This window comes from Escherichia sp. 94.0001 (assembly GCF_013369155.2).
Classification (GTDB): domain Bacteria; phylum Pseudomonadota; class Gammaproteobacteria; order Enterobacterales; family Enterobacteriaceae; genus Escherichia; species Escherichia coli_F.
Map to the genome: position 1 here is coordinate 1 of NZ_JABWMS020000007.1, position 57,671 is coordinate 57,671.

Annotated in this window: 50 protein-coding genes and 1 tRNA gene (1 of these 51 running past the window's edge); 27 read left to right on the top strand and 24 right to left on the bottom strand. The window is 50.8% G+C overall.

Annotated elements, in window-relative coordinates:
• On the bottom strand, positions 1–1,180 hold a 1,180-nt coding region (locus HEN33_RS05425; RefSeq protein WP_183083419.1), incomplete at its 3' end, for a tyrosine-type recombinase/integrase.
• Positions 1,181–1,366: 186 nt separating this feature from the next.
• Positions 1,367–1,451 (bottom strand) — tRNA-Leu (locus HEN33_RS05430).
• Between the two features lie 195 nt (positions 1,452–1,646).
• On the opposite strand from HEN33_RS05430, the gene ahr reads away from it, so the two are divergent.
• Entirely contained in the window at positions 1,647–2,666 is a 1,020-nt protein-coding gene (gene ahr / locus HEN33_RS05435) for an NADPH-dependent aldehyde reductase Ahr (protein ID WP_015364387.1), read from the top strand.
• Positions 2,667–2,669: 3 nt separating this feature from the next.
• On the opposite strand, the gene idnK is transcribed toward ahr, so the two are convergent.
• Positions 2,670–3,233 (bottom strand): gluconokinase, encoded by a 564-nt coding sequence (gene idnK / locus HEN33_RS05440; RefSeq protein WP_000896738.1) that lies wholly within the window; start codon positions 3,231–3,233, stop codon positions 2,670–2,672.
• Positions 3,234–3,449: 216 nt separating this feature from the next.
• On the opposite strand from idnK, the gene idnD reads away from it, so the two are divergent.
• The 5 genes from idnD to HEN33_RS05465 all read left to right on the top strand — a co-directional run bounded on the left by idnD (position 3,450) and on the right by HEN33_RS05465 (position 9,298).
• Positions 3,450–4,481 (top strand): L-idonate 5-dehydrogenase, encoded by a 1,032-nt coding sequence (gene idnD / locus HEN33_RS05445; RefSeq protein ID WP_176263303.1) that lies wholly within the window; start codon positions 3,450–3,452, stop codon positions 4,479–4,481.
• A gap of 23 nt (positions 4,482–4,504) precedes the next feature.
• The gene (idnO, locus tag HEN33_RS05450; RefSeq protein ID WP_000998700.1) at positions 4,505–5,269 is read left to right on the top strand and encodes a gluconate 5-dehydrogenase; all 765 of its coding nucleotides are present in this window, start codon (positions 4,505–4,507) and stop codon (positions 5,267–5,269) included.
• A 64-nt stretch (positions 5,270–5,333) separates the two neighbouring features.
• Positions 5,334–6,653, top strand: a complete 1,320-nt coding sequence (gene idnT / locus HEN33_RS05455) for a gnt-II system L-idonate transporter (RefSeq protein WP_001128336.1) — start codon at positions 5,334–5,336, stop codon at positions 6,651–6,653.
• Between the two features lie 66 nt (positions 6,654–6,719).
• Positions 6,720–7,718 carry a DNA-binding transcriptional regulator IdnR gene (gene idnR / locus HEN33_RS05460; protein ID WP_001422765.1) on the top strand — a complete coding sequence of 333 codons (999 nt, stop codon included), beginning with the start codon at positions 6,720–6,722 and terminating at the stop codon, positions 7,716–7,718.
• Positions 7,719–7,795: 77 nt separating this feature from the next.
• The gene (locus HEN33_RS05465; RefSeq protein WP_176263302.1) at positions 7,796–9,298 is read left to right on the top strand and encodes a helicase HerA-like C-terminal domain-containing protein; all 1,503 of its coding nucleotides are present in this window, start codon (positions 7,796–7,798) and stop codon (positions 9,296–9,298) included.
• 160 nt (positions 9,299–9,458) lie between these two features.
• Here HEN33_RS05465 and lptG read toward each other — a convergent pair whose 3' ends face one another.
• The 3 genes from lptG to ytgA form a co-directional block, all read right to left on the bottom strand.
• Complete coding sequence (lptG, locus tag HEN33_RS05470; RefSeq protein WP_001295681.1) at positions 9,459–10,541, bottom strand: LPS export ABC transporter permease LptG; 1,083 nt, start codon at positions 10,539–10,541, stop codon at positions 9,459–9,461.
• Entirely contained in the window at positions 10,541–11,641 is a 1,101-nt protein-coding gene (gene lptF / locus HEN33_RS05475; protein WP_000584114.1) for an LPS export ABC transporter permease LptF, read from the bottom strand. The genes lptG and lptF overlap by 1 nt, the downstream gene beginning before the upstream one ends.
• A gap of 62 nt (positions 11,642–11,703) precedes the next feature.
• The gene (gene ytgA / locus HEN33_RS26305) at positions 11,704–11,754 is read right to left on the bottom strand and encodes a protein YtgA (RefSeq protein WP_211180521.1); all 51 of its coding nucleotides are present in this window, start codon (positions 11,752–11,754) and stop codon (positions 11,704–11,706) included.
• Positions 11,755–11,907: 153 nt separating this feature from the next.
• Between ytgA and pepA the strand changes: the two genes are divergently transcribed.
• From pepA to valS, 3 genes are all read left to right on the top strand, one after another.
• On the top strand, positions 11,908–13,419 hold the full coding sequence (pepA, locus tag HEN33_RS05480) for a leucyl aminopeptidase (RefSeq protein WP_000397144.1): 1,512 nt from the start codon (positions 11,908–11,910) through the stop codon (positions 13,417–13,419).
• Positions 13,420–13,678: 259 nt separating this feature from the next.
• Positions 13,679–14,122, top strand: coding sequence for a DNA polymerase III subunit chi (gene holC, locus HEN33_RS05485; protein ID WP_000786399.1), 444 nt, complete (start codon positions 13,679–13,681; stop codon positions 14,120–14,122).
• Positions 14,122–16,977: a valine--tRNA ligase gene (gene valS / locus HEN33_RS05490; protein WP_046076409.1), complete on the top strand. Its 2,856-nt coding sequence runs from the start codon at positions 14,122–14,124 to the stop codon at positions 16,975–16,977. Before holC ends, valS begins: the two co-directional genes overlap by 1 nt.
• 49 nt (positions 16,978–17,026) lie before the next feature.
• Here the strand turns inward: valS and HEN33_RS05495 are convergent, their stop codons facing one another.
• The gene (locus HEN33_RS05495; protein ID WP_160530156.1) at positions 17,027–18,214 is read right to left on the bottom strand and encodes a YjgN family protein; all 1,188 of its coding nucleotides are present in this window, start codon (positions 18,212–18,214) and stop codon (positions 17,027–17,029) included.
• Positions 18,215–18,407: 193 nt separating this feature from the next.
• On the opposite strand from HEN33_RS05495, the gene HEN33_RS05500 reads away from it, so the two are divergent.
• Positions 18,408–18,911, top strand: coding sequence for a GNAT family N-acetyltransferase (locus HEN33_RS05500; RefSeq protein WP_088541504.1), 504 nt, complete (start codon positions 18,408–18,410; stop codon positions 18,909–18,911).
• Positions 18,912–19,055: 144 nt separating this feature from the next.
• Here HEN33_RS05500 and rraB read toward each other — a convergent pair whose 3' ends face one another.
• Complete coding sequence (gene rraB, locus HEN33_RS05505) at positions 19,056–19,472, bottom strand: ribonuclease E inhibitor RraB (RefSeq protein WP_000002953.1); 417 nt, start codon at positions 19,470–19,472, stop codon at positions 19,056–19,058.
• Positions 19,473–19,633: 161 nt separating this feature from the next.
• Between rraB and argF the strand changes: the two genes are divergently transcribed.
• Complete coding sequence (gene argF, locus HEN33_RS05510) at positions 19,634–20,638, top strand: ornithine carbamoyltransferase (RefSeq protein ID WP_000012907.1); 1,005 nt, start codon at positions 19,634–19,636, stop codon at positions 20,636–20,638.
• 57 nt (positions 20,639–20,695) lie between these two features.
• On the opposite strand, the gene HEN33_RS05515 is transcribed toward argF, so the two are convergent.
• The 3 genes from HEN33_RS05515 to HEN33_RS05525 form a co-directional block, all read right to left on the bottom strand.
• Positions 20,696–22,441: a hypothetical protein gene (locus HEN33_RS05515; RefSeq protein ID WP_183083420.1), complete on the bottom strand. Its 1,746-nt coding sequence runs from the start codon at positions 22,439–22,441 to the stop codon at positions 20,696–20,698.
• A gap of 122 nt (positions 22,442–22,563) precedes the next feature.
• Complete coding sequence (gene tabA, locus HEN33_RS05520; RefSeq protein ID WP_001315168.1) at positions 22,564–23,016, bottom strand: toxin-antitoxin biofilm protein TabA; 453 nt, start codon at positions 23,014–23,016, stop codon at positions 22,564–22,566.
• A gap of 144 nt (positions 23,017–23,160) precedes the next feature.
• Positions 23,161–23,754 carry a TetR/AcrR family transcriptional regulator gene (locus HEN33_RS05525; RefSeq protein WP_176262772.1) on the bottom strand — a complete coding sequence of 198 codons (594 nt, stop codon included), beginning with the start codon at positions 23,752–23,754 and terminating at the stop codon, positions 23,161–23,163.
• Positions 23,755–23,824: 70 nt separating this feature from the next.
• Between HEN33_RS05525 and bdcA the strand changes: the two genes are divergently transcribed.
• From bdcA to ridA, 6 genes are all read left to right on the top strand, one after another.
• Positions 23,825–24,538 (top strand): SDR family oxidoreductase, encoded by a 714-nt coding sequence (bdcA, locus tag HEN33_RS05530; protein WP_103253431.1) that lies wholly within the window; start codon positions 23,825–23,827, stop codon positions 24,536–24,538.
• A gap of 130 nt (positions 24,539–24,668) precedes the next feature.
• Positions 24,669–25,064: a RidA family protein gene (locus tag HEN33_RS05535; protein ID WP_032185780.1), complete on the top strand. Its 396-nt coding sequence runs from the start codon at positions 24,669–24,671 to the stop codon at positions 25,062–25,064.
• Positions 25,065–25,344: 280 nt separating this feature from the next.
• Complete coding sequence (gene pyrL / locus HEN33_RS05540) at positions 25,345–25,479, top strand: pyr operon leader peptide (protein WP_001296693.1); 135 nt, start codon at positions 25,345–25,347, stop codon at positions 25,477–25,479.
• Positions 25,480–25,482: 3 nt separating this feature from the next.
• Positions 25,483–26,418 (top strand): aspartate carbamoyltransferase, encoded by a 936-nt coding sequence (gene pyrB / locus HEN33_RS05545; RefSeq protein ID WP_000013046.1) that lies wholly within the window; start codon positions 25,483–25,485, stop codon positions 26,416–26,418.
• Between the two features lie 12 nt (positions 26,419–26,430).
• The gene (gene pyrI, locus HEN33_RS05550; RefSeq protein WP_000148577.1) at positions 26,431–26,892 is read left to right on the top strand and encodes an aspartate carbamoyltransferase regulatory subunit; all 462 of its coding nucleotides are present in this window, start codon (positions 26,431–26,433) and stop codon (positions 26,890–26,892) included.
• Positions 26,893–26,964: 72 nt separating this feature from the next.
• The gene (gene ridA, locus HEN33_RS05555) at positions 26,965–27,351 is read left to right on the top strand and encodes a 2-iminobutanoate/2-iminopropanoate deaminase (RefSeq protein ID WP_000047539.1); all 387 of its coding nucleotides are present in this window, start codon (positions 26,965–26,967) and stop codon (positions 27,349–27,351) included.
• Between the two features lie 204 nt (positions 27,352–27,555).
• Here ridA and mgtA read toward each other — a convergent pair whose 3' ends face one another.
• Together mgtA and mgtL are read right to left on the bottom strand one after the other, a co-directional pair.
• Complete coding sequence (gene mgtA, locus HEN33_RS05560) at positions 27,556–30,252, bottom strand: magnesium-translocating P-type ATPase (RefSeq protein ID WP_176262773.1); 2,697 nt, start codon at positions 30,250–30,252, stop codon at positions 27,556–27,558.
• A 140-nt stretch (positions 30,253–30,392) separates the two neighbouring features.
• Entirely contained in the window at positions 30,393–30,446 is a 54-nt protein-coding gene (gene mgtL / locus HEN33_RS05565) for a mgtA regulatory leader peptide MgtL (RefSeq protein WP_001387276.1), read from the bottom strand.
• A gap of 125 nt (positions 30,447–30,571) precedes the next feature.
• Here mgtL and treR point away from each other — a divergent pair, with 125 nt between their 5' ends.
• The 5 genes from treR to nrdG all read left to right on the top strand — a co-directional run bounded on the left by treR (position 30,572) and on the right by nrdG (position 37,952).
• Entirely contained in the window at positions 30,572–31,576 is a 1,005-nt protein-coding gene (treR, locus tag HEN33_RS05570; RefSeq protein WP_265327855.1) for a trehalose operon repressor TreR, read from the top strand.
• 118 nt (positions 31,577–31,694) lie between these two features.
• Entirely contained in the window at positions 31,695–33,116 is a 1,422-nt protein-coding gene (gene treB, locus HEN33_RS05575) for a PTS trehalose transporter subunit IIBC (RefSeq protein WP_072156972.1), read from the top strand.
• 49 nt (positions 33,117–33,165) lie between these two features.
• Positions 33,166–34,821: an alpha,alpha-phosphotrehalase gene (gene treC, locus HEN33_RS05580; RefSeq protein ID WP_176262774.1), complete on the top strand. Its 1,656-nt coding sequence runs from the start codon at positions 33,166–33,168 to the stop codon at positions 34,819–34,821.
• A gap of 393 nt (positions 34,822–35,214) precedes the next feature.
• Complete coding sequence (gene nrdD / locus HEN33_RS05585) at positions 35,215–37,353, top strand: anaerobic ribonucleoside-triphosphate reductase (protein WP_000187805.1); 2,139 nt, start codon at positions 35,215–35,217, stop codon at positions 37,351–37,353.
• 134 nt (positions 37,354–37,487) lie between these two features.
• On the top strand, positions 37,488–37,952 hold the full coding sequence (gene nrdG, locus HEN33_RS05590) for an anaerobic ribonucleoside-triphosphate reductase-activating protein (RefSeq protein ID WP_001106235.1): 465 nt from the start codon (positions 37,488–37,490) through the stop codon (positions 37,950–37,952).
• 44 nt (positions 37,953–37,996) lie between these two features.
• On the opposite strand, the gene cybC is transcribed toward nrdG, so the two are convergent.
• Positions 37,997–38,383: a cytochrome b562 gene (cybC, locus tag HEN33_RS05595; RefSeq protein WP_176262775.1), complete on the bottom strand. Its 387-nt coding sequence runs from the start codon at positions 38,381–38,383 to the stop codon at positions 37,997–37,999.
• 52 nt (positions 38,384–38,435) lie between these two features.
• Positions 38,436–39,788, bottom strand: a complete 1,353-nt coding sequence (gene pmbA / locus HEN33_RS05600) for a metalloprotease PmbA (protein WP_001162171.1) — start codon at positions 39,786–39,788, stop codon at positions 38,436–38,438.
• A gap of 93 nt (positions 39,789–39,881) precedes the next feature.
• Between pmbA and yjgA the strand changes: the two genes are divergently transcribed.
• Positions 39,882–40,433, top strand: coding sequence for a ribosome biogenesis factor YjgA (gene yjgA / locus HEN33_RS05605; RefSeq protein ID WP_000166277.1), 552 nt, complete (start codon positions 39,882–39,884; stop codon positions 40,431–40,433).
• A 150-nt stretch (positions 40,434–40,583) separates the two neighbouring features.
• Here the strand turns inward: yjgA and mpl are convergent, their stop codons facing one another.
• Positions 40,584–41,957, bottom strand: coding sequence for a UDP-N-acetylmuramate:L-alanyl-gamma-D-glutamyl-meso-diaminopimelate ligase (gene mpl, locus HEN33_RS05610; protein WP_001219783.1), 1,374 nt, complete (start codon positions 41,955–41,957; stop codon positions 40,584–40,586).
• A 175-nt stretch (positions 41,958–42,132) separates the two neighbouring features.
• Here mpl and fbp point away from each other — a divergent pair, with 175 nt between their 5' ends.
• The gene (gene fbp / locus HEN33_RS05615) at positions 42,133–43,131 is read left to right on the top strand and encodes a class 1 fructose-bisphosphatase (protein ID WP_000853753.1); all 999 of its coding nucleotides are present in this window, start codon (positions 42,133–42,135) and stop codon (positions 43,129–43,131) included.
• Positions 43,132–43,168: 37 nt separating this feature from the next.
• On the opposite strand, the gene HEN33_RS05620 is transcribed toward fbp, so the two are convergent.
• The 5 genes from HEN33_RS05620 to ytfQ all read right to left on the bottom strand — a co-directional run bounded on the left by HEN33_RS05620 (position 43,169) and on the right by ytfQ (position 48,330).
• Positions 43,169–43,684, bottom strand: a complete 516-nt coding sequence (locus HEN33_RS05620) for a DUF2569 domain-containing protein (protein WP_032185775.1) — start codon at positions 43,682–43,684, stop codon at positions 43,169–43,171.
• Between the two features lie 27 nt (positions 43,685–43,711).
• On the bottom strand, positions 43,712–44,716 hold the full coding sequence (yjfF, locus tag HEN33_RS05625) for a galactofuranose ABC transporter, permease protein YjfF (protein ID WP_032185774.1): 1,005 nt from the start codon (positions 44,714–44,716) through the stop codon (positions 43,712–43,714).
• Positions 44,703–45,725 carry a galactofuranose ABC transporter, ATP-binding protein YtfT gene (ytfT, locus tag HEN33_RS05630; protein WP_001586590.1) on the bottom strand — a complete coding sequence of 341 codons (1,023 nt, stop codon included), beginning with the start codon at positions 45,723–45,725 and terminating at the stop codon, positions 44,703–44,705. The genes yjfF and ytfT overlap by 14 nt, the downstream gene beginning before the upstream one ends.
• Before the next feature lie 13 nt (positions 45,726–45,738).
• On the bottom strand, positions 45,739–47,241 hold the full coding sequence (gene ytfR, locus HEN33_RS05635; RefSeq protein WP_039021187.1) for a galactofuranose ABC transporter, ATP-binding protein YtfR: 1,503 nt from the start codon (positions 47,239–47,241) through the stop codon (positions 45,739–45,741).
• A gap of 132 nt (positions 47,242–47,373) precedes the next feature.
• On the bottom strand, positions 47,374–48,330 hold the full coding sequence (gene ytfQ / locus HEN33_RS05640) for a galactofuranose ABC transporter substrate-binding protein YtfQ (protein ID WP_000265933.1): 957 nt from the start codon (positions 48,328–48,330) through the stop codon (positions 47,374–47,376).
• Between the two features lie 309 nt (positions 48,331–48,639).
• Between ytfQ and ppa the strand changes: the two genes are divergently transcribed.
• A complete protein-coding gene (gene ppa, locus HEN33_RS05645; RefSeq protein ID WP_000055072.1) occupies positions 48,640–49,170 on the top strand; it encodes an inorganic diphosphatase in 531 nt (176 codons plus the stop codon).
• A gap of 377 nt (positions 49,171–49,547) precedes the next feature.
• On the opposite strand, the gene HEN33_RS05650 is transcribed toward ppa, so the two are convergent.
• Genes HEN33_RS05650 through tamA form a run of 3 tightly spaced genes read right to left on the bottom strand, consistent with a single transcriptional unit; the run spans position 49,548 to position 55,401 of the window.
• The gene (locus tag HEN33_RS05650; RefSeq protein ID WP_001219160.1) at positions 49,548–49,889 is read right to left on the bottom strand and encodes a gamma-glutamylcyclotransferase family protein; all 342 of its coding nucleotides are present in this window, start codon (positions 49,887–49,889) and stop codon (positions 49,548–49,550) included.
• A gap of 2 nt (positions 49,890–49,891) precedes the next feature.
• Entirely contained in the window at positions 49,892–53,671 is a 3,780-nt protein-coding gene (gene tamB / locus HEN33_RS05655; RefSeq protein WP_176262776.1) for an autotransporter assembly complex protein TamB, read from the bottom strand.
• Entirely contained in the window at positions 53,668–55,401 is a 1,734-nt protein-coding gene (tamA, locus tag HEN33_RS05660; protein ID WP_001269295.1) for an autotransporter assembly complex protein TamA, read from the bottom strand. Before tamA ends, tamB begins: the two co-directional genes overlap by 4 nt.
• Before the next feature lie 205 nt (positions 55,402–55,606).
• On the opposite strand from tamA, the gene msrA reads away from it, so the two are divergent.
• Positions 55,607–56,245, top strand: coding sequence for a peptide-methionine (S)-S-oxide reductase MsrA (msrA, locus tag HEN33_RS05665; RefSeq protein ID WP_001355104.1), 639 nt, complete (start codon positions 55,607–55,609; stop codon positions 56,243–56,245).
• A gap of 322 nt (positions 56,246–56,567) precedes the next feature.
• Positions 56,568–57,671, top strand: the 5' portion of a protein-coding gene (locus HEN33_RS05670; protein WP_000934983.1) for a hemolysin family protein. 240 nt of this gene lie beyond the right edge of the window; 1,104 of the gene's 1,344 nt are visible here — the first part of the coding sequence; the start codon lies at positions 56,568–56,570; its stop codon lies off the right edge, out of view.

Here is a 57,671-nt window from a genome sequence, read left to right on the forward strand (position 1 = left end):
ACTGTAGCATCAGTCGACGTTCTTCCAGATGTTCTGCTTTATGGATATACGCAGCCCTCACTGAATTTCGCTCCATGTGACTCATCTGACGTTCAACAGCATCACGAGACCACAAACCTGATTCGATCAATGAACTACAGGCCATTGTTCGGAAACCATGACCACAGACCTCAACTTTTGTATCATACCCCATGACCCGTAACGCACTATTTACTGTATTCTCACTCATGGGCTTGTGCGAATCGTGATCACCAATAAATATCAAGTCATGAGCCCCACAAAACTGTTTTATCTGCTTTAAAATTGCAAGGGCTTGCCTTGAAAGAGGCACTAGATGCGTTGTACGCATTTTTGAGCCTCTATGGGAATGTTTCACTCCAGGAATAGGCTCCCGCTCCGGTGGGATAGTCCATATAGACGCTTCGAAATCGATCTCTGACCAACGAGCAAAACGCAGCTCACTGGACCGAATAAAGATCAGCAAAGTAAGTTCTGTCGCCCATCGGGTTAGCGGCCTACCAGTATAGCTATCTATTTTTGTAAGCAACTCAGGGATGCGCTTTAATTCAAGCGCGGGACGATGTTGTCGATTACAGGAAGCAACCGCCCCAGCCATCTCTTGTGCCGGGTTATAATCAATTAACCCACTTTGCACTGCATAGCGCATGATGGCTGTAGTACGCTGTTGAAGACGAGCAGCCACCTCAAGACGTCCAGACATCTCCACGGCTTTAATAGGTGCTAATAAATCTCGAGTTTTTAACTCAGCAATATTACGTTCACCAAGCGCTGCAAAAAGATTATCTTCCAGACTTTTTAGCACACGATGGGCATGATCTTCTGACCACTTTTTATTGGTGCCATACCACTCGATCGCGACTTCTTTAAAGGTCCGTGCTTTACTCTGTTCAACCTTATCATTTTTCTTTTTATCTCCCGGATCGACGCCATTCGCAAGCAGCTTACGCGCCTCGTCACGACGTACTCTAGCATCCGCTAGTGTGATTTCAGGATAAACCCCAAGTGCTAGCATCTTTTGCTTTCCCTCATAACGGTACTGCAAACGCCAGTACTTAGAACCATTTGGATGGACAAGCAGATGCATACCGCCACCATCAGTCAGCTTATATTGCTTATCCGCTGGCTTGGCTGTTCTGACTTTGAGATCTGTTAATGCCATGCGTATTCCCTCCCTGTTGGTACAAGCATTATCGAACCGGAAATACCATCATCTGTACCAACATGTGTTGGTAGATGTACGTTGATATCAGTTGACCTTGAGAGAGTTAATATAGCTGGAAAGGTAGATAAATACTGAATTTTAGGCATAAAAAAAGACCTCAGTTGAGGTCTATTTACATACTTTTGGTGCCGAAGGCCGGACTCGAACCGGCACGTATTTCTACGGTTGATTTTGAATCAACTGCGTCTACCGATTTCGCCACTTCGGCACTGAAGAGGTATGCGGAAAACGTTGTGGATTATACCTGTCGCACGCCACCATGCAAGCGCCAGCTTGCTCGCACCTCGCTAAGTGCTGAAATTTTCAGCATTGCATACAGCGATGTGTAACCTTTGTCACACTCCAGGCACCCCGCCCTACCATGCTCTACACTTCCCAGACAACACCAGAGAAGGACAAAAATATGTCGATGATAAAAAGCTATGCCGCAAAAGAGGCTGGCGGCAAACTGGAAGTTTATGAGTACGATCCCGGTGAACTGAAACCACAAGATGTCGAAGTGCAGGTGGATTACTGCGGGATCTGCCATTCCGATCTGTCGATGATCGACAACGAATGGGGATTTTCACAGTATCCGCTGGTTGCCGGGCATGAGGTGATTGGGCGCGTGGTGGCGCTCGGGAGCGCCGCGCAGGATAAAGGTTTGCAGGTCGGTCAGCGTGTCGGGATTGGCTGGACGGCGCGTAGCTGTGGTCACTGCGACGCCTGTATTAGCGGTAATCAGATCAACTGTGAGCAAGGTGCGGTGCCGACGATTATGAATCGTGGCGGCTTTGCTGAGAAGTTGCGTGCGGACTGGCAATGGGTGATTCCACTGCCAGAAAATATCGACATTGAATCTGCCGGGCCACTGTTGTGCGGCGGTATCACGGTCTTTAAACCACTGTTGATGCACCATATCACTGCCACCAGCCGCGTTGGGGTAATTGGTATTGGCGGGCTGGGGCATATCGCTATAAAACTTCTGCACGCAATGGGATGCGAGGTGACGGCCTTTAGTTCGAATCCGGCGAAAGAGCAGGAGGTGCTGGCGATGGGTGCCGATAAAGTGGTGAATAGCCGCGATCCGCAGGCACTGAAGGCTCTGGCGGGGCAGTTTGATCTCATTATCAACACCGTCAACGTCAGCCTCGACTGGCAGCCTTATTTTGAGGCGCTGACGTATGGCGGTAATTTCCATACAGTCGGCGCGGTCCTCACGCCGCTGTCTGTTCCGGCCTTTACGTTAATTGCGGGCGACCGCAGCGTCTCTGGTTCAGCAACCGGTACACCTCATGAGCTGCGTAAGCTGATGCGCTTTGCCGCCCGCAGCAAGGTTGCGCCGACTACCGAACTGTTCCCGATGTCGAAAATTAACGACGCCATTCAGCATGTACGCGATGGTAAAGCGCGCTACCGCGTGGTGTTGAAAGCAGATTTTTGAAAATCATTCGCAGCGCTGATCTGAGGCGCTGCCCTCTTTCGCACATATTCTGTTTTGTCTTATCGCCAGCACAGCCTGCCGACATTGTTCGGTGACATTGGCAATATCATGGTTGATATCAATGCGCACAATATCCTGTTCATCTGCTTGTGGTCGCTCCAGCGCCTCAAACTGACTTTTTAGTAACGCTACCGGCATAAAATGCCCAGCCCGACGCTGCATTCGCGCGAGAATAGTTTCATAATCGCCATCTAACCAGAGGAAATGAACATGGGGGCTACCCTTGCGTAAAATATCACGATACTGTTTTTTTAATGATGAACAGACAATAAATCCTGTTTCATTCTTTTTATAAAGACTGTATGAAGCATCATTTAAGCGTTCCAGCCAGGGAAGTCGATCTTCATCAGATAATGGAATGCCTTGCGACATTTTATCTATATTTTTGGCTGGATGAAGATCGTCACCATCAATAAATTTCGCAGACAATAACGCAGCAACCTTGCTACCAATTAATGTTTTACCACTCCCTGATACGCCCATCAAAATAAAGCTTTCACCCGCCATTTAAAATCTCCTGAATCATCTTACCTGCGGCGATACTACGCCTGGCGGCATAATAATTTCACGTTTTTTTATTTCTGTTGATAAGAATTACAAGGCACATCACGTTATGCGTAACATAGTAATGTAACAATTTTCTGACGTGATCTTCATCACAAATAATGACAATTAAAACCGCTTAAATGCTTCCGAGGTGTCTACCTGACCAGTGAGGAATTTATGCAAGTGAAAACACAGTCCTGCGTTGTTGCGGGCAAGAAAACTGTTGCCGTTACCGAGCAGACGATAGATTGGAATAATAATGGAACATTAGTACAAATAACCCGAGGTGGAATTTGCGGTTCCGATTTACATTATTATCAGGAAGGAAAAGTAGGTAATTTCATGATAAAGGCACCGATGGTGTTAGGTCATGAAGTTATCGGTAAAGTTATTCATAGCGACTCATCAGAATTACATGAAGGGCAAACGGTAGCCATTAATCCGTCTAAACCTTGCGGTCACTGCAAATACTGCATTGAACATAACGAGAATCAGTGTACAGAGATGCGTTTTTTTGGCAGTGCCATGTATTTCCCTCATGTTGATGGTGGCTTTACCCGTTATAAAATGGTCGAAACGTCGCAATGTGTCCCTTATCCGGCCAAAGCTGACGAAAAGGTTATGGCTTTTGCCGAACCTTTAGCCGTCGCGATTCATGCCGCACATCAGGCCGGCGAGTTACAGGGCAAGCGAGTATTTATTTCCGGTGTTGGGCCCATTGGCTGCCTGATTGTCAGTGCTGTGAAAACACTGGGGGCCTCGGAAATTGTCTGTGCCGATGTGAGTCCCCGTTCCCTTTTGCTGGCCAAAGAGATGGGGGCGGATGTGCTCGTAAACCCACAAAACGACGACATGGATCACTGGAAAGCGGAAAAAGGCTATTTCGATGTCAGCTTTGAAGTGTCCGGTCATCCTTCATCAGTGAATACCTGTCTGGAGGTCACTCGTGCACGCGGCGTAATGGTGCAGGTAGGTATGGGAGGCGCGATGGCAGAATTCCCAATGATGACGTTGATTGGTAAGGAGATTTCACTCAAAGGCTCTTTCCGTTTTACCAGCGAATTTAATACCGCAGTGTCATGGCTGGCGAATGGCGTTATCAATCCACTGCCTTTACTGAGTGCTGAATATCCCTTCACTGACCTGGAAGAGGCGCTACGTTTCGCCGATGATAAAACCCAGGCAGCAAAAGTCCAGCTTGTTTTCTAAGAGATAAATAAAGGAATAATACAATGAACGATCTATTTTCACTGGCAGGAAAAAATATCTTGATTACCGGTTCAGCACAGGGTATTGGCTTTTTACTGGCAACCGGCCTGGGTAAATATGGCGCACAAATAATTATTAATGATATTACTGCCGAACGCGCAGAACTTGCTGTAGAAAAACTCCGCCAGGAGGGTATTCGGGCCGTTGCCGCACCTTTTAATGTTACCCATAAACATGAAATTGATACCGCCGTTGAACATATCGAAAAGGACATCGGCCCCATTGATGTGCTGGTGAATAACGCCGGTATCCAGCGCCGTCATCCTTTTACTGAGTTCCCTGAACAAGAGTGGAATGATGTGATCGCAGTAAACCAGACCGCCGTGTTCCTGGTGTCGCAAGCGGTAACTCGTCACATGGTTGAACGCAAGGCGGGTAAAGTTATTAATATTTGCTCGATGCAAAGCGAACTGGGACGTGACACCATCACCCCTTATGCCGCATCGAAAGGAGCGGTAAAAATGCTCACCCGCGGCATGTGCGTCGAGCTGGCGCGCCACAATATTCAGGTCAACGGTATTGCGCCGGGCTATTTCAAAACAGAAATGACTAAAGCACTGGTTGAGGACGAAGCCTTCACCGCCTGGTTGTGCAAACGGACCCCCGCCGCACGCTGGGGCGATCCGCAGGAACTGATTGGTGCTGCGGTGTTCCTTTCTTCAAAAGCCTCTGATTTCGTAAACGGCCACCTGTTGTTTGTTGATGGCGGCATGTTGGTGGCTGTTTAACAGCCACTACCCTGCGTGCAGCGCGAAAGCGCTGCTTTTCTGGCACTAATAAGAGATAAAGACTATGCCATTAATCATTATTGCGGCAGGCGTCGCGCTGCTTCTTATCCTGATGATCGGCTTTAAAGTTAACGGCTTTATTGCCCTCGTTCTGGTAGCTGCCGTCGTCGGATTTGCCGAAGGGATGGATGCACAGGCCGTCCTGCACTCTATACAAAATGGTATCGGCAGCACGCTCGGCGGGCTGGCAATGATCCTCGGTTTCGGGGCCATGTTAGGCAAGCTGATTTCTGATACGGGCGCGGCACAACGTATCGCCACTACGCTGATTGCTACTTTTGGTAAAAAACGCGTGCAATGGGCGCTAGTGATCACCGGTCTGGTTGTGGGCCTCGCCATGTTTTTTGAAGTGGGCTTTGTCCTGCTGTTGCCGTTGGTATTTACCATCGTAGCATCATCAGGATTACCCCTGTTGTATGTTGGCGTACCAATGGTAGCAGCGCTCTCTGTAACCCACTGTTTTCTGCCGCCACATCCTGGTCCTACTGCCATCGCGACTATCTTTGAGGCTAATCTCGGAACGACTCTACTGTATGGATTTATCATTACCATTCCGACAGTTATTGTCGCAGGACCGCTGTTTTCTAAACTGCTAACTCGCTTTGAGAAAGCACCACCAGAAGGCTTATTTAATCCTCATCTGTTTAGCGAAGAGGAGATGCCCTCCTTCTGGAACAGTATTTTCGCTGCCGTGATCCCGGTCATCCTGATGGCTATCGCCGCCGTTTGTGAAATTACGTTACCGAAAACTAACACCGTGCGCCTCTTCTTTGAATTTGTCGGTAACCCTGCCGTTGCGCTGTTTATTGCCATTGTTATTGCGATTTTCACACTGGGCCGACGTAATGGACGCACCATCGAGCAAATCATGGATATCATTGGGGATTCTATAGGCGCTATCGCGATGATTGTGTTTATTATCGCTGGCGGCGGCGCGTTTAAGCAGGTATTAGTAGATAGCGGTGTCGGGCAGTATATTTCACACTTAATGACCGGAACTACGCTTTCGCCGTTATTGATGTGCTGGACTGTTGCGGCGCTGTTGCGTATCGCTCTGGGCTCTGCCACCGTCGCGGCCATTACCACCGCGGGTGTGGTGTTGCCGATTATCAACGTTACCCATGCCGATCCCGCTTTAATGGTACTGGCAACCGGTGCGGGCAGCGTGATCGCGTCACACGTAAACGACCCTGGCTTCTGGCTATTTAAAGGGTATTTTAATCTGACGGTTGGTGAAACGTTGCGTACCTGGACGGTGATGGAAACCCTTATTTCTATTATGGGTTTGCTGGGCGTGTTAGCCATTAACGCCGTATTGCACTGAAAGAATAAAATATTGTGATGTAGTTTCGGGGGAAGATTGAAGATTCCCCCGACGTTGGGAGAAGTTATGCGCAATCACAGAATTTCTTTACAGGATATCGCTACGCTGGCTGGCGTAACAAAAATGACCGTGAGTCGTTATATCCGCTCGCCGAAAAAGGTGGCAAAGGAAACAGGCGAGCGCATCGCCAAAATTATGGAAGAGATCAATTATATCCCTAATCGCGCTCCCGGCATGTTGTTGAATGCACAAAGTTATACCCTCGGTATCTTGATTCCGTCATTTCAAAATCAACTCTTCGCTGACATTCTCGCGGGAATAGAATCCGTCACCTCTGAGCATAATTATCAGACCCTTATTGCTAATTACAATTACGATCGCGATTCCGAAGAAGAGTCGGTGATTAACCTGCTCTCTTATAACATTGACGGGATTATTCTTTCGGAAAAATATCACACCATCAGGACGGTGAAATTTCTGCGTTCAGCCACCATTCCGGTCGTGGAATTGATGGATGTACAGGGAGAACGGCTGGATATGGAGGTCGGTTTTGATAATCGGCAGGCCGCTTTTGACATGGTGTGTACCATGCTGGATAAGCGAGTCAGGCGCAAAATTCTGTATCTCGGTTCCAAAGATGACACCCGCGATGAACAGCGTTATCAGGGGTATTGCGATGCGATGATGCTGCATAATCTTTCCCCGTTACGCATGAATCCACGCGCCATCTCATCCATTCATTTAGGAATGCAATTAATGCGTGATGCCCTTAGCGCAAACCCGGATTTAGACGGTGTATTTTGCACCAATGACGATATTGCGATGGGTGCGCTTCTGCTGTGTCGCGAGCGAAACCTCGCCGTGCCAGAACAAATTTCCATTGCGGGTTTTCATGGGCTGGAGATTGGCAGGCAAATGATCCCAAGCCTCGCCAGCGTAATTACTCCCCGTTTTGATATTGGTCGGATGGCCGCCCAAATGTTGCTGAGCAAAATTAAAAATAACGATCACAACCACAACACTGTTGACCTCGGGTATCAGATTTATCACGGTAACACGCTTTAGGTTATTTTCTCTTCATTACACGTATTCTCTTTGCCGGACGTTGCCTATACTCCAGGCAGGAAACTGGAGGATATCTCATGAGCGAACCCCTGTTAATTGCCCGCACGCCGGACACAGAACTGTTTTTACTGCCGGGAATGGCTAACCGCCACGGGCTGATTACTGGCGCAACGGGGACGGGTAAAACCGTTACGCTGCAAAAACTGGCAGAGTCATTGTCGGAAATCGGTGTTCCGGTGTTTATGGCTGATGTAAAAGGCGATCTGACCGGCGTCGCGCAGGCAGGAACTGCGTCGGAAAAACTGCTCGCAAGGCTGAAAAACATCGGCGTCAACGACTGGCAACCGCATGCTAATCCGGTGGTGGTGTGGGATATCTTTGGCGAGAAAGGCCACCCGGTGCGGGCGACGGTTTCAGACCTGGGGCCGCTGTTGCTGGCGCGACTGTTGAATCTCAACGATGTGCAATCTGGCGTGCTGAATATTATCTTCCGCATTGCTGATGATCAGGGGCTGTTACTGCTCGACTTTAAAGATTTGCGGGCGATTACCCAGTACATCGGCGATAACGCCAAATCCTTCCAGAATCAGTACGGTAATATCAGTAGCGCATCGGTTGGTGCCATCCAGCGCGGGCTGTTGTCGCTGGAACAACAAGGCGCAGCACACTTTTTTGGCGAGCCGATGCTGGATATCAAAGACTGGATGCGCACCGATGCCAATGGTAAAGGGGTTATCAATATCCTCAGCGCCGAGAAGCTCTACCAGATGCCGAAACTGTATGCCGCCAGCCTGCTGTGGATGCTTTCAGAGTTGTATGAACAATTGCCGGAAGTAGGCGATCTGGAAAAACCGAAACTGGTGTTTTTCTTCGACGAAGCACATCTGCTGTTTAACGATGCACCGCAGGTGCTGCTGGATAAGATTGAGCAGGTGATAAGGCTTATTCGCTCAAAAGGCGTTGGGGTCTGGTTCGTTTCGCAAAACCCGTCGGATATTCCGGATAATGTGCTCGGGCAGCTCGGTAATCGTGTTCAACATGCTTTGCGTGCTTTTACGCCTAAAGATCAGAAAGCGGTAAAAGCGGCAGCGCAAACCATGCGGGCCAATCCGGCGTTTGATACCGAAAAGGCAATCCAGGAACTGGGGACCGGCGAGGCGTTAATCTCGTTTCTCGATGCGAAAGGAAGTCCTTCAGTGGTGGAACGGGCGATGGTTATCGCGCCTTGTTCGCGAATGGGGCCGGTGACGGAAGATGAGCGTAACGGCCTGATTAATCACTCCCCGGTGTATGGCAAGTACGAGGATGACGTGGACCGGGAATCCGCCTATGAGATGTTGCAAAAAGGCTTTCAGGCCAGTACCGAGCAGCAAAATAATCCTCCCGCGAAAGGGAAAGAGGTGGCGGTGGATGACGGTATTCTTGGTGGATTGAAGGATATTTTGTTTGGCACTACCGGACCGCGCGGCGGGAAGAAAGATGGAGTGGTGCAGACAATGGCGAAAAGCGCCGCCCGCCAGGTGACGAATCAGATTGTACGCGGGATGTTGGGGAGTTTGCTGGGGGGAAGAAAAAGGTAAGCCAGGTGCGATTTGTCTTTGCCTGATGCGACGCTGGCGCGTCTTATCATACCTACACCACTGCAATATATTGAATTTGCATGATTTTGCAGGCATGAACAAAGCACACTTTGCTAACAATAATAAAGGGAGCTTTCGCTCCCTTTATTCGTTCATCAGGTTACGATTTTCTCATTAACAGCCACAGGCTGATTAAGAAGAAGCTGGCGCTTGGCAACAGTGCGCCGATGATCGGCGGGATGCCGTAAACCAGCGTCAGCGGGCCGAAGATCTGGTCCAGTACGTAGAAGACAAAACCGAAGCTGATACCGGTGACCACACGCACGCCCATCGGCACGCTACGCAGTGGGCCGAAGATGAACGACAGCGCCATCAGCATCATCACCGCCACGGATAACGGCTGGAAAATTTTGCTCCACATGTTGAGCTGATAACGTCCGGCATCCTGACCGCTCGACTTCAGATACTTCACGTAGTTGTGCAAACCACTGATGGAGAGTGCATCCGGGTCCAGCGCCACCACGCCCAGTTTGTCTGGCGTGAGGTTGGTTTTCCAGGTGCCGCTCACCGTCTGCGAACCGGTGATCTGTTTCGGATTGGTCAGATCAGATTCATCAACCTGCGACAGACGCCAGACTTTATGTTCCGGGTCAAACTTCGCGGTAGCGGCATAGCGTACAGATTGCAGACGACGATTCTCATTAAAGGCATAGATACTGATGCCACCTAACTCTTCGTCACCTTTAACCCGCTCAATGTAGACGAAGTTGTTGCCATCTTTTGCCCATAAGCCTTGCTGGGTAGAGAGCAACGAGCCACCGTACATCGCCTGCGCACGGTAGTTACGCGCCATCTGCTCGCCCTGCGGTGCGACCCATTCGCCAATCGCCATCGTCAACAAGACCAGCGGAATGGCGGTTTTCATCACCGACAGCGCCACCTGCATACGGGTAAAACCAGAAGCCTGCATGACCACCAGTTCGCTGCGCTGTGCCAGCATCCCCAACCCAAGTAATGCACCCAGCAGGGCCGCCATCGGGAAGAAGATTTGCACATCTTTCGGCACGCTCAGCAAGGTATACATTCCTGCGCCTAACGCGTCGTAACTCCCCTGCCCGGCTTTTTTCAGCTGATCGACAAACTTGATAATGCCCGACAGCGACACCAGCATGAACAGCGTCATCATGATGGTGGTGAAAATAGTTTTACCGATATAGCGGTCAAGTACGCCAAAAGGTTGCATCACACCGCTCCTTTACGCGAAAAACTGGCGCGCAGGCGGCGGACCGGCACGGTGTCCCAAAGGTTGAGAACAATCGCCAAAGCCAGATAAATCAGGTTTACGGTCCACATCCACAGCGTCGGGTCCAGCTTACCTTTACCGCCGTTCGATTTCAGGGAGGTCTGGATCAGGAAGAACAACAGATACAGCAGCATGGCTGGCAGCATCGACAGTACGCGCCCCTGACGCGGGTTAACCACGCTCAGCGGAACGACCATAAGCGCCATCATAAACACGGTGAATACCAACGTGATACGCCAGTTCAGTTCTGCGCGGGCACGATCGGTGTCAGTGTTCCACAATGTGCGCATGTCCATCTGGTCGGTATCGTTCGGGTCGAGCGCCACCGCCTGGTGACCAATGATCGCCTGATAATCCTGGAAGTCCGTAATGCGGAAATCGCGTAACAGTGCAGTGCCTTCGAAGCGCGTTCCCTGGTTGAGAGTGACGACCTGGGAGCCGTCGCGCAGCTGGGTTAAATGTCCGGAATCGGCCACCACCACAGAAGGACGTGCATTACCTTTTGGTCGAATTTGCGCGAGGAACACATCTTTGAAATCGCTGCCGTCAACGCTTTCGATGAACAGCACCGAGCTGCCATTAGTCGCTTGCTGGAATTGCCCTTGCGCCAGCGCCGCCATGCCAGGGTTCGCTTTCGCTTCTGCTAACACTTCATCCTGATGTCGCGATGACCACGGTCCCGCCCACATCACGTTAACCGCCGCGACGATTGCCGTGAATACCGCAAGGATCATTGCCGCTTTCACCAGAACCGCTTTGCTCAAGCCGCAGGCATGCATTACCGTAATTTCACTTTCGGTATACAGTTTGCCCAGCGTCATCAGCAGCCCGAGGAACAGGCTTAATGGCAGGATAAGCTGCGCCATTTCCGGCACGCCCAACCCGAGAAGGGAGAGCACCAGATTCGCCGGAATATCGCCGTCAACCGCTGCGCCGAGGATCCTCACTAACTTTTGACAGAAGAAGATCAAAAGCAAGATGAAGAGTATCGCCAGCTGGCTTTTGAGCGTCTCCCGCACCAGATATCTTATGATTATCACTTTAAATACGCCCGTAAAAACTCGTCTTTTGCAGGATTTTAGCTTGTTTCATGGCTTAAACGTCATTTATTCTCTTGAGTCGTCGAAATCGTCGCTAAGATAATTATACTCAACGGATTCACCTCTCAGATTTTGTTCTGACGTGCCAATGCCGTAATAACGTTAAGATTAACACGAAGTCATCGCAACAGCGGACATGAGTTACGAAAGCTTGCAATTCTATCTGTAGCCACCGCCGTTGTCTTTAAGATTCAGGAGCGTAGTGCATGGAGTTTAGTGTAAAAAGCGGTAGCCCGGAGAAACAGCGGAGTGCCTGCATCGTCGTGGGCGTCTTCGAACCACGTCGCCTTTCTCCGATTGCAGAACAGCTCGATAAAATCAGCGATGGGTACATCAGCGCCCTGCTACGTCGGGGCGAACTGGAAGGAAAACCGGGGCAGACACTGTTGCTGCACCATGTGCCAAACGTGCTTTCTGAACGCATCCTCCTTATTGGTTGCGGCAAAGAACGTGAGCTGGATGAGCGTCAGTACAAGCAGGTTATTCAGAAAACCATTAATACGCTGAATGATACTGGCTCGATGGAAGCGGTCTGCTTTCTGACTGAACTGCACGTTAAAGGCCGTAACAACTACTGGAAAGTGCGTCAGGCTGTCGAGACGGCAAAAGAGACGCTCTACAGCTTTGATCAGTTGAAAACGAATAAGAGCGAGCCGCGTCGCCCGCTGCGTAAGATGGTCTTCAACGTGCCGACCCGCCGTGAACTGACCAGCGGCGAGCGCGCGATCCAACACGGTCTGGCGATTGCCGCCGGGATTAAAGCAGCAAAAGATCTCGGCAATATGCCGCCGAATATTTGTAATGCCGCTTACCTCGCCTCTCAGGCGCGCCAGCTGGCTGACAGCTACAGCAAGAATGTCATTACCCGCGTTATCGGCGAACAGCAGATGAAAGAGCTGGGGATGCACTCTTATCTGGCGGTTGGTCAGGGTTCGCAAAACGAATCGCTGATGTCGGTGATTGAGTACAAAGGCAACGCGTCGGAAGATGCACGCCCAATCGTGCTGGTGGGTAAAGGTTTGACCTTCGACTCCGGCGGTATCTCCATCAAGCCTTCAGAAGGCATGGATGAGATGAAGTACGATATGTGCGGTGCGGCGGCGGTTTACGGCGTGATGCGTATGGTCGCGGAGCTGCAACTGCCGATTAACGTTATCGGCGTGCTGGCAGGTTGCGAAAACATGCCTGGCGGCCGAGCCTATCGTCCGGGCGATGTGTTAACCACCATGTCCGGTCAAACCGTTGAAGTGCTGAACACCGACGCCGAAGGCCGCCTGGTACTGTGCGATGTGTTAACTTACGTTGAGCGTTTTGAGCCGGAAGCGGTGATTGATGTGGCGACGTTGACCGGTGCCTGCGTTATCGCGCTGGGTCATCACATTACCGGCCTGATGGCGAACCATAACCCACTGGCCCATGAGCTGATTGCCGCGTCTGAACAATCCGGTGACCGCGCATGGCGTTTACCGCTGGGTGACGAGTATCAGGAACAACTGGAGTCCAATTTTGCCGATATGGCGAACATTGGCGGTCGTCCTGGTGGAGCGATTACCGCAGGTTGCTTCCTGTCGCGCTTTACCCGTAAGTACAACTGGGCACACCTGGATATCGCCGGTACCGCCTGGCGTTCTGGTAAAGCAAAAGGCGCAACCGGTCGCCCGGTGGCGTTGCTGGCACAGTTCCTGCTCAACCGCGCCGGGTTTAACGGCGAAGAGTAATTGCATCAGGCTGTGTTGTTATTGTCGGATGCGGCGTGAACGCCTTATCCGACCTACACAGAGCACCGGACCCGTAGGCCTGATAAGACGCGACAGCGTCGCATCTGGCAATGTTGTTATTGTCGGATGCGGCGTGAATGCCTTATCCGACCTACACAGAGTACCGGACCCGTAGGCCTGATAAGACGCGACAGCGTCGCATCAGGCAATTCGGCGTTTATCTGATGTGTATTTAAATCCACCACAAGAAGCCCCATTTATGAAAAACGCAACGTTCTACCTTCTGGACAATGACACCACCGTCGATGGCTTAAGCGCCGTTGAGCAACTGGTGTGTGAAATTGCCGCAGAACGTTGGCGCAGTGGTAAGCGCGTACTCATCGCCTGTGAAGATGAAAAGCAGGCTTACCGACTGGATGAAGCCCTGTGGGCGCGTCCGGCAGAAAGCTTTGTTCCGCATAATTTAGCGGGAGAAGGACCGCGCGGCGGTGCACCGGTGGAGATCGCCTGGCCACAAAAGCGTAGCAGCAGCCCGCGCGATATATTGATTAGTCTGCGAACAAGCTTTGCAGATTTTGCCACCGCTTTCACAGAAGTGGTAGACTTCGTTCCTTATGAAGATTCTCTGAAACAACTGGCGCGCGAACGCTATAAAGCCTACCGCGTGGCTGGTTTCAACCTGAATACGGCAACCTGGAAATAATGGAAAAGACATACAACCCACAAGATATCGAACAGCCGCTTTACGAGCACTGGGAAAAGCAGGGCTACTTTAAGCCTAATGGCGATGAAAGCCAGGAAAGTTTCTGCATCATGATCCCGCCGCCGAACGTCACCGGCAGTTTGCATATGGGTCACGCCTTCCAGCAAACCATCATGGATACCATGATCCGCTATCAGCGCATGCAGGGCAAAAACACCCTGTGGCAGGTCGGTACTGACCACGCCGGGATCGCTACCCAGATGGTCGTTGAGCGCAAGATTGCCGCAGAAGAAGGTAAAACCCGTCACGACTACGGCCGCGAAGCTTTCATCGACAAAATCTGGGAATGGAAAGCGGAATCTGGCGGCACCATTACCCGTCAGATGCGTCGTCTCGGTAACTCCGTCGACTGGGAGCGCGAACGCTTCACGATGGACGAAGGCCTGTCCAATGCGGTGAAAGAAGTTTTCGTTCGTCTGTATAAAGAAGACCTGATTTACCGTGGTAAACGCCTGGTAAACTGGGACCCGAAACTGCGTACCGCTATCTCTGACCTGGAAGTGGAAAACCGCGAATCGAAAGGTTCGATGTGGCACATCCGCTATCCGCTGGCTGACGGCGCGAAAACCGCAGACGGTAAAGATTATCTGGTGGTTGCGACCACTCGCCCGGAAACCCTGCTGGGCGATACCGGCGTGGCCGTTAACCCGGAAGATCCGCGTTACAAAGATCTGATTGGCAAATATGTCATTCTGCCGCTGGTTAACCGTCGTATTCCGATTGTTGGCGACGAACACGCCGATATGGAAAAAGGCACTGGCTGCGTGAAGATCACCCCGGCGCACGACTTTAACGACTATGAAGTCGGTAAACGTCACGCCCTGCCGATGATCAACATCCTGACCTTTGACGGTGATATCCGTGAAAGCGCCCAGGTGTTCGATACCAAAGGTAACGAATCTGACGTTTATTCCAGCGATATCCCAGCAGAATTCCAGAAACTGGAGCGTTTTGCGGCACGTAAAGCCGTCGTTGCTGCGGTTGACGCGCTCGGCCTGCTGGAAGAAATTAAACCGCACGATCTAACCGTTCCTTACGGCGACCGTGGCGGCGTGGTTATCGAACCGATGCTGACCGACCAGTGGTACGTACGTGCCGACGTGCTGGCGAAACCGGCGGTTGAAGCGGTTGAGAACGGCGACATTCAGTTCGTACCGAAGCAGTACGAAAACATGTACTTCTCCTGGATGCGCGATATTCAGGACTGGTGTATCTCTCGTCAGCTGTGGTGGGGTCACCGCATCCCGGCATGGTATGACGACGCGGGTAACGTTTATGTTGGCCGCAACGAAGACGAAGTGCGTAAAGAAAATAACCTCGGTGCTGATGTTGCCCTGCGTCAGGACGAAGATGTTCTCGACACCTGGTTCTCCTCCGCACTGTGGACCTTCTCTACCCTTGGCTGGCCGGAAAACACCGACGCACTGCGCCAGTTCCACCCAACCAGCGTGATGGTATCCGGCTTCGACATCATCTTCTTCTGGATTGCCCGCATGATCATGATGACCATGCACTTCATCAAAGATGAAAATGGCAAACCGCAGGTGCCGTTCCACACCGTTTACATGACCGGCCTGATTCGTGATGACGAAGGCCAGAAGATGTCCAAATCCAAGGGTAACGTGATTGACCCGCTGGATATGGTTGACGGTATTTCGCTGCCGGAACTGCTGGAAAAACGTACCGGTAATATGATGCAGCCGCAGCTGGCGGACAAAATCCGTAAGCGCACCGAGAAGCAGTTCCCGAACGGCATTGAGCCGCACGGTACTGACGCGCTGCGCTTCACCCTAGCGGCGCTGGCTTCTACCGGTCGTGACATCAACTGGGATATGAAGCGTCTGGAAGGCTACCGTAACTTCTGTAACAAGCTGTGGAACGCCAGCCGCTTTGTGCTGATGAACACAGAAGGTCAGGATTGCGGCTTCAACGGCGGCGAAATGACGCTGTCGCTGGCGGACCGCTGGATTCTGGCGGAGTTCAACCAGACCATCAAAGCGTACCGCGAAGCGCTGGACAGCTTCCGCTTCGATATCGCCGCCGGCATTCTGTATGAGTTCACCTGGAACCAGTTCTGTGACTGGTATCTGGAGCTGACCAAGCCGGTAATGAACGGTGGAACAGAAGCCGAACTGCGCGGTACTCGCCATACGCTGGTGACTGTACTGGAAGGTCTGCTGCGCCTCGCGCATCCGATCATTCCGTTCATCACCGAAACCATCTGGCAGCGTGTGAAAGTACTTTGCGGCATCACCGCTGACACCATCATGCTGCAGCCGTTCCCGCAGTACGATGCGTCTCAGGTCGATGAAGCCGCACTGGCCGACACCGAGTGGCTGAAGCAGGCGATCGTTGCGGTACGTAACATCCGTGCAGAAATGAACATCGCGCCGGGTAAACCGCTGGAGCTGCTGCTGCGTGGTTGCAGCGCGGATGCAGAACGTCGCGTAAATGAAAACCGTGGCTTCCTGCAAACGCTGGCGCGTCTGGAAAGCATCACCGTGCTGCCTGCCGATGACAAAGGTCCGGTTTCTGTTACGAAGATCATCGACGGTGCAGAGCTGCTGATCCCGATGGCTGGCCTCATCAACAAAGAAGATGAGCTGGCGCGTCTGGCGAAAGAAGTGGCGAAGATTGAAGGTGAAATCAGCCGTATCGAGAACAAACTGGCGAACGAAGGCTTTGTCGCCCGTGCACCGGAAGCGGTCATCGCGAAAGAGCGTGAGAAGCTGGAAGGCTATGCGGAAGCGAAAGCGAAGCTGATTGAACAGCAGGCTGTTATCGCCGCGCTGTAATCAACACCGTGATGAAAACGAAGGCCGGAGCATGCTCCGGCCTTTTTATTTAGATAAACGGAACATACGGCATAATACCGCGAGATATCCACATTAACGGACCGCTATCCTGCGGTTTGTCGTCATTGGTTAACTCCAGCGAATCAAGGTCACCTTGAACATGGGTATTGTTGGCAATCCAGCTAACCATCCACATTTTCAGCCAGGGATAAGCCAGACCACAACTGATTGAGGAACCCATTAATACTGCAAACATGCGCAGAAGCATACCGAACGTGGTAACGGACGAATGAAAACGAATTGATCCATTTGCCAGCGTTAGATTATTCAGAAACAGATTGCGTAACGTAACATAGAGATAACTGGCAAACACAAGAATCGCAACAAAATACAGGAAGTAGGAAGCCATAATCTGCGGATAATATTGCAATACTAGCTCACCACCGGCCTCAGACTGCCCCAACATGCTCATCATCATTAACTGCTGGAATACTGGCGCAATCATAATACCAATCACAATGATGAAAGGAGCCATAGTTAATATGGCGAGTATGCATCCTTTAATGCATTCTTTTACATTGACCTGAATAGAAAATTTATGAATACCAAAATTTGCATTGTTAGCCAGCAATGGCATCCATTTACTATAGGTTATACCATGGACAACACCCAGCCCGATGGCAGAAAGCAAACTTAACGCGACTAAGTTAAAGAATAAGCCTCCAATCGATGTCGTCACTTGCGCAATAAGATACAGTGCGAACCAAAAAACTAACGCCAACAGAACAGGCAGCCCTAGCATAACCCACCATGCACGCAGCATTGAACAGTTAAAGCCAAAGCGAATGCCATTCAGTGAGGTCATGTTCGCCTGATACTGCAGACTCTTCACTGCCATACAAGGAATACCGCAGATCAAGAAAGCAAAGAGGAGAAAAGCAAGAGCAAAGTGTTGGCCTGCAAAACAAGAAATACTGAGAAAATAAACGACCATAATAAGTAACATGCTAACAAAAATGGCCCCCCCAGTTCCCTTATAACTAAACGGTTGCCCATTGAGTGTCACATGTTGATAAATATAACGACGGCATTTCACCAATGCCCACGGCCCATATATACCCAAGGTAATAATTGTCAGTAAAAAATTCACAAGACAAATAAGAAAATACTCACCACCTTTGCCTGTAAAAACAAATGCGTGACGAGAATTATCTTTCTCGACGTTTACATCATTCATGAATCATATCCCTAAAATAAATCCCATTCATATAGATAATAATTTCCAGTCCATTAATACTGCACCGCCTAGAATACGCTTTATCTCAAGGTTATATGCTTAATATATTCTGATTTATCTTCTTCTTGCACCACTTAAGCGAGGGTGGTATTAAAGTGAGCTATAAATCATACATTTGAAATTGAGCTATGCTATGAATGTTGTCACTTCTCCCGCGCTCCGTTTGCGCAAACTTACCGCCGCGGATAATCCTGCTATCGCCCGCGTCATTCGTCAGGTATCCGCCGAATACGGTCTTACCGCTGATAAAGGCTACACCGTCGCCGATCCGAATCTTGACGAGCTGTATCAAGTGTATAGTCAGCCTGGCCATGCATATTGGGTAGTTGAGTACGAGGGTGAAGTGGTCGGCGGCGGTGGGATAGCGCCATTAACCGGGAGTGAGTCGGACATTTGCGAACTGCAAAAGATGTATTTTCTTCCGGCTATCCGCGGCAAAGGGCTGGCAAAAAAACTGGCCTTAATGGCGATGGAGCAGGCGCGAGAGATGGGTTTCAAACGCTGCTATCTGGAAACGACAGCTTTTTTAAAGGAAGCCATTGCGCTTTATGAGCATTTGGGCTTTGAGCATATCGACTATGCGCTTGGCTGCACGGGCCATGTCGATTGTGAAGTGCGGATGTTGCGCGAACTCTAAAAAAATGCCCGCGTGTTCAACTCGCGGGCATTCGAACATTAACAACGTACGTTTTGTTTATGCCGGATGTGACATGAATGCCTTATCCGGGCAACAAATTCACCAGGTTGCAGGAACTACCTGGGCCTGATGCGCTACGCTTAATTAGTGGCGAACTCCGTCATCGTCTTCATCGACAAAATCTTCATCGTCGCCATCTTCGCCGTTAGGATCTTCAAAGTAAGTGCCCCAACCGTCGTACTCAACGTCAAATTTCTCTGCCAGCGTCATCAGTTGTTCAACCTGGGCATCGATCAGATCGGCATTCAACGCGCACTCGCTGAGGATGTCGCAGCAAATCACGATATCACCATCTTCAACTTCCAGCTCTTCCGGATCGGTGACTTCATATCCGAGTTTAAACGCTTCTACCGCTGCTTTCTCCAGCGTTTCAAGGTCGTCTGCGGAAAGATGGTGCTCAATGGTGTACAGCGCATCTGGATCGCTGCCATCTTCCAGTAATTCTTCAATAATCAGACGTGTCTCTTCACGCTGCTCTTCCAGTTGTTCCGGGTTTGCCATGGCTCATTCCTCTTAATGTCCTGCCGATACTCTTATTGTCACACACCACTGACATTGCCTCCACCTTTGTGATAAAGATTTATGCTTTAGACTTGCAAATGAATAACCATACATATAAATTGAATTTTAATTCATTTAGACGTTAGCCACAGGAGGGATCTATGTCCGGGTTTTATCATAAGCATTTCCTGAAATTACTCGATTTCACGCCAGCTGAACTTAACAGCCTGCTGCAGTTAGCCGCGAAGCTGAAAGCCGATAAGAAAAGCGGTAAAGAAGAAGCCAAACTCACTGGTAAAAACATCGCGCTCATCTTCGAAAAAGACTCGACCCGTACCCGATGCTCTTTCGAAGTTGCCGCATATGACCAGGGTGCTCGCGTTACTTATCTCGGTCCAAGCGGCAGCCAAATTGGTCATAAAGAGTCGATTAAAGACACTGCCCGCGTGCTTGGTCGCATGTATGACGGTATTCAGTATCGCGGCTATGGTCAGGAGATTGTCGAAACACTGGCGGAATACGCTGGCGTGCCGGTATGGAACGGCCTGACCAATGAGTTTCACCCCACGCAGCTGCTGGCGGATCTCCTCACCATGCAGGAGCATTTGCCCGGCAAAGCGTTCAACGAAATGACGCTGGTCTATGCAGGTGACGCACGTAACAACATGGGCAATTCGATGCTCGAAGCTGCAGCGCTTACCGGTCTGGATTTGCGTCTGGTCGCGCCACAGGCGTGCTGGCCAGAAGCTGCGCTGGTTACGGAATGCCGCGCCCTGGCACAACAAAATGGCGGGAATATTACGCTGACGGAAGATGTAGCTAAAGGAGTTGAAGGTGCTGACTTTATCTATACCGATGTATGGGTGTCGATGGGTGAAGCAAAAGAAAAATGGGCTGAACGCATTGCATTACTGCGTGATTATCAGGTGAACAGCAAGATGATGCAGTTGACCGGTAACCCGGAGGTCAAATTCCTCCACTGCCTGCCCGCGTTTCATGACGACCAAACGACGCTTGGCAAAAAAATGGCGGAAGAGTTTGGCCTACATGGCGGAATGGAAGTGACTGATGAGGTCTTCGAATCTGCCGCCAGCATTGTATTTGATCAGGCGGAAAACCGCATGCATACCATCAAAGCGGTGATGGTCGCGACGCTCAGTAAATAATTGACATCTCTATAAAGATGCCGGGAAATACAAAAAATATCCCGGCATCATATTATTTTATGCAGTGTGAGTTCTATTCTTCCACCCCCATTTTTCTATTACTGTTCGTAAATTTTCCGGAGGATTTAATTTTTCTAACTGTTTTTCATTAATATAATTATATATATTGATTTTCCCATCCCGGAGGACTTCCATCATTCTTGTTCTAATTTTTAATTCATTAACCATCTTTTCTTCAAAAATCTTAACGACATAACCCAGAAGTTTATTTACAATTTCTTTTGTTTTTTCTTCATCACCATAAACATATCCTAACTCATTAAGATACAGCTGTTCGCCCTCATAACACTTAAGTAATTGATAGAAGTACCACTTAGCAAAATCAGGTTGCTTCATGAAAAAATCCTTCAAAAAAATATCATTTACTAAAATGCTGACAGGCACTTCATTAAATAGTAACTTAACATCATCAAATAACCTTAGTATTAAGCGTGATTTTTCTTGATTGCTTAAGCTAAAATCATTGACATATGCAACCAACTTATCCCAAATCAATTCCTGTAATTTACGGCTATTTTTATAGGGTTCTTTATCGAGATTGAAAAATAAGGTCTCAGCTATTTTAGATTGATTGCAATCAAAATCAATATGACTCATCACGGAGCATGCATGCGTTATCTTTTCAGAATCACCAAAATATTGCATACTTTTATTAAAACACCAATCCAGTATTCTTACATCATTAATATATGGGAATTTTGAAAAAGTCTCCAGAATCGAATCGATGACCGGTGTAAGGTTAACCTTTGCATCATCTAAGGAATCAATAAGAATATGAGACAGATTAACTTTGATTTCATTAATTTCATTGTTACCTACTTTGTCATTATCAATTCCGTGATCATTTAATGCGTAGAGCTTATCTATTTCTTCAAGTATACCATTTTCGCCCAGTAAGTATGAAATCGATTCACTACATACATGAGGCATTAATAGCAGATGTTCGTTCCTTATTGCTAATAATGCATTATTCAATGGTTTCTCTAATAAATCCGCAATCGTAGAATCAACTGAACCTTTACAACTCACCTGCAAGTTATTTAAGTCCTGAGAGTTATTAAACTCCTGAGAATCATTTAACTCCTGTGGATTATTTAACTCCTGCGAATTATTTAAATCCTGTGAATTATTTAACTCCTGCGAATTATTTAACTTCTGACGATTATTTAACTTCTGATGATTATTTAATAGACGAGCTATTTCCTTGTTAGATTCACTTTGGTAACACGCCAGAATCTTGTTAGTAATCAGGTGTAATGAACTCTCATCTTTTCTTTCAAAGGACTTTCCTTCATAACGATTAGTCGAACCATCAGGTTGTTGAAATATAATAGCCGTATGTCCTTGACGAGTCCCCATAGTAGTGATGGTGGAAAGTGTAATTTCTATTTCCACCTTAGATAAATCCGCTCGTTCCCCTTCAGGATTATTCATAACAAACTTCATTATCTCACTGCCATCATTATTTTTGATATAAGATGAGGACTCAATATGAGCCATCATATTTCTTCCCGCTTCGTTGGAGCGTTTGCTAAAATCCACATAACCCAGGGTAAATATTTTTACCAAAAACTCCAAAAATGTCTTAGGATCAAGGATATTTCTTGTATTATCCTGCCCCTCGGCATTACGGGCAAAATTATTTATTCCAACACGCCAGGTATTTAAAACTTCACTTTTTTGTTTAAAATTGTCGGCTAATGTAATGTGTTGAGAATAATTCAAATCTGATATTTTGCTCATGACGAACTCCTTGAGTTAATAAGAACGTCTAAGCATTACAAATTTTACTCACAAAAAAATATCAAAAAACGCTCTTTTCACAAACTCGCCGTAAACCTGGAGTTATTTACGGCGAAAAGTCATCACGCCATCAGCATCTTCACTACTGCTTTGCGAACCTGGGCTGGCGCGCCCACTGCGCACAGCGGTTTATGCACTTCCCCCGGATAAAACACAACAAAATCACCTTCATTAAGGATAACTGTTTTCTCATCAACGCCTTCCGGCAAAAATGCGATGTCTTTGTCTGCTAACCAGTCGGTATCCGGGGTGCCTGCAGGTTGCGTGCTGAAGGTCATGCCTTCCTGACCTTTTAACACAATCTGAATGTCGAGATAGCGGGCATGGTACTCCGCACGGCGAGCTTCGTACGGCTCGGTCATATCTTCCGAGATAAGATAAAACAGACGATTGCCTTCGATATCGTGCTTGCCCTTGGGCGTTTCTGCCGTAACGTTTGCTTTGATATGCTCAATCGCCTGGCGTAACTCCTGGGGTAGCCACGGCTGAAGATTATGAATATTTCCGATGATCATCTTTTCCACTCCTTAATTAAAACAATGTTTCATTTCTATCGTTATACGAAAAGATGATCAATTCCGCTAGCCTTAACGTGTGAATTATTGTCTTATCACAACTTATCGGCAGACGCGTTCCCGCCTTTCGGGTCAAGGTCAGCATCACTCCTCGAGAATAGTTTTTATCGCTTCCCCCGCCAGTGCAGCTGTTGCACAGAGTTGTTCGATGGAGTGCCCCTCCCGTGCCTTCGCAGAAAGCCCTGACATCACGGTACTCATAAAATCAGTCACACATTGTGCGCTTTGTGGATGCCGCCTGGCGATATAGTCATAAATGGTTGTTTCTGCGGCGTGATAATATTGAACGGCAATACCACGCGCTTGTGGATCATGACTATGAATACCTTCAAGAACCATACAGCCAGCGCAGCCGCCGTTTTGGCTATATCTGCGCGCCGCTTCTTTTAATACCTCAACCAGGCACTCGCCTACGGGACGATCATCACGAAGAATATCGGCAAGCGGAATAGCTTCCGTACCGACATATTCATTGAGTACACGGCTAAATAACCCAGCCTTACTGCCAAAAGCCGCGTAGAGGCTCGGGGGGTTAATACCAAGATAATCAGTGATTTCAGCAACACTGACAGCATCGAAACTTTTTTGGTGAAAAAGCACTTTTGCCGCAGAGACTGCCTGCTCAGGAGCGAAACGTCTGGGACGACCAGGAACACGAGATTGTTTTTTAGTGACCATTACAAAACTTGTTGACAGAAAGTTAAAACAGTTTTGTAATGCATGTTACATAATAAATCAAGGAGTCCTTATGGGCGCTTTTACAGGTAAGACAGTTCTCATCCTCGGTGGCAGTCGTGGAATCGGTGCTGCTATCGTACGTCGTTTCGTCACCGATGGGGCCAATGTACGATTCACCTATGCGGGGTCGAAAGATGCCGCTGAACGCCTGGCACAAGAGACGGGAGCGACAGCAGTATTCACAGATAGTGCTGACAGAGACGCTGTCATTGATGTCGTTCGTAAGAGCGGCGCATTGGATATCCTGGTGGTAAATGCAGGTATTGGCGTCTTTGGCGATTCCCTGGAATTAAATGCCGACGATATTGATCGCCTTTTCAAAATCAATATTCATGCTCCTTACTATGCCTCTGTTGAAGCCGCCCGGCAGATGCCCGAAGGCGGGCGCATCTTAATCATCGGCTCCGTGAATGGCGATCGTATGCCTGTTGCAGGCATGGCTGCTTATGCCGCCAGTAAATCTGCCCTGCAAGGTATGGCGCGCGGGCTGGCCCGTGATTTTGGACCGCGTGGGATCACCATCAACGTCGTCCAGCCAGGGCCAATTGATACCGACGCGAATCCCGCCAACGGGACAATGCGCGATATGTTGCATGGTTTTATGGCTATCAAAAGACATGGGCAACCGGAAGAGGTCGCTGGTATGGTCGCATGGTTAGCAGGGCCAGAAGCCAGTTTTGTTACCGGTGCGATGCATACCATTGATGGCGCGTTTGGCGCATAACCGACTACGCTCAATTAAGCCCAGCCATTATCCATGATGTCTGGGTTTTGTTTACTCACGTCGTCCCCTAAAAGCGGCTCCCGGTAAATATAAATCTTCTGTTCATGTCGTAAATCTTGAGGATAACCAAATGGTCGAAAGAATCGCTGTTTTCCCTGCTGGCCGACATTCACTGTATGCTGAACATCGTTATTCTGCGGCTATCCGTTCCGGCGATTTGCTGTTTGTTTCCGGGCAAGTAGGAAGTCTCGAGGACGGAACACCAGAACCCGATTTTCAGCAACAAGTCAGACTGGCATTTGATAATTTGCATGCGACCCTGGCAGCTGCGGGATGCACTTTTGACGATATCATTGACGTGACGAGCTTTCATACCGATCCGGAAAAACAATTTGAAGACATCATGACAGTCAAAAATGAAATATTTAGCGCCCCACCTTACCCAAACTGGACGGCGGTGGGTGTTACCTGGCTGGCAGGCTTTGATTTTGAAATTAAAGTGATAGCGCGCATCCCTGAGCTGTAAGCAATAGTTTTAGCCGTTAGTTTTCACACTCCGCCCTATAAGTCGGATGAATGGAATAAAATGCATATCGGATTGGGTGAAATTGAAAAAGAAAAAAGCAGGAAATGTCTGCAATTATTGATACCGAACGACCGTTCCCTTCCAGAATCATAGCAAATAAAAATGCATATACTTTGACTTTTAATTCAAATAAACCGTTTGCGCTGACAAAATATTGCATCAAATGCTTGCGCCGCTTCTGGCTATGAGTATAATGCCGGACAATTTGCCGGGAGGATGTATGGTTCAGTGTGTTCGACATTTTGTCTTACCGCGTCTGAAAAAAGACGCTGGCCTGCCGTTTTTCTTCCCGTTGATCACCCATTCCCAGCCCCTCAATCGAGGGGCTTTTTTTTGCCCAGGCGTCAGGAGATAAAAGATGGCTAATCCGCTATATCAGAAACATATCATTTCCATAAACGACCTTAGTCGCGATGACCTTAATCTGGTGCTGGCGACAGCGGCGAAACTGAAAGCAAACCCGCAACCAGAGCTGTTGAAGCACAAAGTCATTGCCAGCTGTTTCTTCGAAGCCTCTACCCGTACCCGCCTCTCTTTCGAAACTTCCATGCACCGCCTGGGTGCCAGCGTGGTGGGCTTCTCCGACAGCGCCAATACATCACTGGGTAAAAAGGGCGAAACGCTGGCCGATACCATTTCGGTTATCAGCACTTACGTCGATGCGATAGTGATGCGTCATCCGCAGGAAGGTGCAGCGCGTCTGGCCACCGAGTTTTCCGGCAATGTACCGGTACTGAATGCCGGTGATGGCTCCAACCAACATCCGACACAAACCTTGCTGGACTTATTCACCATTCAGGAAACCCAGGGGCGTCTGGACAATCTCCACGTCGCAATGGTTGGTGACCTGAAATATGGCCGCACCGTTCACTCTCTGACCCAGGCGTTAGCGAAGTTCGACGGCAACCGTTTTTACTTCATCGCGCCGGACGCGCTGGCAATGCCGCAATACATCCTGGATATGCTCGATGAAAAAGGGATCGCCTGGAGTCTGCACAGCTCCATTGAAGAAGTGATGGCGGAAGTGGACATTCTGTATATGACTCGCGTGCAAAAAGAGCGTCTGGACCCGTCCGAATATGCCAACGTGAAAGCACAGTTTGTTCTTCGCGCCAGCGATCTCCACAACGCCAAAGCCAATATGAAAGTGCTGCATCCGCTGCCGCGTGTTGATGAGATTGCGACGGATGTTGATAAAACGCCTCACGCCTGGTACTTCCAGCAAGCAGGCAACGGGATTTTCGCTCGCCAGGCGTTACTGGCACTGGTTCTGAATCGCGATCTGGTACTGTAAGGGGAAATAGAGATGACACACGATAATAAATTGCAGGTTGAAGCTATTAAACGCGGCACGGTAATTGACCATATCCCCGCCCAGATCGGTTTTAAGCTGTTGAGTCTGTTCAAGCTTACCGAAACGGATCAGCGTATTACCATTGGTCTGAACCTGCCTTCTGGTGAGATGGGGCGTAAAGATCTGATCAAAATCGAAAATACCTTTTTGAGTGAAGATCAGGTAGACCAACTGGCATTGTATGCGCCGCAAGCCACGGTTAACCGTATCGACAACTATGAAGTGGTGGGCAAATCGCGCCCCAGCCTGCCGGAGCACATCGACAATGTGCTGGTCTGCCCGAACAGCAACTGTATCAGCCATGCCGAACCGGTTTCTTCCAGCTTTGCAGTACGAAAACGCGCCAATGACATCGCGCTCAAATGCAAATACTGTGAAAAAGAGTTTTCCCATAATGTGGTGCTGGCCAATTAATTGCGGTTGGTAATAAAAGTCTGGCTCCCTATAATGAGCCAGACTTTTTACCGCTGTAATAAAGGAGAAATCATGAGCAAAACTATCGCGACGGAAAATGCACCGGCAGCTATCGGTCCTTACGTACAGGGCGTTGATCTGGGCAATATGATCATTACCTCCGGTCAGATCCCAGTAAACCCGAAAACCGGCGAAGTACCGGCAGACGTCGCCGCACAGGCACGTCAGTCGCTGGATAACGTAAAAGCGATCGTCGAAGCCGCTGGCCTGAAAGTGGGCGATATCGTTAAAACCACCGTGTTTGTGAAAGATCTGAACGACTTCGCAACCGTAAACGCTACATACGAAGCCTTCTTCACCGAACACAACGCCACCTTCCCGGCGCGTTCTTGCGTTGAAGTTGCCCGTCTGCCGAAAGACGTGAAGATTGAGATCGAAGCGATCGCTGTTCGTCGCTAATCTTGATGGAAATCCGGGCTATCATGCCCGGATTAAGTCTGATGGCAAAAGCAAAATAGCCTGATGCGCTACGCTTATCAGGCCTACGTGATTCCTGCAATTTATTGAATTTGTAGGCCGGATTAGGCGTTTACGCCGCATCCGGCATGATCAAAGCTCACTTTGTCTGTAATCGAATCCGGGCCACCATGCCCAGTTTATTCTTTACTGCCAGCCGTAACGACGGCTATAGAACCCTTTCACCAGCTGGGTTAACGTCATATACCCTGCCAGAATCGCAACCAGCCACGGGAAATAGCTTAACGGCAGCGCCTGCAGTTGCAGATAACTGGCCAACGGCGAAAACGGCAATGCGATCCCGACTATCATCACAATCACGGTCATGATCATTAACGGCCACGATGCACAGCTCTGAATAAACGGTACACGACGGGTACGGATCATATGCACAATCAGCGTTTGCGACAGTAATCCCACCACAAACCAGCCCGACTGGAACAGCGTTTGCGTTTCCGGCGTGTTGGCATGGAATACCCACCACATCAGGCAAAACGTCAGAATATCGAAGATCGAACTGATCGGTCCGAAGAAGATCATAAAGCGCCCCAAATCCGCCGGATTCCAACGCTGAGGCTTTTGAATTTGCTCGTCGTCGACGTTATCAAACGGGATCGCCACCTGTGACACATCGTACAGCAGGTTCTGGATCAGTAAGTGTAAAGGCAGCATCGGCAGGAAGGGCAAGAAAGCACTCGCCACCAGCACGCTGAACACATTACCGAAGTTAGAACTCGCCGTCATTTTTATGTATTTCAGCATGTTGGCGAAAGTCCGGCGTCCTTCAATAACCCCCTCCTCCAGCACCATCAGGCTTTTTTCCAGCAGGATGATATCAGCCGCTTCACGGGCAATATCTACCGCACCATCCACAGAAATGCCGATATCCGCAGCGCGTAAGGCGGGCGCATCATTAATACCATCGCCCATAAAGCCAACCACATGCCCTTCGCGCTTCAGCAACGTTACGATGCGTTCTTTATGCATCGGCGTCAGGCGGGCAAACAGCGTGGTGCGCTGTGCAAGATTTGCCAGTTCGTCGTCAGATAGCGTTTCAATATCACTACCAATGACCACCTCTCCCGCGTCCAGTCCCACTTCATGGCACACTTTCGCCGCCACTAACTCGCTGTCGCCAGTAAGGATTTTCACGGTAATGCCACTCGCTTTTAATGCCTTCAGTGCCGGAGCGGTTGTCTCTTTCGGCGGATCAAGGAAAGCAATATATCCTTCGAGGATCAGGTCGGATTCATCCGCCCGCTGGTAATCCCCTTCACGTGCTGGCAGGTATTTCGTCGCCACCGCAACCACGCGCAGCCCCTGACGATTCAGCGTATCAGTAACGCGCTTAATCTTACGCAGTATGATGTCATCAAGCGGCACAATCTCACCATTGTGACGCACCTGCGAACACACATTGAGGATTTCCTGCAATGCGCCTTTGCAAACCAGTTGATGATGTTCGGTATTCTCTGCCACTACCACCGACATCCGGCGACGCTCGAAATCAAACGGAATCTCATCAATTTTTTGCCAACGACTGGCCAGCGAGCGCGCTGACTCTTCATCCGTACCTTCGAGCACCGCTGTATCAAGCAGGTTTTTAAGTCCGGTCTGATAATGACTGTTCAACCACGCGCTATGCAGCACGCGTTCGCTGGTTTTACCGGAGATATCGGTATGATTCTCCAGCACAATTTTATCCTGCGTCAGGGTGCCGGTTTTATCAGTGCACAGAATATCCATAGCGCCAAAGTTCTGAATGGCATCCAGATGTTTGACGATCACTTTCTGTTTCGACAGCTTTACGGCACCACGCGCCAGCGTCGAAGTGACAATCATCGGCAACATTTCTGGCGTTAAGCCTACCGCGACCGAAAGTGCGAACAGTGCCGCTTCCCACCAGTCACCTTTGGTGTAACCGTTGATCAGCAACACCACCGGAGCCATCACCAGCATAAAGCGAATCAGCAGCATACTGACGCGGCTAATCCCTTGCTGAAAGGCATTCGGCTCGCTTTCCTGCTCACTAACACGCCCCGCCAGTTGACCAAACCAGGTGTTGGCTCCTGTAGCAATCACCATTGCTTGTGCCGTGCCGCTCACTACGGTGGTGCCCATAAAACACAGGGTGTCGCACTCCAGCGGATTGCTGTGCTCCGGCTGGCGAGTGGTTGCGGCTTTTTCCACGGGCAGAGACTCACCGGTTAACGACGCCTGAGCGACAAACAGATCCCGCGCCTGCAAGATACGTAAATCTGCCGGGATCATATCCCCCGCCGCCAGTTTTATAATATCGCCGGGCACTAGTTGGTCTATCGGAATTTCCAGCCAGCCATTTTCACCTTTATCGTTAATTACGCGCAGTACCGTCGCGGTATTACTGACCATCGCTTTCAGGGCATCTGCCGCTTTGGTGGAACGAGCTTCCTGAATAAAGTTCAGCAACGTAGAAATAGCGACCATTAGCGCGATAACACCTGCGGCAAATAAATCTTCCGTGGCGTAAGAAATAGCACCGAGAATGGTGAGCAAAATATTAAAGGGGTTGCGATAGCAGCCCCATAAATGCACCCACCACGGCGACGGTTGTTGCGCGGGTAATTTATTTTCACCATGTTGTTCGCGGGCAGATTCCACTTCCGCCTGATTTAACCCTTCCGGATGGGTATTGAACGTTTTCCATAATTCCTGTTCTGGCATCACCGCCATTTTCAGGCAATGCGCACTTAAGGACGGCGGGACCGCCGTATTCACTGTCTGCTGCGCGCCAGGCAATGGATCGCGATGAACCAGACGGGAAGGTAAATGGCGAATGAGCCGGGTAAAAATTTCTTTAAACATAAGGAGTCCCTCCGCACTGTCTGAAACAGTGCAGAAATGTCTTCAGGCGTGGCGAAGCCTTACCTGAAGGTAATAAAGCTGAGCTGGGACGTTAAAACGTCACGGCCTTACGCATCCGGTAACGCCGTGAAAAGACGGACTTACCGGAAAAGTTTTAATCTCCGTCGAGGGAGAGGCGTGGGATCAGGTTCCATATAACCTCCGGTAAGTGAAAAAAGCGCCGCAAATAATAAGGAGAATCCAATAATATTCGTGGCATTTATGGCGATATAATACCTACTGGCAACTAAACCAACGATAAACCAGACTTTACCCATTGCTGAATGCACGGGTAAAGTTAGGCTCAAATAATGAAACGCAATTACGGGACAACAGGATGCAAAATCGGCTGACCATCAAAGACATCGCGCGCTTAAGCGGCGTGGGGAAATCTACGGTTTCCCGAGTGCTGAATAACGAAAGCGGCGTGAGTCAGCGCACGCGCGAGCGCGTGGAAGCAGTGATGAATCAGCATGGATTTTCCCCTTCCCGCTCTGCGCGCGCTATGCGTGGGCAAAGCGATAAAGTGGTCGCCATCATTGTTACCCGTCTGGATTCGTTGTCAGAAAATCTCGCCGTCCAAACCATGCTGCCAGCGTTCTATGAACAAGGTTACGACCCGATCATGATGGAAAGTCAGTTTTCTCCGCAATTAGTTGCCGAACATTTGGGGGTGCTGAAACGGCGTAATATCGACGGCGTAGTGCTGTTCGGTTTTACCGGCATAACCGAAGACATGTTAGCCCACTGGCAGTCATCGCTGGTTCTGCTGGCGCGTGACGCAAAAGGCTTTGCTTCGGTCTGTTATGACGACGAAGGGGCAATCAAGATCCTGATGCAACGGCTGTATGACCAGGGACATCGTAATATCAGTTATCTCGGCGTACCGCACAGTGACGTGACGACCGGTAAGCGACGTCACGAAGCCTACCTGGCGTTCTGCAAAGCGCATAAACTGCATCCCGTTGCCGCTCTGCCAGGCCTTGCGATGAAGCAAGGCTATGAGAACGTAGCAAAAGTGATTACGCCTGAAACTACCGCGTTACTGTGCGCAACCGACACGCTGGCACTTGGCGCAAGTAAATACCTGCAAGAGCAACGCATCGACACCTTGCAACTGGCGAGCGTCGGTAATACGCCGTTAATGAAATTCCTCCATCCGGAGATCGTCACCGTTGACCCAGGTTACGCCGAAGCTGGACGCCAGGCGGCCTGCCAGTTGATCGCGCAGGTAACCGGGCGCAGCGAACCGCAACAAATCATCATCCCCGCCACCCTGTCCTGATCGTTTCCTGAACGATAAATTGTGATCTTCGCTGCGTTTCGGGAACGTTCCCGTTTTTAAATTTTTCCGCGCAATATATTCTGCAGCCAACCAAAAATGTCATCTGCCATGGGGCTTTATGATGAGCAAAATAAACCAAACGGATATCGATCGGTTGATTGAACTGGTGGGCGGGCGCGGCAATATTGCGACGGTGAGCCACTGTATTACTCGTCTGCGCTTTGTCCTCAACCAACCGGCCAATGCCAGACCGAAAGAGATAGAGCAACTCCCCATGGTGAAAGGCTGTTTCACCAATGCCGGGCAATTTCAGGTGGTAATTGGCACCAACGTGGGTGATTACTATCAAGCGTTGATAGCGACGACCGGACAGGCGCAGGTTGATAAAGAGCAGGTGAAAAAAGCTGCCCGGCAGAATATGAAATGGCATGAGCAGTTGATCTCTCATTTCGCGGAGATCTTCTTCCCGCTGCTGCCCGCGTTGATTAGTGGTGGTTTGATCCTCGGTTTTCGCAATGTGATCGGCGATTTGCCCATGAGCAACGGTCAAACGCTGGCGCAAATGTACCCTTCCCTGCAAACGATCTACGATTTTCTATGGTTGATCGGTGAAGCGATCTTCTTCTACCTGCCGGTCGGAATTTGCTGGTCAGCGGTGAAAAAAATGGGCGGCACGCCGATCCTCGGTATCGTGCTTGGCGTGACGCTGGTTTCCCCACAGTTGATGAACGCTTATCTGCTCGGGCAGCAGCTACCGGAAGTATGGAACTTTGGCATGTTCAGCATCGCCAAAGTGGGCTATCAGGCACAGGTTATTCCGGCACTGTTAGCCGGGCTGGCGCTGGGCGTTATAGAAACTCGCCTTAAGCGTATCGTGCCGGATTATCTCTATCTGGTGGTGGTGCCGGTCTGTTCGCTGATCCTCGCGGTGTTCCTCGCCCATGCGCTGATTGGTCCGTTTGGTCGCATGATTGGCGATGGCGTTGCCTTTGCGGTGCGTCACCTGATGACCGGCAGCTTTGCCCCCATTGGTGCGGCATTGTTTGGCTTCCTTTACGCACCGCTGGTGATCACCGGCGTACACCAGACCACGCTTGCTATAGATTTGCAGATGATTCAAAGCATGGGTGGCACGCCAGTGTGGCCGCTTATTGCGCTGTCGAATATCGCTCAGGGCTCCGCCGTGATAGGCATTATCATTTCCAGCCGCAAGAACAATGAACGCGAGATCTCCGTGCCTGCCGCTATCTCCGCCTGGCTTGGGGTCACTGAGCCTGCAATGTACGGCATCAACCTGAAATATCGCTTCCCGATGCTGTGCGCGATGATTGGTTCTGGTCTGGCTGGATTGCTATGTGGTCTGAACGGCGTTATGGCGAATGGCATCGGCGTAGGCGGCCTGCCGGGAATTCTCTCTATTCAACCGAGCTATTGGCAAGTGTTTGCGCTGGCAATGGCTATCGCCATCATCATCCCGATTGTACTCACCTCGTTTATCTACCAGCGGAAATACCGCCTGGGTACGCTGGACATTGTTTAATTTTCTTCGGGGCGCAATTGCGCCCCCTCGCATTTGCAGGAATAACGTAATGACGAATCTTCCCCACTGGTGGCAAAACGGCGTTATCTACCAGATTTATCCCAAGAGTTTTCAGGACACCACGGGTAGCGGCACCGGTGATTTACGTGGCGTTATCCAACGCCTGGACTATCTGCATAAACTGGGCGTCGATGCTATCTGGCTAACCCCCTTTTATGTCTCTCCCCAGGTCGATAACGGATACGACGTAGCGAACTATACGGCGATAGATCCCACTTACGGTACGCTGGACGATTTTGACGAAATGGTGACGCAGGCGAAATCACGCGGCATTCGTATCATTCTCGATATGGTGTTTAACCATACCTCTACCCAACATGCCTGGTTTCGCGAGGCGCTGAACAAAGCAAGCCCTTACCGCCAGTTTTATATCTGGCGCGATGGTGAACCAGAAACGCCACCGAATAACTGGCGTTCAAAATTTGGCGGTAGTGCGTGGCGCTGGCATGCGGAAAGCGAACAGTACTATTTGCATCTCTTTGCACCAGAACAGGCGGATCTCAACTGGGAGAATTCGGCGGTACGCGCCGAGCTGAAAAAAGTCTGTGAGTTCTGGGCCGATCGCGGGGTCGACGGGTTGCGCCTGGATGTGGTGAATCTGATCTCCAAAGACCCGCGTTTCCCTGAAGACCTGGATGGCGACGGACGTCGCTTCTACACCGACGGGCCAAGAGCACACGAGTTTTTGCACGAGATGAACCGCGATGTGTTTACGCCTCGCGGTTTAATGACCGTGGGTGAAATGTCCTCCACCAGCCTTGAGCATTGCCAGCGATACGCGGCACTAACAGGCAGTGAATTGTCGATGACCTTTAATTTTCATCACCTGAAGGTCGATTATCCCGGTGGTGAAAAATGGACGCTGGCTAAACCTGACTTTGTGGCGTTGAAAGCATTGTTCCGCCACTGGCAACAAGGAATGCACAACGTGGCATGGAATGCCTTGTTCTGGTGTAACCACGATCAGCCGCGCATTGTTTCTCGTTTTGGTGATGAAGGGGACTACCGCGAACCTGCGGCAAAAATGCTGGCGATGGTGCTGCATGGCATGCAGGGAACGCCATATATCTATCAGGGCGAAGAGATTGGCATGACTAACCCACATTTCACGCGCATTACTGACTATCGCGACGTGGAGAGCCTCAATATGTTTGCCGAACTGCGCAACGATGGGCGTGACGCCGAGGAGTTATTGGCAATCCTCGCCAGTAAATCCCGTGACAATAGTCGCACGCCAATGCAATGGAGCAACGGCGATAATGCCGGGTTTACAACGGGTGAACCGTGGATTGGCCTGGGCGATAACTATCAAGAAATCAACGTAGAAGCCGCGCTGGCCGATGAGTTCTCGGTGTTTTACACCTACCAAAAGTTAATCGCACTGCGTAAGCAAGAAGCCGTCCTGACATGGGGCAATTACCAGGATCTGCTGCCAGACAGCCCTGTATTGTGGTGCTATCGCCGTGAATGGAAGGGGCAAACCTTGCTGGTCATTGCCAACCTTAGCCGTGAGATCCAACCCTGGCAGCCAGGGCAAATGCGCGGAAACTGGCAGCTTGTGATGCATAACTACGAAGAAGCCTCAGCACAACCCTGTGCCATGACTTTACGGCCTTTTGAGGCCGTCTGGTGGTTACAGAAGTAAGTATCCGCTAAGCCCCGGTAATACTGGTCATTCCGGGGTTTTGCCTTTCAGTATGTTGTTTTTGTTGATTTTATAATCAAAAAATTCATTAAAAAATTTACATAACGCTGTAGCGCCCGTCATCCGTACGCTCTGCTTTTTACTTTGAGCTACATCAAAAAAAGTTCAAACATCCTTGATGCAAAGCACTATATATAGACTTTAAAATGCGTCCCGACCCAATATGTTGTATTAATCGACTATAATTGCTACTACAACTCCCCACGAAAAAGGTGCGGCGTTGTGGATAAGCGGATGGCGATTGCGGAAAGCGCCGGAAAACGAAACGAAAAAACCGGAAAACACCTTTCCCAATTTCTGTGGATAACCTGTTCTTAAAAATATGGAGCGATCATGACACCGCATGTGATGAAACGAGACGGCTGCAAAGTGCCGTTTAAATCAGAGCGCATCAAAGAAGCGATTCTGCGTGCAGCTAAAGCAGCGGAAGTCGATGATGCAGATTATTGCGCCACTGTTGCCGCGGTTGTCAGCGAGCAGATGCAGGGCCGCAGCCAGGTGGATATCAACGAGATCCAGACCGCCGTTGAAAACCAGCTGATGTCGGGTCCATACAAACAACTGGCTCGTGCTTACATCGAGTACCGTCACGATCGCGACATTGAACGTGAAAAACGCGGTCGCCTGAATCAGGAGATCCGTGGTCTGGTCGAGCAGACCAACGCCTCGTTGCTCAACGAAAACGCCAACAAAGACAGCAAGGTGATTCCAACCCAGCGCGACCTGCTGGCCGGGATTGTGGCTAAACACTATGCACGTCAGCACCTGCTGCCGCGTGACGTGGTGCAGGCGCATGAGCGTGGCGATATTCACTATCACGATCTCGATTACTCGCCGTTCTTCCCGATGTTCAACTGCATGTTGATCGACCTGAAAGGTATGCTGACCCAGGGCTTTAAGATGGGGAACGCCGAGATTGAACCACCGAAGTCGATCTCTACGGCAACCGCGGTAACTGCGCAGATTATTGCTCAGGTCGCCAGTCATATTTATGGCGGCACCACCATTAACCGTATCGATGAAGTGCTGGCACCGTTTGTCACCGCCAGCTACAACAAACATCGCAAGACCGCAGAAGAGTGGAACATCCCGGACGCCGAAGGCTACGCTAACTCTCGTACCATCAAAGAGTGCTACGATGCCTTCCAGTCGCTGGAGTACGAAGTAAACACCCTGCACACCGCCAACGGTCAAACACCGTTTGTGACCTTTGGTTTTGGTCTGGGCACCAGCTGGGAGTCTCGCCTGATTCAGGAGTCTATCCTGCGTAACCGTATCGCGGGCCTCGGTAAAAACCGCAAAACTGCGGTGTTCCCGAAACTGGTGTTTGCGATTCGCGATGGCCTGAACCATAAAAAAGGCGATCCGAACTACGACATCAAACAGCTGGCGCTGGAGTGTGCAAGCAAGCGCATGTATCCGGATATCCTGAACTACGATCAGGTAGTGAAAGTCACCGGTTCGTTTAAAACCCCGATGGGCTGCCGTAGCTTCCTCGGCGTGTGGGAAAATGAAAACGGCGAACAGATCCACGATGGTCGTAACAACCTCGGCGTGATCAGCCTGAACCTGCCGCGCATTGCGCTGGAAGCGAAAGGCGATGAAGCCACCTTCTGGAAGCTGCTGGATGAACGTCTGGTGCTGGCACGTAAGGCGCTGATGACCCGTATCGCTCGTCTCGAAGGCGTTAAAGCGCGCGTGGCCCCGATCCTCTATATGGAAGGTGCTTGTGGCGTTCGTCTGAATGCTGACGACGACGTTTCTGAAATCTTCAAAAACGGTCGTGCGTCTATTTCGCTGGGTTACATCGGCATCCACGAAACCATTAACGCGCTGTTTGGCGGCGAGCATGTGTATGACAACGAGCAGCTGCGCGCGAAAGGTATCGCCATTGTTGAACGTCTGCGTCAGGCGGTGGATCAGTGGAAAGAAGAAACGGGTTACGGTTTCAGTCTCTACAGCACGCCAAGTGAAAACCTGTGCGACCGCTTCTGCCGCCTCGATACCGCGGAGTTTGGCGTGGTGCCGGGCGTGACTGATAAAGGTTACTACACCAACAGTTTCCACCTCGATGTGGAGAAGAAGGTAAACCCGTACGACAAGATCGACTTTGAAGCGCCTTACCCGCCGCTGGCGAACGGTGGCTTCATTTGCTACGGCGAATATCCAAACATTCAGCACAACCTGAAGGCGCTGGAAGATGTCTGGGATTACAGCTATCAGCATGTACCGTATTACGGCACCAATACGCCGATTGATGAGTGTTACGAGTGTGGTTTTACCGGTGAGTTTGAGTGCACCAGTAAAGGCTTCACCTGCCCGAAATGCGGTAACCATGACGCCTCCCGTGTGTCGGTGACTCGCCGCGTGTGCGGATATTTAGGTAGCCCGGATGCGCGTCCGTTTAACGCTGGTAAGCAGGAAGAAGTTAAGCGCCGCGTTAAACATTTGGGAAATGGGCAGATCGGTTAATCTTCACTCTGCGCTAAGCAAATGCCGGATGCGGCGTAAACGCCTTATCCGGCCTACATTTGGCAACGGCTGTAGGCCTGAGGCGTTGATTGCCTGATACCGCCTACACGCGGACTGATAAGCCAGGCGAAATAATGAATTATCATCAGTACTATCCTGTCGACATCGTCAACGGCCCCGGCACTCGCTGCACCCTGTTTGTCTCCGGGTGTGTTCATGAATGCCCCGGTTGCTATAACAAAAGCACCTGGCGGGTAAATTCCGGTCAGCCATTTACCAAAGCAATGGAAGACCAGATCATTAACGATCTGAATGACACCCGCATCAAACGCCAGGGTATTTCCCTCTCCGGCGGCGATCCGCTGCATCCGCAAAACGTGCCGGATATTCTGAAACTGGTACAACGCATCCGCGCCGAATGTCCTGGTAAAGACATCTGGGTGTGGACAGGCTATAAACTCGACGAACTCAACGCTACGCAAATGCAGGTTGTTGATTTGATTAACGTGCTGGTCGACGGCAAATTTATGCAGGATCTAAAAGACCCTTCCCTGATCTGGCGCGGCAGCAGCAATCAGGTGGTGCATCATTTGCGATGATAAGTTCCCTGTTACCTGAGTGCAGGCAACAGGGAAATAAGGAATTAACGATACTTCTGGTGATAGGCGTTGCGGGTCGTTTTCAGTTGCTCTGCGGCAGCCTGCGCTTCTTTTACTTTACCTTCATTAGCCAGCTTCAGCGCGTCATCAATCTGACCGACCAGAATGTCGAAACCGTGGCGGAAGTCTTTCATCTCCGGGCTGTCTGGCGATTTGCCTTCGAGCTTGGGCGGCGTTGCTTTTTGCGCATCCAGCGCCGCTGCGCGCATTTTGGTTAACGCGTCTTTGACTTGCGCCGCGTTATCGGCTTTTTCGACCACTTTTAAATTGCCGTTGAGGGTTTCCATATTGTCTTCAAGATCAGCGGCAAACGACGCCGAACTGAATACCAACGAGGAGACTGCAAGAATAGCTAACAGGCTTTTACGCATTGCTCACTTCCTTTTTCTTATTAAGATTTGGCGCGGCAGGTCGCGCCTTTTTTTACTGCCCGGCGATTTTCATCTCCGGCAACAGCACAGAACCACACTGTATATTGCTGCGTGTTTCAATATCGTTACCGACGGTGACAATATTGCGCCACATATCTTTTAAATTACCTGCGATGGTGATTTCGCTAACCGGATACTGAATTTCGCCATTCTCTACCCAGAAGCCCGCAGCACCACGGGAATAATCACCGGTAATGGCACTCACTCCCTGGCCCATCAGTTCCGTCACCACCAGCCCGGTGCCCATCTCTTTGAGCATTTGTTCGAAGCTTAGCCCTTGCCCGGCAATTCGCCAATTATGAATACCGCCCGCATGTCCGGTGCTTTTCAGCCCCAGTTTACGTGCGGAATAGCTGGTCAGCAGCCACTGGGTCAGAATGCCATCTTTAATAATATCGCGACGCTCGGTGCGCACACCTTCGCTGTCGAATGGTGTAGATGCCAGTCCTTTCAGCAGATGCGGATGCTCTTCAATGGTCAGCCAATCCGGCAGAATTTGTTTACCCAGCGAATCCAGCAGGAAGGTGGATTTACGGTAAACCGATCCACCCGCTATCGCCCCCACCAGATGCCCAAAAAGTCCGGTTGCCACTTCATTGGCAAAAATTACCGGCGCTTTCATGGTGGAAAGTTTACGCGGTGACAGGCGCGATAAAGTACGACGAGCACAATCGGCCCCGACCCACTCTGGCGTCTGCAGATCGCTCATCGCGCGACCAATGGTGTAGGCGTAATCACGCTCCATATCGCCATTTTCTTCGGCAATTACGCAGCTTGAGAGTGAATGACGCGTTGAGCAATAACCCTGCAACATGCCGTGGCTGTTGCCAAAAACTTTTACGCCGTAGTGGCTGTTAAAACTGCCACCTTCGGTATTGGTAATACGCTTGTCCGCCTGTAATGCTGCCTGTTCTGCGCGAGCCGCCAGTTCAATAGCTTCATCCGGGGAAACTTCCGCAGGGTGAAACAAGTCGAGATCCGGCGCGTCAAAGGCCAGCAGCTCTTTGTCTGCCACGCCGGCACAGGGATCTGGCGAGGTATAACGGGCAATATCCAGCGCTGCCTGTACGGTGCGGGCAATGGCCTGCGGACTTAAATCGGTAGACGATGCGCTGCCTTTGCGGTTCTGGTGATAAACAGTGATCCCCAGCGCGCCATCGCTATTGAATTCGACATTCTCCACTTCGCCATATCGCGTGCTAACGCTAATGCCGGTGGTCTTGCTGACGGCAACTTCCGCACCGTCCGATTTGCCTGAGGCCAACTCCAGCGCAGTGGAAACTGCTTCTTCCAGAATCTTGCGCTGCGCTTCAACTTGAGAGATTACTTTCATTGCAAGTGCCATAATGTAGAGAGTTTCTCTGAAGTCTAACAGAGAACCGTTTTTCAGTGCGCATCTTAACTGGTAACATTAGCCTCTTTTTTTAAGGAGCCTGAGATGACTAAGCAGCCCGAAGACTGGCTCGACGACGTTCCCGGTGATGACATCGAAGACGAAGACGATGAAATTATCTGGGTCAGTAAAAGTGAAATTAAACGTGATGCCGAGGAGCTAAAACGCCTTGGCGCAGAAATTGTTGATCTGGGGAAAAACGCACTGGATAAGATCCCGTTAGACGCGGATCTGCGTGCGGCTATTGAGCTCGCCCAGCGTATTAAGATGGAAGGTCGCCGCCGCCAGTTGCAGCTCATCGGTAAGATGCTGCGCCAGCGCGACGTAGAACCGATCCGTCAGGCGCTGGATAAGCTGAAAAACCGCCACAACCAGCAAGTGGTGTTGTTCCATAAACTGGAAAACCTGCGCGATCGTCTGATCGAGCAAGGTGATGACGCCATCGCTGAAGTATTGAATCTGTGGCCCGATGCCGATCGTCAGCAACTGCGTACTCTGATCCGCAACGCGAAGAAAGAGAAAGAAGGGAATAAGCCGCCGAAATCCGCGCGCCAGATTTTCCAGTATCTGCGTGAGTTAGCGGAAAACGAAGGGTAATTTTCGTTGTTGATGTGAGTATGGTTTGCCGGATGCGGTGCACCTATAGGCCTGATAAGACGCATCAAGCGTCGCATCAGGCACTATGCTCAAATGCCGGATGCGGCGTGAACGCCTTATCCGGCAATACTATATCAGGCTGAGGCAGAATTACTGCGCGGCTTCCGCTTTCTTCGCTAGCCCATCCAGCAGTTTCTGATGAATTCCACCAAAACCGCCGTTGCTCATCACCAGAATATGGTCGCCAGGCTGAGCGGTTTTCACCACCATATCTGCCAGCGTATCCACATCGCCACTCCAGTGTGCAGGCTGAACGCAGGCTTCTGCCACTTCTGCCACCTGCCAAGGAATATGCGCCGGTTGCAGCAAGAAGACTTCATCGGCACGACCTAATGAAGGTGCCAAATCGTCTTTGCAGATCCCCATTTTCATGGTGTTTGAGCGCGGTTCCAGCACGGCAATAATGCGCGCCGTACCGCCAACTTTGCCGCGCAGCGCCGCCAGCGTTGCCAGAATCGCCGTCGGGTGATGGGCAAAATCGTCATACACCGTCACGCCATTTGCTTCACCGCGCAACTCCAGACGACGACGAGCGTTAATAAACGAACCCAGCGCGTTAGCAGCATCTGCTGGCGCTACGCCAACATGACGGGCCGCCGCAATCGCCATCAGGCCGTTGTGCATATTATGTTCGCCCACCAGCGACCATTTCACTTCGCCCACTTTTTCGCCATCCAGCAAGACTTCCCATTCGGAAGCGTCAGTGGTTAGCTTTTTCGCCTGCCAGTGCCCCTGCTCGCCCACCAGCTCCTGCTCGCTCCAGCAGCCCATCGCCATGGTCTGTTTCAGGTTGATGTCGTTTTCCGGCCAGATAATACGCCCCTGCCCCGGAACGATACGCACCAGATGGTGGAACTGTTTCTGGATCGCTTTCAGGTCGTCAAAGATATCGGCATGATCGAACTCAAGGTTGTTGAGGATCAGCGTGCGCGGGCAGTAATGGACAAATTTAGAGCGTTTGTCGAAGAAGGCGCAGTCGTACTCATCCGCTTCGATAACAAAGAAGTCGCTTTCGCCTAAACGTGCCGAAACGTCAAAGTTCCCCGGAACACCGCCGATCACAAAACCCGGTTTATAGCCACACTGTTCCAGAATCCAGGTCGCCATTCCCGCGGTGGTGGTTTTGCCGTGTGTACCGGCAACGGCCAACACCCAGCGGTCACGCAGCACAAAATCGTGCAGCCACTGCGGGCCAGACATATAAGGGATGTTTTTTTCCAGTACCGCTTCCACACACGGATTTCCACGGGTCATGGCGTTGCCAATAATCACCAGATCCGGCTGCGGGTCGAGCTGGCTGGCATCGTAACCCTGAATCAGTTCAATGCCTTGCTTCTCAAGTAAGGTGCTCATCGGCGGATACACATTGGCGTCCGAACCCGTTACTTCATGGCCTAACTGGCGCGCCAGCATCGCCAGACCGCCCATAAACGTGCCACAAATTCCTAAAATATGAATGCGCATACGTCACTATCCTTTTTTAATCTGGCGCTCATTTTACGCATATGTCGGGCAAGTGAGAAACGCATTTCAGGATAATCCGTAATTTGCTGGCGCGATTCACCTGAGCGCAACATTGAGATTATTTGTTAAGATTGTTGCGGTCGCTTTACTCCATAAACATTGCAGGGAAAGTTTTATGAAAACGTTAGGTGAATTTATTGTCGAAAAGCAGCACGAGTTTTCTCATGCTACCGGTGAGCTCACTGCTTTGCTGTCGGCAATAAAACTGGGCGCCAAGATTATCCATCGCGATATCAACAAAGCAGGACTGGTTGATATCCTGGGTGCCAGCGGTGCTGAGAACGTGCAGGGCGAGGTTCAGCAGAAACTCGACTTGTTCGCTAATGAAAAACTGAAAGCCGCACTGAAAGCACGCGATATCGTTGCGGGCATTGCCTCTGAAGAAGAAGATGAGATTGTCGTCTTTGAAGGCTGTGAACACGCAAAATACGTGGTGCTGATGGACCCACTGGATGGCTCGTCCAACATCGATGTTAACGTCTCTGTCGGTACCATTTTCTCCATCTACCGCCGCGTTACGCCTGTTGGCACGCCGGTAACGGAAGAAGATTTCCTCCAGCCTGGTAACAAACAGGTTGCGGCAGGTTACGTGGTATACGGCTCCTCTACCATGCTGGTTTACACCACCGGATGCGGTGTTCATGCCTTTACTTACGATCCTTCGCTTGGCGTTTTCTGCCTGTGCCAGGAACGGATGCGCTTCCCGGAGAAAGGCAAAACCTACTCCATCAACGAAGGAAACTACATTAAGTTTCCGAACGGGGTGAAGAAGTACATTAAATTCTGCCAGGAAGAAGATAAGTCTACCAACCGCCCGTATACCTCACGTTATATCGGTTCACTGGTCGCGGATTTCCACCGTAACCTGCTGAAAGGTGGGATTTATCTCTACCCAAGCACCGCCAGCCACCCGGACGGCAAACTGCGTTTGCTGTATGAGTGCAACCCGATGGCGTTCCTCGCGGAACAAGCGGGCGGTAAAGCGAGCGATGGCAAAGAGCGTATTCTGGATATCATCCCGGAAACCCTGCACCAGCGTCGTTCGTTCTTTGTCGGCAATGACCATATGGTTGAAGATGTCGAACGCTTTATCCGTGAGTTCCCGGACGCGTAAATGAGTTAACGCCGGAGCAGTCCGGCGTTTTCAATTATCAATTAACAAAGGTTAATTTGACTCGTTTAGATACGCAAAAATAGGGGATCCAGATTGCAAGATGGATGATACTTTTCAGAAGCTCCCATGCATCTGTCAATTCAAATGAGGCATTAAGAAAGTGCATTGTCCCCCAAATATCAGCCACAATGAATGCAAACAGTGACAGAAGAAGGGCAATATAATACTGTGGAAGCTGGCGTTTTTTGTTAAAAAACAAATAAGTAGTATAAATCAACAGCAGAAACAAAACGGCAAATCCGGCGGTTTCCAGATAAAGTGCCGTCCTGAGCGGTTCTTCGTAAATTACGTGAGTAAGCCCCCAAGTATGGATAATTGAATACGCGTTCGCAAGAATACCAAGCACTAAACCAATTGCCGGCAGAAATAGCCAGCCGCCAATCCCTGTAAGCTTTTTATCCGCACAACTTTTACAATAATCGTCAGGTGGTAAAACAGCCACACCACAGTTTTTACATGTTGTTTGTAATTCTTCGCCGTCCTTCACCCACATAAAAATATCCTTATATATCAGTAAAATTTATTCTTTTAGTCTAATTTCCGGACTCACTCTCATTACTGGCGAACTCTGGCGATTCTCCCACAGCACCGTTAATCCACGCTGTAAGGCAATAAAAATGAACAGCAAAATGCCGATGGCGATTTTCGTCCACCAGGAACTCAGCGTACCGTCAAAGTTGATATATGTCTGAATCAGTCCCTGAATCGCCACGCCAAAAAGCGTCCCAAGTACTGTTCCAACGCCACCGCTCAAAAGTGTACCGCCAATCACCACTGAGGCGATAGCGTCCAGTTCCACACCTACGCCCGCCAGCGCATATCCGGCTTGGGTATAAATCGAGAAAACAATCCCCGCCAGTGTTGCCAGCCCGGTGGAGAGCATATAAATGCGAATAGTGGTGCTGCGAGTGGAAATGCCCATCAGGTTCGCCGACGTCGCGTTGCCACCAATGGCGTATACCTGATTACCAAAACGGGTACGATGCGCGAGGAATATGCCGATAACCACCACCGCAAGCATCAGCAGCCCCATCGCACTTAAGCGACCGCCGCCAGGGATTTTCCATGCAAGGCTTGAGAGCGTGTCATAAACAGGATGATTTATCGGGATCGACTCTTCCGAAACGAGATAGCTGACGCCACGCAAAAAGAACATTCCTGCCAGAGTAATGATAAACGCCGGGATCTTCAGGGCGTCGATCAAAAGCCCCATAAATGCGCCAAAGGCACAGCCCATCACCAGCACCAGTGGAAACGCCAGCAGCGGCGAGAGGCCGAAATCGCCAATCACTTTTGCCAGAAACACGCCGGTAAAGGCGATCACCGAACCGACGGAGAGATCGATCCCACCGGAGAGGATCACAAAGGTCATGCCAACGGCGATGATCCCCAGAAAAGCGTTATCGGTCAGGATATTGCAGATCACTCTTGTGGAAGCAAAACCGGGAAACTGCGTCAGACAGTAGAGATAACCCAGCACAAAGACGCCGATGGTGATCATAAGCGGCAGGTTACGTTTTATCACGGCTACGCACTCCTTTAATCAGACTGATAAAGCGTTGCGACTGAACAATCAGCACGCAAAGCACCACTACCGCTTTCACCACCTGGTTCATCTCTGGCGGAAAGCCAGAAAGTAAAATTCCGGTGTTCATCCCCTGAATAATCAGCGCCCCTACCACTGAGAGCAGCAGGTTAAAACGCCCGCCCATCAGCGATCCGCCGCCAATCACCACCGCAAGAATGGCGTCCAGCTCCAGCCATAATCCGGCGTTGTTGGCATCGGCACCGCGAATATCCGCCGCCACGATAATGCCCGCAATCGCCGCACACAGCCCGCTCAACACATAAGTGAGCATGACGATGATTCGTGTGTTGACTCCGGCATTTTTTGCCGCCCGAATGTTGATACCAACGGCTTCGATAAACATCCCCAGTGCCGTTTTGCGGGTCAACAGCCAGAAGAGGAGAAGCGTCAGTACCGCAATAATGACTGGTGTTGGCAGGAACACCAGCGATCCGCTGCCAAACCATGAGAGATCCGGCGAGTTAAACGTGACGATCTGTCCGGAGGTGATCAGTTGCGCCACGCCGCGCCCGGCGACCATCAGGATCAGGGTGGCGACAAACGGCTGAATTTTGAGGATCGCTACCAGTATGCCGTTCCACAACCCCGCCAGGATGCCGGTGCCCAGGGCGCTTAACAAAACAATCGGCAGGCTGAATCCCGCGACCGTCATCGCAGCCGTTGTGGCTCCGGCGATAGCCATCACCGCCCCTACGGAGAGATCGATACCACCGGTGGCGATAACCAGCGTCATGCCAATCGCCAGTAGCGCAACCGGGGCGGCGCGATTAAGAATGTCGATGGGGCTACCGAACAAACGCCCATCCTGAAGCACGACCTGCCAGAAATGCGGGGCCACCAGGCTATCGACCAGCAGCACCAGCAATAGCGCCGCCAGCTGCGGCATTCCCGTTGGCCAGCGAAAGCGCCTTTTCGACGGCGTAGTGTCCGGGAGAGATTGAGGCATCACACAGTTCTCCTTACGCCGCAATGGCGTTCATGATCGCCGGAACGGAAAGCTCTGCCAGCGGGATCTCCGCAACCTGTTTGCGATCGCGCATGATAATCACCCGGTCGGCATAGCCCACCAGCTCTTCCAGTTCGGAGGAGATCACCAGCAGCGCCAGACCATCGGCGCATAGCGTTTCGATCAGGCGGATGATCTCAGCGTGGGCGCCAACGTCAATGCCACGCGTTGGCTCGTCGAGGATCAGAAATTGCGGCCGGGTCAGTAGCCAGCGTGAGAGCAGCACTTTTTGCTGATTGCCACCGGAGAGAAACTCAATCGGCTGTTCGCTGGAAGGTGTGCGAATGCCAAGCTGGCGGATAAAGCGTTCGGCAATCTCTTGCTGTTCTTTGCGCGAAATTGGCCGTAACCAGCCGCGCTGGGCCTGGAGAGCGAGGATGATATTTTCCCGCACCGAGGCGGCGGCGATGATGCCATCGGTTTTCCTGTCTTCCGGGCAGAAGCCGATACCCAGTACCGACGCCTGATGTGGCGATCGCAGGATTTGCGGTTTGCCTTTGATCAACGCCGTGCCGCTATCAGCAGGTTTGATCCCGAAGATCACTTCGGCGGTTTCGGTACGTCCTGATCCCAGCAAGCCTGCCAGGCCAACGATCTCGCCGGGGCGTACTTCGAGATCAAACGGTGCGATCGTTCCTTTTTTGCCGTAATTTTTGAACGCGGCAACGGGTTTGTCGCTCAGCAATGTTCGTCCGGCACGCTGTAGCGCGTGGGTGTCCAGCTCGCGCCCCAGCATCATTTTTACCAGTTCGATCTGCGGTAGCTCGCGGGTTTCCCGACAGCCTACGAAACTGCCGTTGCGTAAGACGGTGATCCGATCGCTGACCTGATAGACCTGATCGAGAAAGTGAGTAACGAAGATCAGGCTGACGCCGCGATCGCGCAACTGACGCATCAGGCCAAACAGTAACTCTACTTCCTGAGTGTCGAGGCTGGCGGTGGGTTCATCGAGGATCAGCACTTTGGCGGAGAGATCGATGGCCCGGCAAATGGCGACGATTTGCTGCATCGCGACTGAAAAGCGGTTGAGCGGTTCCCGCACGTCGAGGGAGAAACCGTAAGATGCCATCAGTTCGGTGGCGCGCTTTTCCATCTCTTTACGGCGTAGAAGGCCGAAACGTTTGGGTTCGCGACCTATGAATAGATTATCAGCGACCGACATATTGGGTAGCAGGTTGACTTCCTGATAGACGGTGCCGATGCCGAGTTGTTGTGCGTGGGCGGTATTTTTCGGTGAGATAGTCTGGCCTTCCAGCCAGATGGTGCCACGATCGGCGTGGTAGACACCGGTTAATGCTTTGATTAGCGTTGATTTTCCCGCCCCGTTTTCACCGAGCAGCGCCATGATTTCACCACGGCGCAGGCTGAAATCAACGTTGTCTAACGCTTTGACGCCGGGGAAAAATTTACTTAATCCTTCGGTGCGGAGGATTTCCTGGTGTTGGTTAGTATTCATAGTTTCCCCCGTTGTAAAGCGTGCGCCAGATAAGACACAACAGCGTCGCATCAGGCATCTCGCACAACCGCCGGATGCGGCGTGAATGCCTTATCCGGCGGCCCACAAGTCGGCATCAGGCATTGATGCCCCTCAATACCCCATGTTTTTCTTCTTCTCTAACTCTTCTTTTGCAGTATCAGGCAGGTAAAGGGTGGACTTGGTCAGGGTCAGCTTTTCAGGCATGGTGCCGTCTTTTTTATATTTCTCCAGCGCATCAAAAGCGGGGCCTGCCATGTTCGGCGTCAGTTCAACGCTGGCGTTCGCTTCGCCATCAATCATCGCTTTGTAGATGTCCGGCACGCCGTCGATAGAGCCTGTCAGGATATCTTTGCCCGGTTTCAGGCCCGCTTCTTTAATTGCCTGAATTGCACCAATCACCATGTCATCGTTATGGGCGTAAACCATGCAGATGTTTTTGCCGTTGTTTTCCGCTTTGATAAAGCTCTCCATCACTTCTTTGCCTTTGCTGCGGGTGAAGTCACCTGACTGCGAGCGGATAATTTTGATATTTGGCGCATTCTTAATGGCTTCGGCAAAGCCTTTCTTACGGTCAATGGCGACGCTGGCCCCAACGGTGCCCTGCAGCTCCACCACGTTGCATGGTTTGCCATTCACTTCTTTTACCAGCCAGTCACCGATCAATTTGCCTTCGAGGATGTTGTCGGCAGTGACGGTGGTCATATAGAGAGATTTGTCTTTCACATCGATGGAACGGTCAAGCAAGAAGACCGGGATTTCGGCATCTTTCGCCTCTTTTAATACCGGCTCCCAACCGGTCGCTACCACCGGAGCGATAAAGATCGCATCCACCCCTTGCGCGACGAAGGAACGTACCGCTTTAATCTGGTTTTCCTGCTTTTGCTGACCATCGGCAATTTTCAACGTAATTCCGCGCTTTTCGGCTTCACTTTTCGCCACATTGGTTTCTGCGGCGCGCCAGCCGGATTCCGATCCGACCTGCGAAAATCCTACGGTTAATGGAGCGGCCAACGCCATAGACGACATGGCTGCCGAGACTGCAGAGACTACAAGTAAGCGTTTCCACATAGGGTTGTCCTCGTCGGGGTAATTATTATTGGTGAAAAGATGTTCGCGAAAAAACTATAGACAATTCGTTATGTAACGGATTGCGTTACATCACACTTCAAAAAAGTAAATAAAACGTTAATCACAAGTTTGTAATCGCTTTCATCTCACTATGAAAAATGCGGCTACGGTTATGGATTTTCCTGCTCTGTAAACCTTCTTAAAACTGGCGAAAAAGGAAAATGAAGACGAAAACAAGCGAAGACATTCGGCGCGAGTTGGCTATAATACTCGGCACTTGTTTGCCACATATTTTTAAAGGAAACAGACATGAGCTTACTCAACGTCCCTGCGGGTAAAGATCTGCCGGAAGACATCTACGTTGTTATTGAGATCCCGGCTAACGCAGATCCGATCAAATACGAAATCGACAAAGAGAGCGGCGCACTGTTCGTTGACCGCTTCATGTCCACTGCGATGTTCTATCCGTGCAACTACGGTTACATCAACCACACCCTGTCTCTGGACGGTGACCCGGTTGACGTACTGGTCCCGACTCCGTACCCGCTGCAGCCAGGTTCCGTGATTCGCTGCCGTCCGGTTGGCGTTCTGAAAATGACCGACGAAGCCGGTGAAGATGCGAAACTGATTGCTGTTCCGCACACCAAGCTGAGCAAAGAATACGATCACATCAAAGACGTTAACGATCTGCCTGAACTGCTGAAAGCACAGATCGCTCACTTCTTCGAGCACTACAAAGACCTCGAAAAAGGCAAGTGGGTGAAAGTTGAAGGCTGGGAAAACGCAGAAGCCGCTAAAGCTGAAATCGTTGCCTCCTTCGAGCGCGCAAAGAATAAATAAGTTCTTCTAGTGCCATAACCCTGAACGCCGGGCTTCGGTTAGTAAGGGTTTTTTATGCCCGCGATAAATAAACTCTCTATTCCCCTATCATTATTCTCAGCGCTTGCAAGGCTTGAACGGTAAGAACAAGCAAACACGACCACCATTTTGCTGTTCATAGCCGCTTGCTGGAAATTAGCCGACCTCACTCATTCTCACCGTTCAAAGCATGCCCCCGTTTTACCCCTACGTAATTGTGAACGCCAGCAGAGTTTTTTATGCGTTTACGGATATGGAAAGCGGCTCGGAGAGAAAAGCTAAAGATGGGGAAGTTACAAAAAAAATCGCGAGATACATCGCATAAAACAACGCCACCCGAAGGTGGCGTGCTTTTATTATTACTTATCCCTGTCTAACCAGTCGCCGCTTTCAATTAGCTTTAATCCATCGACGGGTCGTTGATAAACGTACATCCATGCACTCCCGTACGGCGTCTGAATCAACTGGCGCGCGTATTCACCGCCCCTGGTGCGCAAGGCATCAAGTTCGGCCAGCGTGGCGTTGTCAATACGATAAACTTCACCGTGTACTGTTCCGTTCCCCGGAACTGCGCCTGGATAGTGGCCCAGGCTATACAACTGGTAGTTATCGATACTGAAATCGCCCAGTAACTGGGCATTGGTCATCCAGTGACTGTTGCCTTGTTTGTGGCGTAAACTGCCGTAGACAAATATTCGCATTGCTAAAACTCGAACTGATAGAGCAAATCCAGTGCCTGGTCTACACCAGACACGGCTTCCAGATATAGCTTAGGCATCAGGCGATAACGTAACGTGAGTGTTGCTATTGAGTCAAATATACCCACGCCGTATTTCACTTGCAGACCTGGCAATACATAGCCGCTGACCACCACCTGGGAGGAGTCGCCTACTCCCTCTGTGTCGAGCGCTAAATTGCTTACGCCAAACGTCTCGCCGATTTTACCCACAATCTGACCACTTTGTGCAACCCCCAGACCAATCAGCATTGAGGTCATCGCCGCACTGTCACTCTGATCGCTCTCCAACCCTTGTCCACGTAACAGGTAGGAAAGCGCGGCCTGTTGCGACATCGCCGGGTCAGAGAAGATCTCCGCTTTCGGTTCGTCCGCCAGACCAGTGACGCGAACTCCGGCGATTACGTCGTCTTCTGTAGCATCCGGGTTACGAATAGCTTCGATATTAAGATACGGTTGATCCGGCGGACCAGAGAACAGTAGCTCACCCTTACGCACAATCAGATCCTGACCATAGGCATGGAAGCGACCTTCAGGGATGTTGATCTGCCCGTTCAGGCCCAGTCCTTGTTTGTCCTGTACGACGTTGAGATCGCCCGTCAGCCGCGCTTTCAGGCCGAAGGCGTCAATGCGCACATTGTTGCCAACGTGGACAATCAGGTTGCTGTTAATCGGAATCGACGCCGTTTTCGGCTCTTCCGGTTGCAGGTTATCGTTAAGCATCACCACATCGCTGGAAACGCCCACCGCGCTTTCCGGCAGCTCATGCACCACAATGCGCGCCCAAGGGACATCCACGCGACCGTCGAGAGTAAACAGGTTTGGTGTAGCCTCGAATACAACATCTGGGGATACATCCATTCGAACCATCGGCGGCACGGTGATCCGTACCTTACTGCCTTTCGCGGTTACCCTCGCCCGCCAGTTTTCAATCTGGCTCCAGTCGGCGTCACCGCTCAGGTAGATTTCTCCCTGTTGGGTCCGCACAGTACCAGCAAGCGTCGAGCGCATACCGTTAAAGTTGACCGCAAGCTGGCTCGGTTGCATATCAAACGGCATAAAGTTGCCGTCGATATCCACACCCGTAACCTGGAGCTGACCAAACAACTGCGGGCTTTGTACATCACCCCCCAGACGCAAGTTGGCACTCACCATCCCCGCTGCTTTTTCCCCACGGGTAAAGATGGGATTTATCATCGCAAGGTTGAAGTTACGGATATTAACGTTGCCACCAAGATTACGGCGGCCTTGCTGATCGGTCACCTGCACCTGACCATCAAACTGGCCGTTATTGGTCAGGCGGATGGTCCAGCCCAGTTCGGCACGGTTGTTACGCAACTCCGCTGTCAGATTCAGCGTCTGAAACGCCACGGGCAGCGCCGCATCGTTGACGGTTTGCGTTACCTGCACGTTACGCCCCGAAAGTGTGATACTGCCCTGCGGCAGTCCCTCTTTGGTGGTGTCCCAGGCGACATCCGCTTTACCCGTGAAGATACCGCTGGCCTGAGTGGTTTCTGGCATAAACGGTTTCAGCATGGCCAGGTCGAAGCGGTTGAGATTCACCACCGCACGCCCTTCAGCCCCGGCATCAATGGTTTGCGGCACGCACAGTTCCGCATTCGGGTTAAGCCAGCAGTGTGGCCCGATGCTGATTTTTTGCTCCTTGTTGCGATAATCCAGCGCAATATCGCGGGTCAGCGACCACGGGCCGACTGGCGTCTGGAAGCGGGTATTGCTAAGTGTTCCCTTCCAGCGTTCTTCTTTGCGATCAAAACTTCCTGCCAGATTAAGCTGTCCGGAAACCGGTTCGCCCTGAATCCGCAACTGTAGCTCGTGCTGTTTTTCGCTACCTTTGGCATTGAGGGTGACGAGGTTGATATTTACATCCGGCTGCGAGATTTGCTCAACGCGTACGTCAAGTTTACCCGCAATCTGGTCGGTGGATTTGATATCGCCTTCCACACGAACCTGCGCCACGGAAAGTTCCTGCCAGCGCAGGCCGCGCGCGGTGATATCGGCCAGCAGCTGCGGTGCCTCCACCGTGCCGCGTACTTTCACCAGCCCTTTCGCTGTACCGCCAAGCCCCGGCAGCGCGTTATCCAGCCCCGGCGCGTTGATGGTAGCATCAAGATTGAGATCTTTTACCCCCAGTTCACCTTTCACTTCGGCACTGTTTGGCCCCAGTTCCAGATGCAACCCAGGGATGGTCCACTGCATGTAACTGTTGCCTTTCAGCGTGCCGTCAACGTTCACTTTGTTCTGTTTGACGTTACCGGTCAGCTTCAACTCCGGCACGTCCATCTGCCAGGTGCCGCCGTACAGGCTACCGCGGGTTTTAATCAGACCATTGAGTTTCGACGGCCACTCCGGGAACTCTTTGGCGGTGTTAATGCCGTTAAGCGTTAGCTCACCGCGCCAGCTAATTGCCTGCTGCCAGTCGAGCAACGCCTTGAGTTCAGTTTTCCCTTCCAGCGCCGCGACGGTAAGTTTGTCGAGATTGACCTGCTGTTCATTACCTTTGGCATCAAGGGTAATGGTGGCTGGCGGGATCTCCTGTCCCTTCACTGCCGTGCGCATAGAGAGCGTGTAATCGGTCATTTTACCGGTGAGTTTCAGTTTCAGATCATCCGCCTGATACTGCTTCTCACCAGTGAACGGCCAGTAAAGCTGTTTGCTGTTCACTTCCACGTTGAGTGGCAATCCGGCTTCTGCCAGTCGCGTCTGGGCGCGTAAATCCATATCCACCGGACCGGAAAGGTTAACGCCTATCTCCAGCTGTTCGCGCAGCGCGCCGCCCACTTTCAGCTTCACCTTTTCACCTTTCAACGGCTCCACGTTCAGTGTGCTGTTGAGGGTGATATCCACCGGCCAGTTGTCTGATAGCTGCGCCGTGCCGCTGGCGTTGACGATCCCTTGACTGGAGTCGATATCCAGGGCGTCCAGTTTGGTATTACCGTCGATGCTGCTCACTTTCAGCAGCATGGTGCTCACGGTGATGTCCGTGTCGCCTGTCACGCGCAACTGCTCGCCCTTAAACTCTTCAATATTCAGGTTGAGCGGCAAATGCACGTCAGTCATTTCCGGCAATACCGGGCGAGAAAAGAGATCTTTCAGCGTTTCGCCGAGCGGTTTTTCATCCGGCTGCGGATTTTCAATCTTCGGTTCGACGACCTCTTCCTGCGCTACTTCCGCCACTTTCGGCAGAGCAATCAATAAACCTTTCAGTGATGTCGGTTTCAGGGTCAGGGTTTTCTCCTGCCAGTTCAGGGCGGAGGTGAAATCCATCACCGATACCGTGGTGTCATCAATCTTGATGTTGACGTTATCCAGCGCCACCCGCGTCAGGGTGATGGGATACGGCGTGGAGAGATCCAGCGGCCCGCTATCTTCCTCTTCTTCAACCTGTTCAGAAGGGGGCATTTTTTTACTGTCGATGTTGACCTGAATGTCTTTCAGCGCCAGGTCATTAATACAAACGCTACTGTTCCACAGGCACTCAAGCCCGACCGCCAGATGGAGATTGCCCGCTTTTACCGCCACGCCTGGCTGCTCATAACGAACGTCAGACAAGGTGAGATCGCGCCAGCCGCCGGTGACCTTGCCAATATCCAGTCCTGGCACCCAGCGATCCGCCGCTTTAAATACCAGATGCAGGCCGCTGGTGGTGCCCACCAGAAACGCCACCGATCCCAGCAACAGTAAGATAACGATAACCACGCCGAGGCTGATTTTTTTCCATAAACTCATAATTCTGGCCCCAGACCGATGTAAAACTGTAACCCGTGTTCGTCTTTATCCGCGACCGGTACGGCAAAATCGAGTTTGATTGGCCCGACCGGCGATTCCCAGCGCACGCCAACCCCGGTACCGGTTTTAAAGTCGCTGCGGCGAATATCGCTTACCGCTTCGCCACTATCGACAAACACCGCGCCCCACCATTTTCCGGTCACGTTGTACTGGTACTCCAGCGATCCGGTTATCAACTTCGATGCCCCTTTCAGGTCACCGTTGGCGTATTTCGGGGCGATAGATTTGTATTTGTAGCCACGAATACTGCGGTCGCCCCCGGCGAAGAAACGCAGATCCGGCGGTACTTTGTCGAAATCACCCGTTTCAATCCAGCCCAGCGTGCCGCGTGTCACAAAACGATGGCGATCGTACAGTGTGCGGATCCAGACGTTCTGCGCCTGGAAAACGGAGAAATCGACATCCGAGCCCCAGGCCGTGTTGGAGTAGTCGATAGAGTAACGTTGCGAGTCGCCCCAGGTTGGCATCAGGCCACCACGAGAACGCGTGCGGCTAATCATCACCCCCGGATAAAACAGCATCGTGGTGTTGGTAATTTCACCCTGGGTAAAGTGGTCGAGACTCCAGCGCAGGTTAATGGCACGCTGCCAGCCGCTGGAAAGATCCCAGTAGCGAGAAGCCACCAGCGTCGTGGAGTCAGACTCGGTATCGTTCAGGTCAGTGCGCTTAAAACCGCCCTGCACCAAATAATATTGTTCCAGCGGGTTCTTCAGCAGCGGCATTTTATAGCTGAAGTCGAGGATCTGTTCCGGTGCAGAAATACTGGTGCTGGTGGTCAGACTGTGACCGTAAGAGTTCATCCATGGTTTTTTCCACGTCGCTTTCACGCGCGGTCCCACGTCTGTAGAGTAACCGACCCCGGTTTCGATGGTGTTTTCTGTGCGCGGCGAAACCACGCCCGTCAACGGTAATACTTTCGTTTCGCGCGCTTTATCAAATTGTGGTGCCACCACCACCGAGTTAAACCAGCCGGTAGCAGAAAGTCGGCGGTTCAGTTCCGCGAGATCTTTCGACTCGTACTCATCGCCCTCTTTAAACGGCACCAGATTTTGCAAGTATTCATCGCGGATTTGTGATCCTTCAAAGGTCACATGCCCAAAGCGATAACGTTCGCCACTGTTATAATCAATATCCCAGAAGGCTTTATGCAGGCCAAGCGCAATGCCCAGCTGCGCTTTGGTAAATTCGCTATCGAAATAACCTTTACGCAACGCAATGCTGGTTAAGGACTTTTTGAAATTTTCATAATCGCCCTGGTTCAGTACCGTACCAATAGCCGGGCGAGTATCGAGCAATTTCAAATAGTCTTTATCGGTCCGCGCGCCGCCGCGCAATACCACATCGGTGCCGCCAATTAACACCGGCACGCCTGGCGTGACTTTGGCGATCAATACCTGCCGCCCTTTCTTTGGCGGTGGACGGAGATCAAATTCAATGGTCGGCTGGTAATAACCCAGCGCTTTCAGACCTTCGCGGATGGCATCATCGACGCGTGCGCGAAAGCGACGGTCTGGCGTCACTTCATCACTTTCAATTGTTGAAAGCTGTGCACGAACGTTCTTTTCCAGTTGTCCCGATAACCCTTCGACCTGTAGACGGACGTTCGCGGCGAAGGCAGATCCGCTTAAGCAGAGTAAGCTTACACAGCATAACTGTCGGATATAGCGCACATTTTCTCCTGAATATCCTTTATTCCTGCCCCTGGAACGCCGTTAAACGGCTTAACAAAAATCCAGTAATATGGATTAAAAAGCAGACTAAACCCCAAATATTTCTTATGTTTTACTTTAGACCTATTCACGGTGGTTATTGTGTGCAAATACGTCTCTTGTTACAACCTTAACCCCAATGACCGATTTTCGGGAGAGCGACACCATGAGTTTATTTGATAAAAAGCATCTGGTTTCCCCCGCCGATGCCCTGCCTGGACGTAACACCCCGATGCCCGTAGCCACGCTGCATGCGGTCAATGGTCACTCAATGACCAATGTACCTGACGGAATGGAGATTGCCATTTTTGCGATGGGTTGTTTCTGGGGTGTGGAGCGTCTGTTCTGGCAGTTACCCGGCGTTTACAGCACCGCCGCAGGTTACACCGGCGGATATACGCCAAACCCCACTTATCGGGAAGTGTGCTCCGGTGATACTGGTCATGCCGAAGCGGTGCGCATTGTTTACGATCCTTCCGTCATCAGCTATGAGCAGTTGCTACAAGTATTTTGGGAGAATCACGATCCCGCCCAGGGAATGCGTCAGGGCAATGACCACGGCACGCAGTATCGTTCAGCGATTTATCCGCTGACCCCAGAACAGGATGCCGCCGCTCGTGCCAGTCTGGAGCGTTTTCAGGCGGCGATGCTTGCCGCCGATGACGATCGTCACATCACCACGGAAATCGCTAACGCCTCACCATTTTATTATGCCGAAGATGACCACCAGCAATATCTGCATAAAAACCCATATGGTTACTGTGGAATTGGCGGAATTGGCGTCTGTCTGCCGCCGGAAGCATAGCGTTACGGTTACAAACTCAGATTGTTGATAAAGTGAGCTTTGTTTATGCCGGATGCGGCGTAAACGCCTTGCCAGGCCTACAAAACCCTCAAAATTCAATGTATTGCAGAGACTTCGTAGGCCTGAACAGCATAGCGCATCAGGCAGTTTTGCATTTATCAGTCGTCTGAATTTTAACCCTCTGGCGACTTTACAGTACCTTACGCTATACTAGCCACTGAAAATGCCGGTTCACTTTCTTCGAATCGGCTTTCAATGTGTATTTCACACAAATTAATCAACTTCCCCTTCCGAGGATCTGGCCTGAAAGGTCGGATAAGATATGTTAAACAGTATTTTTGTCATACTCTGCTTGATCGCTGTAAGTGCGTTCTTCTCGATGTCCGAGATCTCACTTGCCGCTTCACGCAAAATCAAACTAAAACTGCTGGCTGATGAAGGCAATATAAATGCCCAACGCGTTCTGAATATGCAAGAAAATCCTGGCATGTTCTTTACCGTGGTACAAATCGGTCTTAACGCAGTGGCGATTCTCGGCGGTATTGTCGGTGATGCGGCGTTTTCTCCAGCTTTTCACAGCCTGTTCTCCCGCTATATGTCGGCGGAACTCTCTGAGCAACTGAGCTTTATTCTCTCTTTCTCGTTAGTAACTGGCATGTTTATCCTGTTTGCGGATTTAACTCCGAAACGCATCGGTATGATTGCGCCAGAAGCGGTGGCTTTGCGTATCATCAACCCGATGCGCTTCTGCCTGTACGTTTGCACCCCGTTGGTGTGGTTCTTCAACGGCCTGGCGAACATGATCTTCCGTATCTTTAAACTGCCAATGGTACGTAAAGATGACATCACTTCTGATGACATCTATGCAGTTGTGGAAGCAGGTGCACTGGCGGGCGTGTTACGTAAACAGGAACACGAGCTGATAGAAAACGTCTTTGAGCTGGAATCCCGTACCGTTCCGTCGTCAATGACACCGCGTGAAAACGTGATTTGGTTTGATCTCCACGAAGATGAGCAAAGTCTGAAGAATAAGGTGGCGGAACATCCGCACTCGAAATTTCTCGTCTGTAATGAAGATATTGACCACATCATCGGCTATGTCGATTCTAAAGACCTGCTGAACCGCGTGCTGGCTAACCAAAGCCTGGCACTGAACAGCGGCGTACAAATTCGCAACACACTGATTGTGCCGGATACATTAACCCTTTCAGAGGCATTGGAAAGTTTTAAAACTGCGGGTGAAGACTTCGCGGTGATCATGAACGAGTACGCGCTGGTCGTTGGGATCATCACCCTCAACGACGTAATGACCACACTAATGGGCGATCTGGTCGGTCAGGGACTGGAAGAGCAGATTGTCGCCCGTGATGAGAACTCATGGTTGATTGATGGCGGCACCCCGATTGACGACGTAATGCGTGTGCTG

Bases quoted from the DNA above. Each gene is read 5' to 3' on its own strand.
- HEN33_RS05525 (WP_176262772.1), bottom strand. From the start codon at position 23,754: ATGGTCACTAAAAAACAATCTCGTGTTCCTGGTCGTCCCAGACGTTTC.
- argF (WP_000012907.1), top strand. From the start codon at position 19,634: ATGTCCGGGTTTTATCATAAGCATTTCCTGAAATTACTCGATTTCACG.
- treC (WP_176262774.1), top strand. From the start codon at position 33,166: ATGACGAATCTTCCCCACTGGTGGCAAAACGGCGTTATCTACCAGATT.
- pyrL (WP_001296693.1), top strand. From the start codon at position 25,345: ATGGTTCAGTGTGTTCGACATTTTGTCTTACCGCGTCTGAAAAAAGAC.
- fbp (WP_000853753.1), top strand. From the start codon at position 42,133: ATGAAAACGTTAGGTGAATTTATTGTCGAAAAGCAGCACGAGTTTTCT.
- tabA (WP_001315168.1), bottom strand. From the start codon at position 23,016: ATGATCATCGGAAATATTCATAATCTTCAGCCGTGGCTACCCCAGGAG.
- nrdG (WP_001106235.1), top strand. From the start codon at position 37,488: ATGAATTATCATCAGTACTATCCTGTCGACATCGTCAACGGCCCCGGC.
- pmbA (WP_001162171.1), bottom strand. From the start codon at position 39,788: ATGGCACTTGCAATGAAAGTAATCTCTCAAGTTGAAGCGCAGCGCAAG.
- treB (WP_072156972.1), top strand. From the start codon at position 31,695: ATGATGAGCAAAATAAACCAAACGGATATCGATCGGTTGATTGAACTG.
- idnK (WP_000896738.1), bottom strand. From the start codon at position 3,233: ATGGCGGGTGAAAGCTTTATTTTGATGGGCGTATCAGGGAGTGGTAAA.
- HEN33_RS05495 (WP_160530156.1), bottom strand. From the start codon at position 18,214: ATGAATGATGTAAACGTCGAGAAAGATAATTCTCGTCACGCATTTGTT.
- ytfQ (WP_000265933.1), bottom strand. From the start codon at position 48,330: ATGTGGAAACGCTTACTTGTAGTCTCTGCAGTCTCGGCAGCCATGTCG.
- bdcA (WP_103253431.1), top strand. From the start codon at position 23,825: ATGGGCGCTTTTACAGGTAAGACAGTTCTCATCCTCGGTGGCAGTCGT.
- tamB (WP_176262776.1), bottom strand. From the start codon at position 53,671: ATGAGTTTATGGAAAAAAATCAGCCTCGGCGTGGTTATCGTTATCTTA.
- HEN33_RS05620 (WP_032185775.1), bottom strand. From the start codon at position 43,684: ATGTGGGTGAAGGACGGCGAAGAATTACAAACAACATGTAAAAACTGT.
- nrdD (WP_000187805.1), top strand. From the start codon at position 35,215: ATGACACCGCATGTGATGAAACGAGACGGCTGCAAAGTGCCGTTTAAA.
- ahr (WP_015364387.1), top strand. From the start codon at position 1,647: ATGTCGATGATAAAAAGCTATGCCGCAAAAGAGGCTGGCGGCAAACTG.
- idnR (WP_001422765.1), top strand. From the start codon at position 6,720: ATGCGCAATCACAGAATTTCTTTACAGGATATCGCTACGCTGGCTGGC.
- mgtA (WP_176262773.1), bottom strand. From the start codon at position 30,252: ATGTTTAAAGAAATTTTTACCCGGCTCATTCGCCATTTACCTTCCCGT.
- holC (WP_000786399.1), top strand. From the start codon at position 13,679: ATGAAAAACGCAACGTTCTACCTTCTGGACAATGACACCACCGTCGAT.
- pyrI (WP_000148577.1), top strand. From the start codon at position 26,431: ATGACACACGATAATAAATTGCAGGTTGAAGCTATTAAACGCGGCACG.
- cybC (WP_176262775.1), bottom strand. From the start codon at position 38,383: ATGCGTAAAAGCCTGTTAGCTATTCTTGCAGTCTCCTCGTTGGTATTC.
- ytfT (WP_001586590.1), bottom strand. From the start codon at position 45,725: ATGCCTCAATCTCTCCCGGACACTACGCCGTCGAAAAGGCGCTTTCGC.
- mpl (WP_001219783.1), bottom strand. From the start codon at position 41,957: ATGCGCATTCATATTTTAGGAATTTGTGGCACGTTTATGGGCGGTCTG.
- HEN33_RS05515 (WP_183083420.1), bottom strand. From the start codon at position 22,441: ATGAGCAAAATATCAGATTTGAATTATTCTCAACACATTACATTAGCC.
- HEN33_RS05465 (WP_176263302.1), top strand. From the start codon at position 7,796: ATGAGCGAACCCCTGTTAATTGCCCGCACGCCGGACACAGAACTGTTT.
- idnT (WP_001128336.1), top strand. From the start codon at position 5,334: ATGCCATTAATCATTATTGCGGCAGGCGTCGCGCTGCTTCTTATCCTG.
- msrA (WP_001355104.1), top strand. From the start codon at position 55,607: ATGAGTTTATTTGATAAAAAGCATCTGGTTTCCCCCGCCGATGCCCTG.
- pepA (WP_000397144.1), top strand. From the start codon at position 11,908: ATGGAGTTTAGTGTAAAAAGCGGTAGCCCGGAGAAACAGCGGAGTGCC.
- pyrB (WP_000013046.1), top strand. From the start codon at position 25,483: ATGGCTAATCCGCTATATCAGAAACATATCATTTCCATAAACGACCTT.
- yjgA (WP_000166277.1), top strand. From the start codon at position 39,882: ATGACTAAGCAGCCCGAAGACTGGCTCGACGACGTTCCCGGTGATGAC.
- ytfR (WP_039021187.1), bottom strand. From the start codon at position 47,241: ATGAATACTAACCAACACCAGGAAATCCTCCGCACCGAAGGATTAAGT.
- HEN33_RS05500 (WP_088541504.1), top strand. From the start codon at position 18,408: ATGAATGTTGTCACTTCTCCCGCGCTCCGTTTGCGCAAACTTACCGCC.
- lptG (WP_001295681.1), bottom strand. From the start codon at position 10,541: ATGCAACCTTTTGGCGTACTTGACCGCTATATCGGTAAAACTATTTTC.
- idnO (WP_000998700.1), top strand. From the start codon at position 4,505: ATGAACGATCTATTTTCACTGGCAGGAAAAAATATCTTGATTACCGGT.
- ridA (WP_000047539.1), top strand. From the start codon at position 26,965: ATGAGCAAAACTATCGCGACGGAAAATGCACCGGCAGCTATCGGTCCT.
- idnD (WP_176263303.1), top strand. From the start codon at position 3,450: ATGCAAGTGAAAACACAGTCCTGCGTTGTTGCGGGCAAGAAAACTGTT.
- HEN33_RS05650 (WP_001219160.1), bottom strand. From the start codon at position 49,889: ATGCGAATATTTGTCTACGGCAGTTTACGCCACAAACAAGGCAACAGT.
- valS (WP_046076409.1), top strand. From the start codon at position 14,122: ATGGAAAAGACATACAACCCACAAGATATCGAACAGCCGCTTTACGAG.
- HEN33_RS05535 (WP_032185780.1), top strand. From the start codon at position 24,669: ATGGTCGAAAGAATCGCTGTTTTCCCTGCTGGCCGACATTCACTGTAT.
- rraB (WP_000002953.1), bottom strand. From the start codon at position 19,472: ATGGCAAACCCGGAACAACTGGAAGAGCAGCGTGAAGAGACACGTCTG.
- ppa (WP_000055072.1), top strand. From the start codon at position 48,640: ATGAGCTTACTCAACGTCCCTGCGGGTAAAGATCTGCCGGAAGACATC.